Below are 42,628 nucleotides of genomic sequence, written 5' to 3'. Positions count from 1 at the left end.
GAAATTGAAGAAGATTATGAAGGCAACACGGGTAAAACCATTGTGAAGACCTTTAACGAACGTGGGCTCGATTACGAAGCTGTTCCAGCAGCCCTCGTCAGCCAACACGGTCCGTTTGCTTGGGGGCCAACACCTGCCAAGGCTGTTTACAACTCTAAGGTGCTTGAAGTGGTTGCCGAAGAAGACTTCCACACCATGGAACTTACGCACCAGAGTTCAGAATTGCCACAGTACCTGTTGGACAAGCACTATTACCGTAAGCATGGTGCCAACGCTTACTATGGTCAAAACAACGCCCATTCAAAAGATCACGCAACGCGTTCTTAATTTAAACCACTAAACAAAAAGGAGATTTCTATCATGATTGAAACACCAGATTACAAATTTTGGTTCGTTACAGGTAGCCAATTCTTATACGGGGACGAACAATTAAAGTCCGTTGAAAACGATGCTAAGGACATCGTTGCCAAGTTAAACGCCTCAGGTAACCTGCCTTACCCAATCGAATTCAAACTGACTGCAACCACTGCTGACAACATCACTAAACTGATGAAGGATGCTAACCATGACGATTCCGTTGCCGGCGTCATCACTTGGATGCATACCTTCAGTCCAGCTAAGATGTGGATCCGTGGGACACAATTGTTACAAAAACCATTGTTGCACTTGGCTACCCAATACTTGAACTACATCCCATACGACAGCATTGACATGGACTACATGAACTTGAACCAATCTGCTCATGGTGACCGTGAATACGGCTTTATCAACGCCCGTCTTCGGATGAACAACAAAGTCGTTTACGGCTGGTGGGGCGATGAAGAAACGCAACAAGAAATTGCTGACTGGCAAGACGTTGCTGTTGCCTACAACGAATCATTCAAGCTCAAGGTTGTTTTGTTTGGTGACAAGATGCGTAACGTTGCTGTTACTGACGGTGACAAGATTGAAGCCCAAATTCAACTTGGTTGGACCGCAGACTACTACGCCGTTGGTGATTTAGTTGAAGAAATGAACAAGGTGACCGATGCTGATATCGACAAGAAGTACGCCGAATTAGCTAAGGAATACACGATGAACCCAAGTGCCGGCGACAACGACGAAGCCTTCTTTGAAGACCACGTGAAGTACCAGATTCGCGAATACTTCGGTTTGAAGCGGTTTATGGATGCTCACGGTTACACTGCCTTCTCAGATAACTTCGAAGACTTGTACGGCATGAAGGAATTACCTGGTTTAGCTACGCAATTATTGATGGCTGAAGGCTATGGGTTCGCCGGTGAAGGTGACTGGAAGACCGCTGCTTTGGATCGTTTGATGAAGATCATCAGCCACAACAAGCGGACTGCCTTCATGGAAGACTACACGCTTGATTTACGTAAAGGACACGAAGCCATTCTCGGCTCACATATGCTGGAAGTTGACCCAACTTTAGCTTCTGACAAGCCAAAGATCGAAGTTCACCCATTGGACATCGGTGGCAAGGAAGACCCTGCACGTTTGGTCTTCACCGGTGACGAAGGCGATGCTATTGATGTTACCTTGGCTGACTTCGGTGACGAATACCGGATGATTATGTATGAAGTCAACGCTAACAAAGCTGACGAAACGCCAAAACTGCCCGTTGCTAAGCAACTCTGGACTCCTAAGGCTGGCCTCAAGGAAGGCGCTACTCAATGGATCCAAAATGGCGGCGGTCACCACACTGTCTTCTCATTTGGCGTTACTGCCCAACAGGTAGAAGACTTTACTAACATGGTTAACCTGCACTTGATCAACATCAAGTAATCGCTTGTTTCAAACTCTTTCTGAAAAAAACGCCCGCGGTCGCCCAACCCGCGGGCGTTTTTTCTTTTAAATTAATCGATTACCTGACGCTGTCTATCAACGAAGGAATGCTGTGCCAAATTGCTGCATGGTACTCACCAAGTGCACGGTGTACCCGTCTGTTAAGCATCGACACACTAGTTTGCAGAGGAACCGGCCTTGACCGCACGACTTTCAATGGTGGTTTTCATTTATGTGCCGAATTGAATTGGAATGGGCATAATGAGGAACGATTTATCAGTGTTAGTGTTTTTGATGGATAACAGTTTTTTTCGGTTGTAATTGCAGATGCCAATTGGCCCATTTGGAGGCTTTCTTGCAATACAAGTTAGCCGTTTTATCCAAAAGTGGTCATACACCATGAAGCTGTTCAAAAAGAATGGCGCTTATTAGGTTCCAAATAAGCCATGTTAATTTCAAAAACAAACAAGCAACCAAGTTCTTATATTCTTAAGAACTTGGTTGCTTGTTTGATCAGTGAGAGTCACTGAATTTGCTGTTTTAGCTATAAAACAATTTCATTTCAATATCCTGATTATAGTTCCCGAACCCCCGGCCAAAAATCGTGCAGCCACCGTTGTTTTTGGCATTTTTCTTGATGCCGAACCGTACCGCGAAGGTTTCTCGGCTCGTATCGATGTCTTCGAGCTTTACGTCCGTAAATGGCTGGCCATCCAGAAAGCTGCCGTCGTGGGTCAACCGTAACGTTTTGAGAATGCCATACTGGTTGACGTTATCAGGGACCCATTCCGGCGTGTACTTGCCACGAGTGTCCGAAAAATCGCCAGGAGCGGTCCAAGTGCCGACTTCTGTCCCATTAATGTAGAACGTGATGTCGGAGGGCCATACGTTGTTAGAAAAGGGAAATTCGGAGCCTAGTTCCATGGCCAGATCCAGCATCTCCACGTTGTTTTTCTTAGTCAAATAGTTTGGAAATTGATATTCAACGAAGCCGTTACACCACCAAACCATGCCAGCTGAGATCCGGTCAGGGTCCATGAAGTAGGCGGGGTTATCTACTTTACCAATATAGTCCGTTTTTCCGGCCAGACCACAGGAGGGTTTGACGGAAAAATTTGTGAAGTGACCAACTGGAACTTCGGTCTTATAGGATTCAAACTCTGGGTAGATGGTCTGTGGAAAATGAACGTTGATGTTGTCCACTGTCAACCGGGAGACCTTATTATGACCGATTCGTTCGAACTTAATAATACCGGCATCAGCAAGTTTGTTGAGATGCTGTAGAACGATGGTACCGCTTAGCCCCAAATCATCCGATAATTCCCGCACGCTCATTTTACGAGCAGAGAGTTTTTGAATGATACGCAATCGAACGGGGCTAGCAAGGGCCTTATAAACGGGAAGGGAACTTTGTGAGATATCAGCTTCCATGAGTCATGCCTCCAATGATAAGGTTGATTGTTAATTGATGAACAATAAATATAGTGCCTTTTCATGAACATTTAACTGTACAAGTCTATTTTACCAATGTTTTTGTTGGTTTTAAACAATGAGATCAAAATAGTTTCAAAATACTATGAAAATTCATGTGACCTATTAATTACGTGCATTCGCATCTGTGAAACAATAATCAATTATCACGTTATAAGTTGATATAACAGTATTATTTCGAAATTTGTCATTGCAATATTCAAATTATGAGGCGATTTAATGGCGCTACAAGTTATTAATTTTTCCTTGATTTATTCAATAAATTATTTTTAGAATTTCTAATTCATCAGTATAAAATTAGTGTTTTTGTGTTTTGTTCGCAATAAATGCTTCTGCAATTGCTTTATTAGCAATAAAAATATTGCTTAAAATCAAAAAAACACGTTAAAACATCTAAAAGCATATTGTAATCGCTTTCCACTCATTTTACTATAGAAACGTGCACAAGAGGAATAAGCTACGTAGCGATAAAAGTCTTAAGGAGATCGTAAAACATGGCGAACACAAATCAATATATCAATCCGCTCATCGTTCAACGAGCAGATCCATATATCTACAAACACACTGATGGTTACTACTATTTCACAGCTTCAGTGCCAGCCTATAACTTGATTGAAATCCGTCGAGCTAAAACATTAGCCGGCCTAGCACATGCTGCACCAAGAACGATTTGGCGTAAACATGAAAGCGGTCCCATGAGTCAGCTGATTTGGGCGCCGGAACTGCACTATATTGATGGCAAATGGTTTGTCTATTTCGCAGCTGCTGAAACCACGGCATTAGATGAAAACGGAATGTTCCAGCACCGTATGTTCTGTATTGAATGCGATGCTGAAAACCCAATGGAAAGCGAAGACAACTGGTTCGAACACGGCCAAGTCGTTACCGACAAGGATACGTTCTGCTTGGATGCCACTTGCTTTGAAGCTAACGACAAACTCTATTACGTTTGGGCCCAGAAAGATAAGGCCATTCGCGGTAATTCCAACTTATACATTGCTGAAATGGAAAATCCTTGGACACTCAAGACAAAGCCTGTGATGTTGTCCAAACCAGAATTTGATTGGGAAATCATTGGATTCTGGGTTAACGAAGGACCAGCTATTATTCACCGCAACGGTCGTTACTTCTTAACTTATTCTGCAAGCGCTACCGATGAGAACTACGCCATGGGTATGCTGACTGTCAAGGACGACGTTGACTTACTTGATGCTTCCAACTGGTCAAAATCGAAGGAACCCGTTTTCAAGAGCGATTTAGCAACCCATCAATATGGCCCAGGTCATAACTCGTTTACGGTCGCTGAAGATGGCAAAACCGACATTATGGTATACCACTGCCGCGATTACACCGAGATCAAAGGTGACCCATTGTACGATCCAAACCGTCATACAAAGGTGCAGCCGTTTACTTGGAACGACGATGGCACGCCAAACTTTGGAAAACCTGTTCCTTATAACTACGACTAGACATTAGATTTAAATTGAAAGCGTTCTATAACGCATGTTACACAAAATAGAAACGGAGTGAATTAATTTGGATACTGCTCAAAATAAAAAGAAGGACTTCTGGGGCTTCCCCGTTACCCACTTTACCTACTTCTTCCAGTGGCAAATTATTAACGGGTATTTAACCCTTTGGATGGAACAACAAGGTCATTTGGATGGGACTACAGCTGGGTTCGTCTTCTCAATGATGGCCTTCATGTCATTGATTTTCCAACCAATCTTCGGTGTTATTTCAGATCGATTGGTCTTCAAAAAGAATTTACTGGCGACGATTTCAATTGCTTCAATCTTAATTGGACCGTACTTCCAGTGGTTGTTTATTCCGCTGGTACACATTAACGCAGCCTTAGTTGCTGTCGTTACTGGTATTTTCTTAAGTTTCGTCTTCAACGGTGGTGTTTCTGTTATTGAACAATACGTTCAACGTGCCAGTCTTGCCAACGGTTTCGAATATGCGCACTCACGGATGGGTGGTTCATTAGCCGGCGCCTGTGCTTCCTTCTTAGGTGGGAAGTTATTCCTCTGGTCACCAAACTCAATCTTCTGGGCATGTACCGTAATGGGTGTTGTCTTAAGTTTTACTGTACTGTTTAGTGATAAGATCCACATGGAAAACGCTGCTGCTGCTGGTGATACTACCGGTTCACTTGACTGGAGCTTAATTGGTCAAATTTTCAGAATTCGTAACTTCTGGATCCTGTCGATCTTCTACATTGGGACTTCTGCTTTGTACGATGTGTTCGACCAACAATTCATCATCTTCTTCAAGACATTCTTCCACACAGCTGCCGCTGGTACGACAGCATACAGTTACATGACCACTGGCCAAATTGCATTGGAATTCTTACTGATGTTCCCAATGCCTTGGTTGATCAACAAGATCGGTTCACGTAATGGTTTGATTGCTTATGGTGTTATTCTATGTATCCGGATCGTCGGTTCTGCCCTTTCACCTAGCGTTGCTTGGGTCGTTATCCTTCGTTTGTTAGCCGGTTTCGAAATGCCTTTGGTCTTGACTTCAATTATGAAGTACATCGCTGGTGCCTTCGATATCCGTGTCTACGCTACCGTTTACGCCTTAGCATCGAACTTTGCTAAGCAAATATCCGTCTTCATCTTTTCAACTGTTGCCGGTAATTTGTACGACTCAATTGGTTTCCAACACACATACTTCATCTTGGGTGCCATTGTTGCCGTTGCTACGATTATCGCCGCTATCTTCTTGACTAAGGAAGATCCTGTTCAAGCCGGTGAAGTTGAAGCATCGCAAAAACAGTAACTCATTGCCGCAAACGATGAATTAGCATTTGTTTCATAAATATGAGTTAAACACTTTCATTTTCTTGATGGACTCCGGGGAATTTCTCCGGAGTCCTTTTGATACAGTGTGTGACAGAATGCGGGTTGGGGAGTGCGACGGTCACTGTCTGTGATACCGCGGTTAGCCTTGAAAACGAGTAGAATATCATGAACAAAAGCACTAAGATTGGTTTAATCGATGATATGCAAGGGCGAAAAATCAATCGGTTTTTGGTGCGTGCATGAATGAGTTAAACGTCACCGTTTTAAATAGGTAGGAAGTTTGATCAATGAAATATCGGCATTTAGGCAAACAAGGACTCCGCGTCAGTGAAATCGCGCTTGGAAGTTGGATGACGGATGTGAGCGACACGGGAAAACAGGCTTTAGCTGCTCAGAGTATCAAACTCGCGTACGAGAAAGGCGTAAACTTCTTTGACTGTGCGGATGCATACAGCGGCGGGGCGGTTCCTTGGTAAAACGCTAAAGCAGTTTCCGCGCCATGAACTCATTTTATCCAGCAAGGTCTTCTTTCCAGTCGGGGAGGGGACAAACGACCGCGGGTTATCGCGCAAACATATTAGCAAATCCATTGATCGGTCACTGACCAATATGCAGACTGAATATCTGGACCTGTATTTTTGTCACCGGTTCGACCCAGAAACACCATTGACTGAAACTTTACAGACGCTCAGCGACCTCGTCGATAAGGGCAAAATTTTATACTATGGGGTCAGTGAATGGACACCAGTTCAGATTCTGGAAGCACAACTGGTCATTCAAGAACGCGGGTTGCATCCAATGGCCGTTATTCAGCCGGAGTACAACATGTTTGACCAATACATTGAACATGAGTCGTTGGATGTTTGCCAGAAATTAGGGTTAGGTGTTGTGCCGTTTTCACCATTGTCACAGGGATTGCTGACAGGTAAGTATCGCAAGGGACAGCCGATCCCTGCTGGCTCACGCGCAACGTACCAGGACCAGATTCAGGCGTTGCTGACCGATGATAATTTGGACAAAGTTGAAGCGCTTGTTAAAATGGCCGATGAATTGAATACCGATTTAGCAACTTTTGCGCTAGCATGGGCGTTACGTGATCCGCGCATCTCCAGTTTGATTACCGGTGCCAGCAAGCCTTCGCAATTGGAGAATAATTTGAAGGCCATTGATCTGACCATTCCGGATGACTACTATGCCCGAGTTGATCAGTTATTTGATTTCAAGAAGTTTTCACGGAAAATCGGTTAGGTCACGGTTTATTTCTAATTCGATTTAGGGTGTCATCCTATTTCAAGATGGACAAATGTTTTGCCAAATAAAAAAAGCCTAAGCACGCTACTTTCGTGCTTAGGCTTTTCTGGCTATTCTTTGCCGCGATTTCCCCGTCGACCCAAAGAAAAGCTAACGTAGATCAACACGAGAACAAAACCGGCACCAAAAATGGTGGTCAGGTTATTTGCAATTTGGCCGGATTTAACGGCCCAAGCGATCCAGATCAAAATGATCTGAAGCACCCAGGAGACGATGGATTGGCCGGCAAAGTGTTTGGTAAATAGTTTCATGGTGGTTCCTCCTATGGTTGTAAAGTTTCTGGTATACTGCCGTTTTCTGGAATATAGTCGATGGAATCCGCAATTCGTTTTGGAATCGGAATCTGCGGATCCACATGAGGATTATTGAGATGGATTGAATTATTGCATTTACGGTATTCGGAAGGGGAAAGTCCCATTTCCGCTTTGAACTTACGCATAAAGACTTTCGGATCATTGAAGTAGGAGTTGTAAGCGATTTCTTTTATGGACATCTCAGTCCGAATAAGTAACAGTGTGGCCACTTCGATCTTGATATGGTTGAGGTACTTCAAGGTCGACATACCCGTGTACTTCTTAAACAACCGCGTGAGGTAGTCAGCGTTGAGATGAACCTTATCGGCAATTTCTGCCACGGTCAGCTCATTAGTGATATTGGCGCGGATCCATTCCTTTACGTTATCGATCCGTGAACTTTCATTGTCGGGATCGAAGTTATGCCAATACGTATTGTACAGTTGAATCATCAGTGCCGAAACCAAGTAATCGCGCTCTTCGATAAACGAGAGCTCATTATGAATCGACAGAATCTGGTGAATCAAAATCGTTGTCTGGTCGGCGTCCACTAGTTTAAATACCATTGGCAGATAGAGTTCCTTATCCGTATGGTCGGTATCCTTATTCTGCACGTTAGGCAAAAGGTCTTGCGCCTGCACATTTAACAATTGCTCAGGCTGCTGAGAAAAGAAATGCAGCCAGTAAAAATCGATATTCGTGGATTTCTTGTAGCCCACCATTTTGGTAAATGGCGGCACGATAAGGATCTCGTTTTTATGAAGGACGAATCGTTGCTGACCAACCTCTAAGTAGAGGGGTTCGTTTATACAAAAGATAAGTTCATAGTCGCCCTTGTGAAACATCTCCTTATGTTGCCAAGGCCCTTCGTCTTTAAATTCGCCACCTTTATAAAAGAGCAGTGTTTTGGAGAGCGTAAATGTAGAAAATAGCACAATCATAACCTCCTTTTTGTGATGTCGGAAACCGTCACTAAAAGTTCAAAATAGACAATTGGTTTTAATATCGGAAATGGTCACTATTTGTCGAAAAGGTATCTAATCAGCGTCCTTTTCGGTATGAATTTAACATTTGTAAGGAGAACTTACAATGGTTAAGTCGGAAATAGTAACCCTTTTTGCTATTATAGCCCTTTTTTGTTAATTTGAAAACGCTTACTATATAGTTGCAAGCAAAAATCCATCCCGGGATTTGGAGGGAATGCAGGAATCGTCTGCATTCATGCATTGTAAATAATCGAGCAAGTTGTTTCAAAGTGAGCACTATATTTTTAGAAGAGTCACGCTTTTTCAATTATAAGTTGGAGGCTTACATTATGAGCGCAAATACTGATCATGCCGATCAGCATACAGCCGTTGCCAGCGAATTGCTCAACGACCGTCTGCCTTGGCACAGAAAAATTACTTATGGTTTCACCGATATGTCTGGGAACTTGCTGTACTGTATCATTAGTTCCTACATGCTTTACTTCTTCACCAATGTCTTTGGGTTAGGCGTCGGGACTGCCGGTTCGTTACTACTGGTTGGTCGTTTCTTCGATGCCATCGGCGCACCTGTCATGGGGATCTTAGTTGACCACACCCACAGTAAGTATGGGAAGAACCGGCCTTGGTTCCTCTGGATGTCACTCCCATTCGCCGTTTTCGTTTGGTTGCTCTTTACCACACCAGCTCTGAGCGGAACTGCCAAAATCGTATACGCCGGCGTTACTTACATCTTAGCCGACCTGTCCTATACCGCCATGTCGACACCTATCACCTCAGTTTTGCCAAACTTGACTTCAAACTCTGATGACCGGATGTCAGCTAACTCAATTCGGCTGGTTCTTGGGAACGTTGGTAACTTCTTCGCCGTTACCTTCATCATGCCATTTGCCAGTTTGCTGGGTCATGGTAACCAACAACGCGGCTGGTCATTAGCCGTTGGGGTATACGCCATTATCGCGTTCATCCTGTTGATAGTTGCCTTCTTCGACATGCGTGAAAAGAACATTGCTGAAGATAAAATTATTACGATTCGCGAAAGTTTCAAGGCAGCTGCTGGTAACTGGCCATGGGTCATTATCGTGTTAGCCAACTTGATCTATTGGACCGCTTATACTGCGCGTAACTCGGTGCTGCCTTATTACTTCCAGTATAACTTGGGTAATTCTAGCTTGACTTCATTCTTCAATGGATTTTCAATCATTCAAGTGCTTGGGATGGCTGCTGTACCATTCTTCGCTAAGTACCTGCATAAATGGGGCACTACAGTGTTTATGCTGGCCTTAACCATGATTGGCCAAATCTGGATGGGGTTTGCCGGTTCAAACGTTACTGTTGCGCTGATCGGTTGGTGCATTGCATGTATCGGTTCAGGGAGTGCCTGCACGATGTTCTTCGCCATGGTCGGTGATACCGTTGACTTTGGTGAATGGCGCAACCATATCCGTGCCAACGGGTTCTTAACCGCCATCGGCGCTTCATTCTGTATCCAAATGGGTTCAGGGTTCGGTTCATTTATCGCTTCAATGATCATGAATGCTGCTGGGTTTACCGCCGCTAAGGCACACCAGACAACAGCAAGTATGTCAGCTATTAAGTTCTCATTTGTTTGGGTACCAGTTATCATTTATGCAGTCAGTCTGATTTTGATGATTGTTTACCGTAAGTGGGAAAAGCATGAACCAATTGTTAAGGCAGATTTAGCAAAGCGGAATGCTGAAGCTGAAAAGACTGCTGAATAATCGACATAAAAGAGAAAAGAGGGACTTTCAATGCAAGTCTTCGCGACACCAAAGTTAAACCACGTAGACATTACTTCCGATTTTTGGAAACGCTATCGAGAATTAGTTGTTAAAGAGGTCCTGCCTTATCAATGGCAGGTCATGAACGACGAAGCTGATATCGCGATTGCGGACGATCCACAAAACAACGGTCAGGATAAGAATAGTCACGCGGTTGCTAATTTAAAAATTGCTGCCGGCGAAATGGAAGGCCACCACTATGGGTTCCCATTCCAAGACACCGACGTTTACAAGTGGCTGGAAGCCGCAGCCTATTCGTTTAGTTACCATCCAAACGATGATTTGAAAACCATCACCGACAATTTGATTGACCTGATTGCTAAAGCTCAGGACGATGACGGTTATCTGTCAACGTACTTCCAAATCGACGCACCTGAGCGAAAGTTCAAGCGTCTGCAACAATCCCATGAATTGTATACGATGGGCCACTATATCGAAGCTGGCGTTGCCTATTACCAAGCAACTGGGAACCAAAAAGCACTGGATATTGCTACCCGGATGGCCGACTGTATCGACCGGAATTTCGGTCTTGAAGAAGGCAAAATTCCTGGCTATGATGGGCACCCAGAAGTTGAATTGGCTTTGGCGCGGTTATATGAAGCGACCGACGACCAGAAGTACCTTGATCTGGCACACTACTTCTTGAACCAGCGTGGTCAAGACCCGGCATTCTTTGAAAAACAAATCAAAGAAGATGGCGACAGTATGGATCGTGACTTGATTCCGGGCATGCGTGATTTTCCAAGAGAATACTATTTGGCTGCAGAACCAATTGCTGACCAGAAAGTGCCTCACGGTCACGCGGTACGGGTAGTTTATCTCTGCACTGGTATGGCTTACGTGGCGCGTTACACCCGTGACGCAGCACTATTAGCCGCCTGTGACCGGTTCTGGAACGACCTTGTTAAACGACAAATGTACATCACAGGCAACATCGGCCAGACCACTACAGGTGAAGCTGTGACCTATGATTATGACCTGCCAAACGACACCGATTATGGTGAGACTTGTGCCTCGGTTGGGATGTCCTTCTTTGCAAAACAAATGTTGAATATCCGCGCTAAGGGTGAATACGCCGACGTTTTGGAAAAGGAATTGTTCAACGGTGCTATCAGTGGGATGGCACTTGACGGCAAACACTTCTTCTACGTGAACCCGTTGGAAGCTGATCCGGCTGCCAGCAAGGGCAACCCCGGCAAGTCACACGTGCTGACACACCGGGCCGACTGGTTCGGCTGCGCTTGCTGTCCTGCTAATCTGGCACGGCTGATTACTTCTGTTGACCAGTATCTGTACACGGTCACGGATGATACGATTTTGTCTCACCAGTTTATTTCAAACAACGCGCAGTTCTCTGACGGAGTTGCAATCAACCAGTCGAACAACTTCCCATGGAGCGGTGAAATTCACTATGACGTCAAAAACCCGAACGGCAAAGCCTTTAAGCTCGGAATTCGGATTCCAAGCTGGTCCAAGAAATTTGGCTTAGAAATCGATGGCGAAGTTAAGACACTGCCAGTTGAAGATGGTTTTATCTACCTTGATGTAACGGGCAAGGCAGTGACCATTGACCTATCATTGGATATGCGTGTGAAGTTCATGCGTGCCAACAACCGGGCCAGTGCTGACTTCGGCAAGGTTGCTATCCAACGCGGTCCAATCGTTTATGCTGCTGAACAAGCTGATAACAAGGCGCCGCTTTGGAGCTATGAAGTCGATACAAAGACCAAGCCAAGCTATGCCTATGATGCTAATTTGTTGAACGGTGTCGGCGTTGTTAAAGTTAGTGCGGACAAGGTAGAACTGGATAGTACGGATGCTGATCTCTATGCCGAAGATGGCGACCAGACGAGTGAGACGGTCGATATGACTTTAGTCCCTTACTATGCTTGGGCCAACCGGGAAGATGGTCAGATGCGGGTCTGGCTTAACAAGTAGGATGTGAAGTTCGTTGTTGTATTTGTTACCTGCTGACACATAGCAACAAGCTTTTCACTTCTATCAATTGAATGCGATTCGATGTGTAGCGGCTCCTTAACTACAAAAGAAACCATTCTTCATCGCAAAACAAAAAGTGTCTCAGAATTCTCAATCTGAATTCTGAGACGCTTTTTTGCTTTTCAGCGAGACTAATCTTCAATTCGTGGAAAGCTATCACGATAGATTAATTCTGAATTCAAGGCGACCGTTCGTTTATACGCATTAGGAAACAGAATGGTATCTTTTAAAATATCAATTGCCAGCCGACCAATTTCATGTGTATCAATCCGGAACGTGGTCAGTGGCGGAGAAACAAATTGCGCGATGCTGATGTCATTGATACTAATGATTTGGGTATCATCCGGCACTGTAATCTTGTTTTTATTGAAAGCTTGGAGCAAACCAACGGACAGGGGGTCCGATGAAACGATGAAGCCCTGGGGCAACGGATGGTCCTTAAGCGAATCAACGATTTTTAACCCCACTTTATAACCGGTGCTAACTGAAAAGCTCTCGCCGACAAACATCAGACTCTCGTCAAACAATCCCAGTGATCGCATGTAACTTTCGAAATAAGTGGTTCGTGGATCCGCTGGAAAATATGCATTCCAGTAACGTGCACCCACAAAACCGATCCGATTAAGATGTTTCTTTTGAAATTCGTTTACGGCGCGATGAATCATGTGCTCATAATTTGGCTGGATCGCATTAAACGCGTCGGGATTTGGATTCACATCGATGAAAATATTATTTTCGGAGAATTGTTGCATGCTGGCAAGATCTTCAACGCTAAAATGGCCAACTGCAACATAGCCGTCAATAGTCTTGTACCGTGCATCTTCTACTTTCGGGTAGAACAACAGCTGCATGTCAGCCGCATCTGCTGCTAAAATCAGGCTGCGGCGCACGTCACTATAGTAGCTGTCTTCCAGTTCTTGTTGAGGAGAAATAGAAAAGAAGACCCCAACTTTAAACTGCTGATGCTGTCTAACGGGTTGGTGATAATTAAGCTCTCTGGCAATTTTTAACACCTTGGCACGGGTGACTTCAGAAGTTGAAAACGTTGCGTCATCGTTTAATATTCGTGATACCGTTGCGGAAGAAAACCCAGCTTTCGCGGCAATTTCTCGGATTGTGGCCATTTTATGACCTCCTTTAAATAAGTAAATACGTATTACTAAACATCGTCAAATTAAAACGCTTACTTTTTACATATTATAATCATTATTCACAAGCATGGCAAATTGAAACACTGTTAAAGTAGTGTTTTGCAAATTTGGTAAACAAGTAAAGACGTTTACCAAACGTTTACCAATATTTAGTAATTTACCACGTTAAAGCGCTTTCATTAGTGGCCAGATGACGGTATTCTAAAGGTGCATTAGTTAACTAGTGACATGAGGGCTTTAGGGTGCGGAGCACAATTCAGTAGCCTCCCCGCCTCCTGGAACGCACGACACATTAATTCATGAATAAAGCAATTATTGTTCCATCCAAGCGACTGTCTGTACAGCAGCCGTCATAGATTAGATTCAAAAAAGCATACCGAGAAAGGGATATCCAAATGACACGTGATTTAAAGACAGACTCATTTCTTCATGGTGGCGATTACAACCCGGAACAATGGTTAGACCGTCCCGACATTCTTGATCAAGATTTTAATTATTTCAAGGAAGCAAGCATTAACAACGTAACTTTAGGCGTATTTTCTTGGTCAAAGCTGGAACCTGAAGAGGGTAAATTTGATTTTTCCTGGCTTGACGATATTTTTGACAAAGCCGAGGCACAAAATACAAAGGTAATCCTTGCGACGCCAAGTGGTGCTAAACCACGATGGCTGGCTGATAAATATCCCGAAGTGCTGCGCGTTAATGAAAACGGCGACAGAAACTTGTTTGGCGAACGGCATAACCACTGTTATACGTCACCAGTCTACCGTGAAAAGGTTGCCATCATTAACCGCAAATTGGCCGAACGATACGGTAAAAGAAAGAATTTACTGCTCTGGCATATCTCTAACGAGTTTGGTGGCGAATGTTACTGCGACCTTTGCCAAGCTGCTTTCCGCGATTGGGTCAAAGACAAGTACCAAACACTTGATAATCTGAACCATGCCTACTGGGCAAACTTTTGGAGCCATACCTACACCAGTTGGGATCAGGTGCATTCACCAGCGCCAAATGGCGACCAAAACGTGTTGGAACTTAACCTCGACTGGCGACGGTTTATTACCGATCGGACGATTGATTTCTACGAGGCAGAAATCAAACCGTTGCGCGAACTTACACCAGATATTCCGATAACAACCAATTTTATGGGCGGAAACCCACCTGAATCACATGTCCACTATGATTTAGATTATCAAAAATTCGCACAACATGTCGACATCGTCAGCTGGGATTCCTATCCTAACTGGGCTAACGATTACGAAAGCACGGAACGATTAGCAATGGAAACGGCGCTGATGAATGATGTTATGCGCAGTTTGAAGCATCAAGATTATCTGATCATGGAAAGCACGGCATCACAGGTCAATTGGCATCCGTTTAATCGGCCTAAGAAACCTGGTATGCTGCGGATGGGTGCTTTGCAGGAAATCAGCCACGGTTCCGATTCCGTCAATTACTTCCAGTTACACCAATCTCGCGGTGCTTCCGAGATGTTCCATGGTGCAGTGATCACACATCAGTTAAGTGATCAGACGCGCCAGTTTAGAGAAGTTGCCCAGTTGGGACAAAATCTGAAACAATTGAAGGCTGCTAAACAGTTGCCACATCGCCAGGCGAAGGTCGCCATTGTGTATGACTATGACAACATGTGGGCGCTGGATGATTCGCGGAACTACGCGAATAGCACAAAGAAATATTGGCGGACGATTCAGGCCCAATATCGGTATTTTTGGGAAAATGATATTCCGGTGGAACTGTTGTCGACAGCTGACGACCTCACACCGTACACATTAGTGATCGACCCGATGCACTTTATGATGAGTGAAACTTTCGCTGCGAAACTGCAAGCGTATGTTGAACAGGGCGGTACGCTGGTTGGTACGTATATTACGGGTATCGTCGACAAAGATAATCTAGCTTACCTTGGCGGATGGCCGGCAGCGTTGCATAAAACATACGGCATTGAATTTGAAGAAACAGATACCCTTTATCCAAAGCAGCATAACACGCTTAAAGCGTTTAATAAACGTTACGAAACAAGGGACTATGACGAACTGATAACGGTTGACACAGCTAATGTGGTTGGTACTTATCAGGAGGACTATTATGCAGGACAACCAGGGGTTACGGATAACAAGCTCGGGAAAGGGCGGGCTTATTATCTTGCTGCTCGGGCTTCGGATGATTTTTTGACAGATTTCTATACCAAACTGAACGAAAAACTGGAATTAAAACTAGCATTACCGATTGAGAAGAATACCAGCGCTGTTTCTATTCAAATTCGGGAAGATAAGGTTGCTCGGTACTATTTCGTCATTAATTTTAGTCATGAAACACATGAAATTGATTTACAGAAGCCCTTACAAAACGTACTTACCGGCGAAACGGCGAATAGTATTGTACAACTTGGTGCATACGATGTTGCTGTGTTTACTGAGTCGGTCAAGTGACGCAATTTTAAAGAGGTAATAAATTATGGAAAATACTGCACAGGCGTCGGGCAAAAAGAAACACCTGACGGGTAAACAATGGACTGAACGGATCGCCTTTTGTTTTGGGAACTTCGGCCACTCTGCATTTTATGGGGCCATGAGTACCTACTTTATCATCTATGTGACAAGCGGAATGTTCAGTGGAATTCCGACAAGCATTGCGAATAAATTGATTGGGATGATCACAACGCTGGTGGTGATCATTCGGTTAGCAGAAGTTGTTGTGGATCCCATCCTGGGGAATGTCGTTGATAATACGCACACACGCTGGGGCAAGTTTCGGCCCTGGCAGGTTATTGGGGGCGTTACCAGTGCCATTCTGCTGATTATCCTGTTTACTGGGATTTTCGGATTGGTCAAGGTAAATTACATCGTGTTCGCTATTGCGTTTGTAATTTTATTTATCGCGCTTGATGTGTTTTATTCACTCTGTGACGTTTCTTATTGGGGAATGGTCCCCGCTATCAGTGAAGATTCACGTGAACGTGGGATTTTCACCGCGTTAGGATCTTTCACGGGGACGTTAGGCTGGAACGGCTTAACCATTATCGTTGTGCCTGTTACGACATACTTTACTTATTTAGCTACTGGTAAACACACCCAAGGTGCACAAGGGTGGCTAGCATTTGCAATCATCATTTCGATCTTTGCCATTCTTTCAGCACTGGCTGTTTTCTTTGGAACAACTGAAAAAACGAACGTTATTCGTGAAGCCGCCAGTGGGAAGACCAGCATTAAAGATGTTTTCCTTGGTATCATTCGCAACGATCAGATTCTATGGACGAGTCTTGCTTACTTGATGTACTCGATTGCTTACGTCGCCACAAATGGGGTGCTCTATTACCTGTTTAAGTTTGTCCTTGGTCAACCGGGTGCTTACTGGGTTGCCGGTGTCGTGGCGACCATCGTTGGGTTCCTAGGGTCACCGTTATACCCGATTTTGAACAAGTTTATTACACGAAAAGTGCTTTTCAGCATTGGGCAATGTTCAATGATTCTTTCCTACCTGATTTTCATCTTCGCACGGTCAAATATGGCACTGGTCATTGTTGGACTGGTATTGTTCAACTTTACGTATGCACAACTAGTAACTGTACTGACTTTGACTGATTCTATTGAATATGGTCAGTTGAAGAATGGGAACCGGAATGAAGCTGTAACGTTGACGATTCGGCCAATGATTGATAAGATTTCGAGTGCCTTGTCAAACGGTATCGTTGGTTCTATTGCTTTGCTTGCTGGAATGACGGGAAGTGCCACAGCTGCAGATATGACATCCAAAGATATTCATTCATTTGAAATTTTTGCTTTCTACATTCCACTGTTTTGCGCCATCCTATCGCTTGTTATTTTCCTCTGGAAAGTTAAAATTACTGAAAAAGTTCATGCCAGCATTGTTGAAAAACTGCAAGCAAAATTAGCAGCTGGTAAAGTAAATGCTGATGCTGATTCCGACTCAGAAATTACTGCAGTTGAAAAAACAGACATTATTCTGGCTCCGGTTGATGGGGAGGTTCACACGCTGGCTGAAACATTTGATGACCATATGGCTGCTGGAAAAGGGTTCGCTATTCAACCGGAAGATGGTCAATTGTATGCGCCGTTTGATGGGACTATTAAGTTCACTTTCTCGACTCGTCATACGCTGGGCCTTGTGTCTGACAATGGTCTGGAAGCTGTCATTCACGTTGGTATTGGGACTGTTAACATGCGTGGCGAAGGATTTGTTTCGCACTACACCGATGGGCAGACCGTTCATGCAGGAGATCTCCTGATGACCTTTGACCGTGACTTGATCAAGAAGGCGGGTTACGATGACGTCGCTGTAATGTTCTTCACGCAGCCAAATCGAATCACCGAGATGGCACAGTCAAACCTCACTGAGGTAAAACATGGTGAACAGATGCTTCAGGTGACATTTAAGTAACTTTAAGAATTGAGATCAACCAATTTAATCAGAATACGGTTGCCCCGGGAATCTGTATGATAACCAAAAGTGACTTAGTCGATTGCCCGACTAAGTCACTTTTGTGTTAGATATATCATGTTAGCGACCATTAGTCCTACTTTTCGCGGTAGACATCGCTGAGAAAAATGACTGCGATGATTAATCGATTTGTTCAGTCGGGTTCTTCACCTCAGCCTGACGGGCATCGCTGCCACCCTGAACCTTTCCAAGCACAGTCCGGGCAATCGGCCCAACGATAGCAAGTTGCAATGGCAGGGCAACGATGACGTTGAAGCCCCAAGTGTGCAGGTAGTTGATCCAGATGTTGCCCGCAAAGTTGTGGGCCATGATCAAGCCAAACAGGGACATGCAGGAGACCATCCCGAGCACCATCATGACGGAAATTGTGATCCCGATAAGGAAGGTGTGACGTTTCATGTAGTCATTAATAATGTAGCGAAAGGCAAGTTTCTTGGCGATGGGCCCGACGAGTAGCAGGTCCAGGACAACGGCAACGGCGAGGCCACCTGGATATTCGGCAAGAACGTCCAGCATGTAGGTGCCGGCAAATCCTTGGGCGAGCGCAACGTTATAGGCGACCATTCCAAAAACCATCAGGCCGGCCATCATTGCGGTAAACAGTAGTTCTTCTTTTAAATTTCTTGGCATCTTGTTACTCCTTTAAAGTGGTGTTATTGATTCACAATGTTGGTTATCATACCAAAGTGAAAAGGAACTTCATAAGTTACATTTTGGTTACAAAATATAAAACGATTGCAAGATAAGCTCATGGTAATCGCTACCAACCTTTTTAAACCACTGTTCAACAACAACAGACTTGCGGGTCACAAATCAACGGGATGTTGCAGTATATTACGTTTTCATTTTCTATCGGTCACCTATTTATTCTTGGAACGCAACCAAGTATACTAAATGGGTAGATTAATGGGAGACGATTACGATGAAAATTAAAGGAAGACCATTACTGGTGGGGTTGCTGGTAATGGTTGCAATTTTGTTTAGCGGTGGTCGTCAGGCGTTGGCGAAGGTGCAGCAACCCAACCTTGGGCCGTACGTTTATCAAAATAACGACGCGCTGACCACCACCCAGTACGACCACATTATGGCGGTCAATCGAAAATTAAAACAAAAAAAGTACCCGCAAACAATTAGTCTGTACGTTACGGACAGGGTGCCTGAAGGTGTGAGCGATAGTTATGTTACGAGCTCTGGTGCCCCATTTGGCGAAACATTTGGGACTGAAGTACTGAGTGCGTGGCAGCGACAGCAGACCCAACTTGGGAACAACATTGATAACGATAAGGCGGCCCAGTTGCAAAGTGAACAGAACATCATTATTGTGGGCGTGAAGGATCACCGAATTGGGTTTGCACCAAGCCGGGGTACTGAATCCTACTTCACTGATTTCAAGTATTCACAATTGATGTGGGGACTGAATCGGCAGTCACGTTCAACTAACGAGGCCACACAAATGGCGGCGGCAATGCAGTTATTTAATCGAGTTGCTGCAAAAATTAGTTCAGACAAAGCCGTGGCCGGTCAGAGTCTGACATGGGCAGACTTTCGGACTGATTTATACGGCTGGCTGATTCTCGGTGCGTTCATCATTATTTTAGCGATTATTGGGCGTTATGCCTGGTGTCATCGCAGACGTAGCGGTGAGCCATCCGACATGGACGAAATGTACGCTGACGGTTATGCTGCGCGAGAAAAAGAACGGCATCGAAACCAATCTGAATAGTAGTCTTAAACAAGTGTGATTTTTTTATAAATCGCGCTTTTTTTGTGCCGTCATCATCCGTATACTAGAGGTGTAACCTAATTGGAGACGATGCTATGAAGATTAAAGGAATACCTTGGCTGGTAGGGGTGCTGGCCATGGCAATTGTGATTATCAGCGGCGGATCAAGCGCATTTGCGAAAATTCAAGATCCTAATCTGGGACCGTACATTTACGAGCAGCATGAGGTGCTGACGAACGCACAGTACCAGCAAATTATGCGGCTGAATCAGAAAATGAAACAGGGGAAACGGCGCCAATTTTTGTCGCTGTACATTGCTGACAGGATTCCGTCAAATGAATCCGTTGATGGTGACAACTTGTCCGGCACACCCAACGGTGCCAGCTATGCTAACAGCATTGGTGATACCTGGAATGACCGCCAAACGCGCACGTGGGATTCGGAATCATACGACTATGATATTAATTATATGAAACGTTTTAGACTGGGCAATCAGCGAAACGTGATGGTGGTTGGTTTGAAAGACCACCGCATCGCTGTTTCGGGCAGTGGTGTGACTGATGAGTACTTCAGCGATATGAAGTTCGATCTGTTGAAATGGGATCTGAAAGACAAGCTCAAATCCAATGACACGGACACGCAAATTAGCGCTGCCGTTCAAGTTTTCAGCAGGGTCAGTAACCGAATTATCTCGCAAAAGGCAATGAATCACGATAGTTTATCGTGGGCTGACTTTCGTGGCGATATCATCAGCGGTATCTTTTTTGTGATCTTCGGCGGCTTTTTGCTGCTGATTATCATCTTCTTATGGCACAATCGCGGCAAGGGCGGCGGTGGTGCCTCATATGCCGATGGCGAGTTTGATGAGGGGTATGTCCTGGGCATGATGCAGGGCGAGCAGCAGGATAATGATCGTTATTAATGAAAACAAAGTAACAGGGTGAACCAAAGATGGTTTGACGCCTAAAATACAAGCGGACTCTCTAAAAAAGCCATTCGGAATTTTCAGAGGGGCCGCTTGTTTTGGCCGAAAATGGCTGTTTGGCGTACGTGTCAGTTAATTATACGTGGCGTCATCGCGGCTACGAATTTTCCGTCATTGGTAAACGGTTCATGGGTGTCTTATAAGCTCGTTTTTTGTGGTTTGGTTAAAATTCTCTACCGGCCCTTTCAGTCTAGGCTTTTTAATTGAATTTCTGCTTGATGCTAGTGTATTCTGAGTTCAACGTAGGCATTTGACACTAGAAAAGGAGTAACCAACAATGACAAAATACGATTATGATGTGCTGTACCTTGGAAGTGGCCACGCAACGTTTGATGGGGCAATTCCATTAGCGGCTACCGGGGTTAAGGTAGGCGTGATTGAAAGCGGTTTAATTGGTGGAACCTGTCCCAATCGTGGTTGTAATGCGAAAATCACACTGGATCAGCCAGTTATCTTAACGCGGTTAGCTGAACGATTAAACGGCATCGTTAACGGGAACCTTTCCATTGATTGGGCTGAAAATGTGGCGAATAAACAAGCCGTGATTGATGGCCTGCCGAAGATGATTGCCGGGCTGATGACTCAGTCTGGCATCGCGTTGCTGACTGGCCATGGTGTACTGGTTGACAATCATACGATTGAAATCAACGGCAAACAGCGTGTGACCGGCGAAAAAATCGTGCTTGCCATGGGGCAGCGTCCAAACCATATTGATGTTCCCGGGACCGAGCTGGCTCACGACAGCACTGATTTTATGAACCTGCAAAAATTACCAAAGCACTTGGCCATTCTTGGGTCAGGTTACATCAGTATGGAATTTGCAACGATTGCTAACGCTGCCGGTTCTGATGTAACGGTCTTGATGCACGGTGATGCTGCCTTGCGCCAGTTTTACCAACCGTTTGTCCAACAGGTAGTCGATGATTTGAGTACCCGTGGTGTTCAATTTGTACCAAGAGCGAACGTCAGCGGTTTAGAAGAAAACGGTGACCAGACTATTGTGACCTATGGTGATGACGAAGCGTTAGCTGTTGATTACGTTCTGGATGCGACTGGACGCATTCCCAACGTTGAAAACCTGGGACTGGATAACGTTGGCGTCGCTTATACCGAGAAGGGGATCACTGTCAATGATCATTTACAGACGAGCATCGATAATATTTATGCCTCGGGTGATGTTATTAATAAGACGCAGCCTAAGCTGACACCGACAGCTATTTTCGAATCCAAGTATTTATCACAGGTCTTTTCCGGTAAGGAAACTGGGCCAATTGATTATCCGGTTATCCCATCCGTTGTCTTTACCTCGCCAAGAATCGCAAAGGCGGGCATCAGCGTGGCCTATGCTGAACAAAAAGACTGCAAGATCGTGCGCAACCACATTGCGGATGACTGGTATCGTCAAGTGGACAAACAGACCATTGGCGACAGTTTCTTGATGTTCGACGATGACCAGAAACTGGTTGGCGCAACTGAAGTCAGCGAAAAAGCGGATGATGCCATCGACACCCTGCTGCCTGCAATTGAGTTTCATTTGGACGCAAAGCAGATTGGTCGAATTGTACCGCTGTTTCCTTCGATTGGCGCCTCAGCTTGGGAGAAACTTTAGCCGTTTGGCAGTCCTGTTTGCAAGTGTCAATGCAGTGGAACTGAGCTTGCTGAGCCGAACAGCGGCACGGAGCGACAGGGTTCACTTGTGTTGACCTCATTAATGAAGGACATTAAAAAATCAGGACGCCCACCACACTGGCAGACGTCCTGATTTTCTAATGTTTTGTTGAATTGTTGTGACACGTACTGAATAAGTTTGAAGGTACGTATTACCGAATAGCTTAAACGATTTCGAGGTGCAGTTGACGGTCCTTAACCCAGTGGAAGGCAAGAAGGACACGGTAAACGACCAAGGAGATGATGGCTGGAACGGCGATGCCCATTGCAATGTAGGCGAGGAACATGCTCATATTGCTTGATGCCAAGTTAATTGGGGCAATCAGTGAGTTCAAGCCGAGGCCGGCCAAGGTGTATGAAACCTTGAAGTGGAAGAACAGCGTTGCAATCGGCGCTGAAACCCCCGCGGCAATGAATGATGGGATCGCCAATCTTGGGTTAGCCAGCAAGTTTGGAAATTGAACTTTTGGTGTGATGACACCCTGAGCGATGTTAGCACCCAAGTTGTTTTGACGCCATGAGATAACGGTAAAGCCGACGAACTGTGCGGTCGTCCCAATCAAAGCGGCACCGGATGACAGTGGGTCCAGCATAACCGCAACGGCGAGGGCCGCTGAGGACGCTGGGGTCATCAAGAAGAGTGACCATGCCAATGCAACACATACGGAACCGATCAATGGGTTAACTTTCATGGACTGAGCAATAAAGGCACTCAACCAGTTCAAAGCTGGCGTGGTGACACTCGCAAGTGCCAACCCGGCAATCGAGCCGATCAGCGTGGCCGCTAATGGCACCAGCATCATGTCGAGCGGCGTTTTACCAGTCAGGTATTTCCCAACGAGCACAGCAACTAAGCCGGCAGCAACGGCTGAGATAGGTTGACCAGTGGTGAAGATCCCGGATTGGGCAGCCTCAACCATTTTGTTCCCAGTAGCGGTCGCCGCGTGCATGTTAGCACTGGTGAAGTAAACAGCGTTAGCACCAACAGTTGATGAAATCATGGCACTGAACATCACCAGCGTGTTTGTTTTCAGTTGCGATGCAACAGCGGCACCAAATGCTGGTGCCAGTAACCATTGGGCAATTGAACCAACCTGATAAAGCGCGGTCCAGTGAACGAAATTGGCGATGGATTGGGTCAGCAACCCGATTCCCAACATGACCAGCACGGCGTTTGAAACACCGGCAGAGACCTTATAGACATAATCCATGACTGACATTTTCTCAGTATCAGCCGTAGCAGAATTAGCGTTACTCATATGTAAGACTTCCTTTGATATGTATTGGTGAAAATGTAAAATGAGAAAATGATTAAAATATTAATATGACATTCATTTAATCACCGTTTTGGGCAGTTGTCAATAGGAATCTACAGAAAAAACGAATGATTAATTAATTAGTTTGTGATTGGTTTGTGTTTTATGTGAATGAAGCCGGTGGTCTTTCTTAAAATAATGGGTGATTTAGGCAACAAATTGGGCTTTTTTGTAATTTCTAATCAAATTTTAATTGCACACCCTTTCAAAATCAGCTACTATGAAATTGCTAAATACTTGTTGGTACGTGATTTTGCCGATTACGCACACAAAAATAGCGCCGACCCCGTTTGGGATTGACGCTTTTTTTGTCTACGGGTGGAATTTAAGTTCGTCTTTTCAGGTAACAGTCCCGTTAGAATTCGGGAATGTTCGACTTGAAAAAGGTGTTCTGTGGTATGCTTAAGGTATCAAAAATAAAGGGGCCAATACCGATGAACCGAATTTACTTAGCAGCACCATTTTTTAGTGATGGTCAAAACGACCGAGTTAATGAAGTTGTGAGTTTATTACGCGCCAACAAAACGATTGCTGAAGACGGCATCTTCATTCCGTCTGAACACCAGCATGAGGATCTGGAATTCGGCAGTTTCAAGTGGCAGGTTGCGACATTCAATAGTGATGTTAGGCAGGTTCGTAAGGCGGACGCAGTGGTCGCTATTTTGGACTTCCAGTTTGAGGAGACTAAGGAAAACGAACCGGATTCAGGCACGGTTTTTGAAATCGGCACAGCATTTCAAGCTGGTGTACCCGTTGTTTTAGTTCAGTTCGACGAAAGCAAGAAACTGAACTTGATGTTGGCACAATCCTACACTGCGTTTTTTAGCGGCAAGGATGATATCCAGGGACTGAAGCACTATGATTTTGATAGTCTGCCGCAGAAGTATGTCGATAAAGAAGTTTTCTAGTTATTTCTCATTTATATTGAAATTGAGCACGGGATCGGATCACTGATCGCGTGTTTTTTGTTTTGAATGACTGCGTAACATTTATTGAAAGCGGCGCACACCAAAAGACACTATTTTAACACTTGAAACATGACAGCAACATAAATTTTTTTAACGTTTTGGTTAAAATTTGCGATTTACCCCATCCATTCGGTACAATGGTTGTGATTCGAGTGTTGTGTTGATTAGAATGAATTTGAGGAAGGGTGTCAAAATATGAAGAAGCCAGGTAAGTACATACTTGGCTTGATGCTTTTGGGGACAGTTGGCGGCTTTTCGCTTGCTAACGTTGGCACAAATCATCAAGTTAATCAGGGCGCTATTGTTGCACATGCTGCGACCACCGTTAATGCTGTGAATCAGGGGATGAAGGCAGACGGTAAGACCGACAATTCGGCCACGTTGCAGCGCATCATTAATGCTTATTCTGCGGAAGATAACGTGACAATTCACGTACCAAAAGGGACTTATTTATTTACTAATGACGATTTAAAGGCGATTGAGCTGCATTCTAATATAACGTTTGACTTTGATGATGGTGCCATTTTTAAAATTGCAAATGGTGATCGAATGGCTTTTGCTTATCCTAGTCCGAGTGCCGGTTATGATGGCGGTATTTCGAATGTGACATGGAAAAATGCAACTTTCGAAGGTGATTATAACTCCACCGATGGGCAAAGTGTCTTTGTCCAAAGTATGAATCATGCTCAAAATGTGACTTTCGATGGCTGTACCTTTGATAATTGTGAATCTCCTACTGGGCACTATATTGATATTGACGGGAGCCACAACGTTGATATTACAAATTCAACGTTTACCGGGTTCAACGCGTCAACTGATTTTGATTACAAAGAGGCTATCCAAGTCGATTACTCGGATACGAAGGCGATGTCTTATCATGTCAGCGGGGATAAATACGATGATTTGGCATCATATGATATTAACGTCACGAACAACAACTTTATTCCGCTCTCTAAGGCTTCGGGTGCTGTGAAATCGTTCGCGCCTAACCCGATTGGCGAACACGTTGTATATAAAAAAGGTGTTCATGGTCTGATCCACGATATTCACTTTACTGGTAACTTTGTGCAGGATGCCAAACCACTGCTGGATGATAGCGGTGATGGTGCCAATATTCACTTTATTATGGTCAACAATCTGTACATTAGCGGTAACACGTTTGAAAACGTGAATGCGTTGGGCTCCGGAAACTATATTCGAATCACCAACAGTATTTCAAACATCGCTATTTCAAACATCCAAATTACCAACAATAAATTTGTGAACCTCGATCCTGATAACCGGTACATTTACTTTGATAATTCAAAGGGCGGCGGGATTAGTAAATTAAGGTCACAGGAAATAAAATCACATCTTCTAAACCGGACATTCCGTTTGTACTTTCAAATGGGTTAAGTTCTGGTGACTTGACAATGAGTAACAATACGAATAACACGTCAACCAAGGTCAGCACCACTGATGTTAAGAACACCTCGAAGTTGAAAACAAAATTGACGGGGAAGTACAAGGGCGGCACTGCTACCAACAAGACAGAAACTTACGCCGCCGGAGCAAGCAATCAGTACGCAAAACTGGTCACGAGTGCTGCTAAGAAATATGGGCTATACAACCATGTCAAAGGTCATAAAGGCTGGTATCTGTATAACAAGAAGGATGGTTGGGCTAACGCAAAGAAGTCCGGCATCGTCTACGTTGACGAACGGGCGACAGCAACGTCAGGCAAGTGGTACCGAATCCGGTTCAGTTCAAGTACTAGCGCTCGAAAATACTGGGTTCGTGCTGGTGCGCTGAAGTTTGATAAGATTACTTATGAAACCTATGACAAGACGTTGACGACCCTGAAAAAGTACCCAATTTACACACTGGTCTTTAATGATCCGAAACTTGCTAAGAACAAGGGGACTACTGCGGACCTGAGTTCGCGGACGGTAACGATTACTAAGCGGGCTCGCCGCGTTTCCGTTATTAATGGTAAAACGTCGACCTATTACTTGGTTAACGGCAAGTATTGGACGAGGGCTTTAGCGTTCTACTAAAAGATGTTCATTGGGTGAATAACCGCGTCAAACCTATCAGGCAACGGGCTGGGAAACGAACTGCCTGACCTGAAATGAATCACATTTCCGGACTGTCCGATGGCGGTCCGGCTACATAATCGCTCCAATCGAGCAATTGTTACCTGCACGATCAGTGTACCGAGCACCAGAAAGGATGTTATAGACAAGCGGATGAAACATAGTGAACGGCAACTTTCAAAGGAGGCCCCTTGGACGGATCTTGTGATTGCAGTGGGGGTCATTGCGATGGTATTGGGGCACGCGTTATTTCCATCGATTAAAACTAATCACCCCGCCAGCACGCTCTACATTGTGATTTACTGGTGGCACATGCCGCTATTCTTTATTATGGGTGGGCTGACACTCAAACCCTTAGCACGAAACTGGCGGGCGATGTGGCAATTTGTTCGAGAACGATTGTTACCAATGGCATCCACGTACTTAATCGCTGGTGTGCTGTTGATTTTTGCCAGTCATGTCATCCACGGGGATTCATGGGGCTTTACCGCCCACTATTTTCTTAGGTTGATCTATGGCGGGTCTGCGCTGAACGGCGATCTCACGATGATGTGGTTCTTTACCGTGATGGCGTTGACGTTCCTGGTTGTGGAACTGCTGATCACTTGGACCGACACATTTACGCAGTTTTTCATTGCCATCACCATGTTTGCGCTTGGTATCAGCTATGGCAGCGTTGGCTTCATGGGCGAACCTACGACGCCGTGGGCTGCCGACCTAGTTTTGATGACGACCCTGTGGATGCTCTGTGGATATCATGGCTATCGGTATTACAGCCAGTTGAAGAACAAGGCATTCTTTGCCACTGCGATTTCGATTATCTTCGTTATCTTGGCAATTTGCCGGTTTGAGTGGGGGTTGAACTTTGTCCTCTACCTGAAGACACACACAATCAAAACACCGTACATGGCCTTCTATGTACCATTAATGGTTGCTTTGGCACTGTGCATCATGGCGGAAGCTTTGTATAAAAAGGGCTGGCTCAACTGGTTGCGACCGTTGAGCTGGTATGCCGTACCGATTCTGTACATGCATCAGGCAGTGATCGATGTCCTCGCGATGGTCCCGGCATTGAACCATACCTTGATACTCTGGCTGTTAGGCGTCATCATTTCATTGTTGATTGCCGCGGGCTGGCATCATTTGGTCAAACTAGTCTTTCCAAAATTAACGAGAAACTAAAAATCGGTCGTTTGAGAACTATTATTTCTCAAACGACCTTTTTCTATGTGTTTTCACTTGAATGTGAACGAATAATTGCTAGGGATATGTAACCGGTTTCTTTCGCGCAAAACAAGTTTATCATGCTTAGCAGACGGGTTCAATCAAATTGCTCATTATAAAACAAACCGTGTCTATTTTGGTTGTTAAAGACATAATCTGACTTGCACTAGAGACGGCACTGTGGACGCGTGTTTCCTTTTTCTCAGACTTTCTCGCTGATTATTCAGGTGAACAACCATGTCAACTGGTGGAACGAAGGCACACGATTAACAAGACTTAACGGGAAATGAGTGTTGGCGCTCATACTTTAAATTAAGTCACTTTTGTGAATTAAAAAAGAAACCTTCTAGACTTAAGTGTGAACATTAACCATCCAGACTTTAAATTTAGTACAATAAAAGAAAACGGAGGTGCGCGCGATGAAGCCGATATTTTTAGTGAATGCTGGCAGCTCTTCAATGAAGTGGCAGCTGATTGAAATGCCCTCGGAGCACGTGGTAGCAAATGGACAAGTGGAACGGTTGAACCTCCCAGGGTCAATCGTGAAGGTCAACGTTCGTGGCGAGAAAACAAAGGAAATTGTGGGGAAACTGGATGAGGTGACGGCCATTGATCGCATCCTCGAGCGGTTAACCCGATTGCACATCGTTGAATCGTTAAACGATATTCAGGCAGTCGGCCACCGAGTAGTTGCGGGCGGGACAGTGTTTCAATCATCCGTTGAACTCACACCCGCGTGTATTGAACAGTTGCGTGAGTTGAGCGAACTGGCGCCGCTGCATAACCCCCTAGAGGTGAAATGTATTGAGTTGTTAGCCGACAAATTACCGCAAGTCACCCAGTACGCAGTGTTTGATAGCACCTACTTTGCGGACCTGCCAGAACAGACCGCCATTTATGGCATTCCATACGACTGGACGAAAGACTTTCAGATTCGACGATATGGCGAGCACGGTATCTCACACCGCTATCTGGCCCAACAGGCAGCTGCGATGCTGCACAAGTCGCTTGATCAAACGAGCGTTATCACCATGCACCTTGGCAGTGGGGCCTCCATCACGGCGGTGAAGAACGGAAAACCGTTTGATACTTCCATGGGGCTGACCCCAGTGACCGGCATGCTGATGGGCACCAGAAGCGGCGACGTGGATCCAAGCCTGATACCGTATTTGATGAAGCGGTTAGGGTTTCGGACGCCGGAAGAAGTCTTGCTAAAACTGAATCAGGCCTCTGGACTGCTGGGGGTCTCAGGTGTGTCCTCGGATATGCGAGACCTGCACGACGCGGCCGATGATAACCCACGAGCACGCTTGGCACTCGACATGTTTGTCAACCAAGCTGTAAAACTTGTCGGAGCGTACTACACGGAGATTGGCGGGGCGGATGCGCTGGTATTTGCTGGTGGAATCGGTGAGAAAGATGAGCTGATTCGGCAAGCCATCATTGATCGGTTGGCAGTGTTAGGCATTAAACTGGATCCGCAATTGAACAAGGCGGGGGCAACGGGCGATTTGGGCACGGCCGACAGCACGGCCCGCGTGCTGCTGATTCCGACTGACGAGGAGTTAGCAATGGCACGGGAGGTGCAGCGTCTGATCGAATAAATCGGCATCAAATAGACTTACGCAACAGTTCTATCAGCAAAAGCGCTGTTCATCTCATTCTTTTCCTATGGGCAATCAAGGAGATCATTTAAAAGCACGATTTCCAGACAGCTGCGTTTAAAAGCGTTCACAAATCAAAAACTTGCTAAAAACGGACTATTTTATAAAATCCAAACCTGGGATTTTATAAAATAGTCCGTTTCTGTACCAGTTTTAAATCGGTTTGCGCCACTTGCTTTGAATCAGATCTTCTGTTCTGCTTTAATCACGTCGACTTGCAGGACGCGGGTCAGCCACGGGAATTGGGCCTTTTTAGCGTCAAATTCGGGGCCTTCTTCTAAGAAGGTGCCCCTGCCAGTGATGTGGAAACCGGCCCCCGGTCCTTGGGTGCCAGCAACGTCCTTACTACCAACGGTTAACAACAAACTGTTGTCAGTCTTCAAGGCTTCTTGAATGCTGTGCATACCGGCTGCGGGCAGATAGATCGTATCGTCATCGACGGTGAGGTAGGAGTTCCAGGTATTTGTCACGGCTAAGGTATCACCAGTAGTAATGATGGTCACAACGCCTTCGTGTGAGAGAACTTCGCGTAATTTTTCTGATAACATGAGCAAATCGCCTCCAATAAATGTGGGTTCAGTTTAGCACAATTCAATGCAGAAAGGAACACATGTTTGTGTATTATTGTGATATTTAATTATTCTTAAACTAAATAACCTCATCGTAAGTGGCAACGATGAGGTTATTGCATTAATGCACTGACAGCCATTGCTTGGCGGCTGCTAACTCAGCTTGAGAAGGGCGATGCGACTGATGATTTTTGAACACAGTGACATCAGCCCCTGCCGTTTTGAGTGCTGTAATGAGTTGGTCAAAATTGCTTTCTTTAACGATTGGGTCAAGGTCGCCAAAACTGGCAAAGACTGCCACGCCATTCAAATCGGGTAACGACGGCTGTTCTTCAATCAGCATTGGATGCAGCAGAATCGCGGTTTTGAAGGGTGGCTGCTTATGCAGCAGTGAATAGGCAGCGATATTAGCACCGTTGGAGAACCCCAGGACAATTAATCGTTGCGGGTCAAGAAGATGCTCGTCAGCCACAGTGGCCGCCGATTGCCATAACCAGTCAGCTTCCTGGCTAATGTTGGTCAGGTTAAAGCTGCCGTCACGATTGCGGATAAAGTACCGCCGTGCGCCGGCGCCTTCGGTAATGCGACCGCGAATGCCAAAGGTGGGGTGTTGCGGCAGCAGAAAGGTCGCAAGCGGCAACAAGTCACTTTCATCGCCACCGGTACCATGCAGCATTAAAACCGGTGCCAGTTTTTGCTGACCTGGAAAGTAAGCCGTATGCAGGTCGGTCTCACTCATCAGCGGCCTCCGTGTTGAACGGCACGAGGTCGGCCTCGATGGCGGCTCGTTGCGGTTCGAGAAACGGCGGCAGTTCCAAGTGACGCCCGGCCTCTTCGTACGTTTCATCAACTAAGAAGCCTGGGCCATCGGTGGCAATCTCAAACAATACACCGGGAGCTGCTCGGAAATATTCTGATTGGAAGTAGAAGCGTTCCACAAACCCGGAGTCGTGCAAACCCGCTTTCTGAAGCCGATTGATCCAGTATTCAAGTGTGTCATGGTCGCTGGTTCTAAAGGCCAAATGGTGTACACTGCCATAGCCTTGCAGCGCGTTTGACGTCATCAAATCAAAATTAACGATAACTTGTGCGCCGTGACCGCCGTGGTGCAGTTCGTATAACGTTTGACTGCCTTCGACCGCAATCACGTTAAAGCCCATGACTGTGGTCAAAATCGGGTTGAGCTGTTCGGGGTGGGAGAGTGTGATCACCATTGGTCCCAGGCCGGTGATGGCGACTTCATCGGGCACCGGACTGTGACGGTATGGTGTGCCGCCCGCGACCCCGTCATTAGTCTCATCAGAAACAAGCTGATAGCGTTGATTGTCAAAATCATAAAAAAAGAGGGTTTTGGCATCAAATTGCGTGGTTACAGCATCGTGTTTAATGTCGTTTTCGTCAAACCGCTGCACCCAGTAATCAATTGCGGCGTCGTTTGGCACCCGGAAGCCGATCCGTGAAATACTGTTATTGCCTGGCATACCGTGTCCAAGACCAGGAAAGTCGAAGAACGTGATGTCGGTGCCGGCAGTGCCCATGTCATCGGTAAAATAAAGATGATAGGAAGCAACATCGTCTTGGTTAACGGTTTTTTTAATGAGGTGAAGGCCGAGAATCTCGGTCATAAACTGAAACATTTTCGGTGAACTAGATGTGATCGCGGTAACGTGATGAAGCCCAATTAAGTCTGTTTTTACCATGTTGGCCACCTCCGGGCGAGTTCAAATTTTATGTCAGTATGACACACTTATTAAAAGTAAGCAATGAAAAAGCGTAAGAAAAAACGACATCCAATACCACTATTATAAGCGGGCTGGATATCGTTTTCAGCGTTCTTTATTTTGATTTTAACGGGTCTGCACGTATGCCTTGTTAGCGGTGATGTAAGTACCGTTGGTCAAGAGAATGCGCGCCGTACCATTTGATGATTTCACGATTGACTTAGCAGTCAGCGCCGTATTGTATTTTACGCTGGCAACCTTACCGGTCAGGTTGGCTGTCTTGTAACGGTTGATTGCCCGGGTGGCGTAAACCTTGGTCCCCGACTTGATACTGGTCATGTAAGTGGCTTTACTGGTGTAGTTGTACCAGCTTGAAACGGTCTTGCTGTCAACGACCTTGCTCAGATCGACATTGCCGCTGATACCGGAAACGCTGCCTGAACTTGTGTATTGCCACAGGTCGGTTGAGACGTTTGGCTTTGCTGAGTAGTTGGCGATCCAAGTTCCGTCAAACTTCGAGGTGCTGATACTGTGTGAACTGACGAAACTCTGGTATGAATAATAGATCACTGGCTTGTTAGTCAGGCTGCGCATCGTTGATAACCAAGCGTTAACGTAAGTTTGTTCCTTACCCTTCACGCTTGAGACCCGGTGTTCGTTATCCAGCGCGTAAAATTTCGCGTTGGAACTAGAAAGGGCGTAGAACTGACGAGCGTCCTTGACAGCGTCTGCAGTACTGTTGAATTCAACGTAGTCGTACTGACCAAACGGGACCCCGTACTTCTTGGCACCGTTCGCATTGGTATTGCGTTTGGAATCGATGGTGTAGTCGGAATCACCCGAGTTCCCATGTTTGACCCGAATAATCGCCAACTTGAGCACCTTTGAGGCTTTCGACCAGTTGATCGATCCTTGGTACTGTGACACGTCGGCAATTTTAGTTGCTGAAGCAAAAGCTGAGCTACCAATAGTCAGCGCACTCACGAGTGCTAAACTCCCTGCAAAGATTTTCTTCATTAAACGATGATTTTTCATGGAATTCCCCTTTTTTTGATTGTCTGTTTGTATACTATAAGTCTAACGTAACAATAAAACAGTATGAAAACAGCCAGTTTACAGTCTACTTACATTTGTGTCATGTTTGTAATCTGCTGAAAAATGATGTGCTTGATTTGCGCTTGCGTTCGTTACAATCTGCGATTTGTCACTCGGTTGGTTTGGGCAGTATCAGGTAGCGGCTGTGACCTGGTCCGGGACTGATACGCGAGTTACTTTAGTCTTGTGTCAAATTGCGGACTACAACGGTATTTGAAAACGGTCGCCTCCGAACTGAACAAAAAGTGACAGCATTCACAACCACCTTGACGAACAAGATGAAAATGTTATGATAGAACTATCATCTATTCTGAGGAGTTCTTAATGATGCAATTACCTACTATTATCCAACTGAATAGCCGTTATTACTTTTGGTTTTTCCAGAGCTGATCTGTGAAGCGCCAAGAGCATTTTGTCATTAATGCAAACCGACCGCACAGATCAGGGACTGACTGTGTGGGATGAAACCATGAGACCCCTGCAGTCATGCCGTGACCGCAGGGGTCTTTAACTATCTAAGGAGTGGTTTTAATGAGTCGTTTATCAAAGACAATGAAGAAAGAATTAGCACAGATTCAACCATCATCTATCCTGGCGTTCAATCAGGAGATTTCTTCAATTCCAGACATCGTCAAATTGACGTTGGGTGAACCAGATTTCAACACCCCGGATCACGTGAAGCAGGCTGCTATCAAGGCAATTGAAAATAACGATAGCCACTATACTGATTCTCGCGGGACTGAAGGGTTACGGAAAGCGGCGGCGCACTTCTTAAACAGTAAGTATGATTTGAACTATGATCCGGATACGCAATTACTGGTCACAACTGGGGCAACAGAGGGTATTTTTTCAGCATTAACTGCCATTTTGAACCCCGGTGATTCCGTTATTATCCCAACACCGATTTTTCCACAGTACATTCCAGTGACCATCTTAAACGGCGGCACACCGATCTTTGTTGACACATCCGATAACGGTTTCGTTCTTTCCCCAGAAAAATTACAGGCAACCATTGAGGCCAACAAGGACACGGTTAAGGCCATTGTCCTGAACTTCCCGAACAACCCGACTGGGGTCACTTATAAGAAGGAAGATCTCGAAAAACTGGCTGCCGTTATCAAACAATACGACATCTTTGTCATCAGTGATGAAATATACTCTGAACTCACCTATGATGGCACTCACGTTTCGATGGGATCGATTTTGCCCGAACAAACAGTTCTGCTCAACGGGGCTTCCAAGTCGCATGCGATGACGGGCTGGCGGATCGGCCTGTTATGCGGACCGGTCGATGTTGTCACTGAAATTGCAAAGGTGCACCAGTTTGCCATTACTTCCGCCACGACCAACGCACAAGCGGCCGCTGAAGAGGCCTTCAAGAACGGACCTGATGATGGCCAAAAGATGCGTGCAGTTTATCAAGAACGGCGGGATCTGTTGATTGACGGCCTGCAACAAGCTGGTTTTGAATGTGCCAGTCCAAACGGGGCCTTCTACCTGTTTGCAAAGATTCCTGCCGGCTTGATTCAAAACAGCGTTGACTTCTGTTACGATTTAGCGCGTAAGGCCAAAGTGGCCGTCATTGCCGGGAGTTCATTCGGCCCCGGCGGTGAAGGGTACGTTCGGATCAGTTACGCGGCCAGCACGGATAACTTGAAGGAAGCTATCAAGCGAATTCAACAGTACGTCACAGATAACCAATAATTTAAACAATAACGAAGGGCGGTTGATCATGAAAATATTAATGTTTTCGGTTCGGGAAGATGAACAGGCGGCAGTTAAGCACTGGAGTGGGCTGCATCCAGAATTTCAGGTGGACACCAATACGGTCCCGCTGACGGAAGACACAGTCGACCTCGTCAAGGGCTACGATGGTATCGTGGTTCAGCAGCATTTGCCCATTGATGCGCCCGTAATTTACCAAAAATTGCACGCGTATGGCATCAAACAGCTGACGTTGCGCATTACCGGCTATGAGATCGTGAATTTGAAGTTGGCAGCAGAAAACAATCTCGTCGTGACGAATGTACCGGCCTATTCACCACGGTCAGTCAGTGAACTGGTACTCGCCCATGTCATGTACTTAGTGCGTCATCTTGGGATCGCTCACGCCAACGGCAAGCAACAGGACTTTCGCTGGATCGGTATCGAAGCAAACGAGATTCATAACCTGACCATCGGCATCATCGGCGCGGGGAAAATCGGCAGTGCCGTTGCCCGGATCTTCCGTGCTCTCGGGTCCACCGTCATCGCTGCTGACCCGATCCACCGGCCAGAACTCGGTGATACCCTGACGTATACGGACCACAAAACCGTTTACCAAACGGCTGATATTGTGACGATGCACACGCCATTGACGGACGAAACGATGCACATGATCGATGCAGATGTCTTTAAAATGATGAAACCGTCCGCCTTTTTCATCAACGCATCGCGGGGTCCCGTTGTGGTGGCTGATGATTTAGTGACCGCTTTGGAAAACCATGAAATCGCTGGTGCCGGCATTGATACGATCGAAGGCGACAGCAAGATCTTTAGTCAGGATTGGCGAGGCAAAGCGCTCAACAACGCCCCGTTAGAAAAATTGCTGACCATGCCGAACGTCAGCGTTAGCCCACACGTTGGGTTTTACACTGATGCCGCTGTGGATAACATGGTGGAAATTGCATTGGACGATGTTCGGACCATTTTGAATGGTGAGAAGAGTCGGCACGCCATAACTGAATGATGAGAAAGCGGCACAAACCGGTTGAAGGCTGGAGCAGAAGCGGACTTTGATTTGCGGAGCTCGTTTTGACTGAGTGACCGATTCCTGCTTTCTGGAATGGTTGCGCAGGCGGTGCGTTTTGACTATATCAGCTTAATTGATCATTGAATAGAAACGAATAAACAGGTTAACGACTGGCACGGGAGCAAATTTGCTTCTGTGCCAGTTTTTGATTTGTGGCGCTCGCTGCCAGTCGGTTGTCAAAAATAATTGGTGAAAATCGATACTGGACTATGCTTAGATTGTTTGTGGCAAACTTTAAAAGCTAAGTCAGAGGCTTGCAGTTGTCTCCAAGACTGCTGATAGCGTAAAATAGAGATAGTAAGAAACAGAGAGGAGTGATTCGGATGAGCGTCACTTTACCACAACCATTTTATTTTAAGGGCGGTGACAGTGCGGTTATTTTATTGCACACGTTTGCCGGGTCACCAATGGATGTCCAGATTCTCGGCCGAAACGTTCAGCGGGCAGGCTACACCGTTCTCGGGCCCGCGTTTTCCGGGCACGCTACGGCTGATCCGACCAATATTTTTCTCAAGGGTAATCCAACCCAGTGGTGGGCAGACACCCAACTAGCAGTCAATCAGCTCAAGGCGGATGGCCACGACCAGATTGCTATTTTTGGCGAGTCGCTGGGTGGTCTGTTCGCGGTGAAGGCCATGGAAGAATTGTCTAATATCGTGGCGGGCGGCACTATCAGCACACCGTTGTTTCCAATTGACACCGGTAAGGTTGCCGAGCGATTCTTGCAGGATGCGCGGGCGTGGTATAAAAAAATCGGGATCTCAGCCGAGACGATCGACACCAAAATGGCGTTTTTGCACGAACAGATCAACTTGACCTTGCAGGGGATTCGGGACTATACTGTGCCAATCCATGACAAACTAAACGTCATCAAACAACCGACATTTATTGCGCAACCTGATGCGGATGAGCTGATCGATCGCACGGTTGGCCCAAGGTTGGCAGATACGTTACAGAATCAGACAACGGTGAGTTATCATCACTATCCGAATGCGCCCCACGTCATGACTTACAGTCCACAGGGACGTGAACTCGCGGATGATCTGGTTGCATTTCTTAAAATGGTATTTTAATCATCTCGCACAGTGAGGGATGGTTCTACGTTAGATGCTAAGCCAGGTAAAAGGAGGGTGAACATGATGCGGCGCTTTAAACTAGTTCTGACAGTCGTTTTTGGTCTATTAGTTGTTAGCAGCTTCAACACCACGGCAAGTGCGAAAACGACTACGACGCCCACACCCAGTCATGCCGTTTTAGCCCATACCGCCAGTTACTATGCGCAGCATGAACTGGCCCTTATCACGACCTATGGGATCGATCTTAGTTACCAAACGGCGTACAACAGTGCCGACCATATTTGGGTTTATGATCAAACGCATAACAAGGCGCTTCACCGTAGTCTAAGGGTGGCGATGGCGAATTGGAACAGCAAGCTGGGCACCAAAGTTTTTTATGCGGGCACTAAAAAACACCATACAATGGTCGTGAAACTCAGCGATGGCAAGTCAAACGACGGCAATCAAATGGCCTGGTGGCTGCCGGCAGCTAAGACGATTCAGGTGGACAAGTCCTATTACACCAGCCAACTGAGTTTTATCGATAAATATATGAAACGTCGGTACAGCACAGCACCAGAGACTGGTCTATCGGCGGCTAAAGCCGACGCGACCATCGATGCGACAACGGCCAATACAGCGCGCACCGTTGAATACAGCCGGGTGCTGACCCATGAATTGGGGCATACGCTGGGACTGACCCATTCAAAGAACAAAACGGATCTGATGTACGCGGGGCTGGCATTCGATGACATCTATTCATACCAGGATGTCACCAATGCCACCATTTGGGCGAACCCCCTGTCGACTACGGATATCAAACGTGGCCAGTTAGCGGTTAAACTAGCAGAATAATCATAAAAAAGCACCTTTCGCGATACGCTTTGCGAGAAGGTGCTTTTTTGTGGATAACTTCGTAGCTTGTGAATTCTTTTTGCCATGGGTAAAATAGACAATAACTGAAACAGATAAAAGTCGCGAAACACACTGGTAGCACCTGATAAATTGGATTGCTTTCAGGAATCTCAGTTTCGTTTCCGATAAAAATATACATTCACATCCACACAGTTTCCACAGCTTATCCACAAGTTATCCACAAACTTATGCACAATGTGCACAGAAAGGTGATCAGTAGTATGGCAACGTTTTTAACGGCAGCAGAAATTAATACAGCCAAGCAGTTGATTGAAGAAAATCCGCGTTTAGAAGGCTTTGTTCCGGGTGAAGGGACGTTAGAACCGCAATTCACGTTAGTCAGCGAGGCGCCTGGCCGCATTGAAGCGGAGACGGGGCACGGTTTTATGGGACCGTCCGGCCAGAAACTCAATGAGTGGCTGACGACCCTTGGTATTACACGTGATCAAATCTACATGACCGGGGCCGTAAAAGGGCGCCCGTTCACTGAGAAAAACGGTCGGAAAAGCGATCGGAAGCCAAGCAAAAAGGAGGAAGCAGCCTTTGCACCTCTGCTAGATAATGAACTAGCAAAGCTGCCAAAGGGCCACGACCTCCTCGTGCCATTGGGAAATACAGGGTTACAACGGTTACTGGGTAACGCGGTGAAGATTGGCGATGTCCATGGTGAAAGTTTGACACACGCAATTCGTTACTGGGACGGTCAAACGTATCAATGGACGGCTCGGGAGTACAAAATCTTCGCCATGTACCACCCGTCATACGTCCGCCGGTTTCCAAGGATGCAGGAACCGGCAGCTGCGGATCTAAAGGCGCTTAAATCTGTATTACGCTAGTGCTGGGTTCTTCAGGATGCGAACCCGGAACACAGCATCAATTTTACCTAACCGGGTCACCAGTTCGTCCTCAATTTCTTGTTGCAGGTGTTTGACATCGATCACCGTGTATGCAACGTCCTCACGGGCAGCGTTGCTCATCCCTTCAATGTTGATATTGGCGTTGGCCAAGGCAGTTGCAATCTGACCGACCATGTTAGGGATGTTTTTGTGGATCAGTGTGATTCGGTAAGGTGTTGTGAAGGGAACCTGTAAGTTTGGCAGGTTCACACTGTTTAAAATATTGCCAGTTTCCAGGTAGGTCATGATCGTTTCAGCGCCTTGAATCGCGCCGTTCGTTTCGGCTTCGGCGGTTGAACCACCAATGTGAGGGGTCACGACAACGTCATTGCGGTCGAGGATCTCATCACTCCCAAAATCTGTATAGTAAGTGCGGGCTTTGCCGGCATCCAGAGCTTTAACAACGGCTGCGTTGTCCACGATGCCGCCGCGGGCAAAGTTGAAGAGGGCCACTCCCTGCTTCATGATTGCGAGTTGTTCGGCACCAATCATGCCGGTTGTTTCACTGTTCTTTGGCACGTGAACCGTCACGAAATCGGCTTGTTTGATAGCTTCATCGAGGGTTTGAGCCCGGTGGATATCAGTCGAGATCCGCCATGCAGCGTCAGACGTCAAATAAGGATCATAAGCGATGACCTTCATGCCAAGGTGGTTGGCAGCGTTAGCGACTAATGACCCGACGTGGCCGACACCGATCACAGCCAGTGTCTTGCCCAGCAGTTCTTCGCCGTTGAACTTTGTCTTGTCGCGTTCGGTCCGTTTTGAAATGTCGGCACCACTGTTGTGGGCGGCATAGTCAGCGGCCGCAAACAGGTTTCGGTTTGAGGCAATCAGCATTGCCACCATGAGCTCCTTAACGGCGTTGGCGTTGCTGCCGGGAGTGTTGAAAACGGCGGTTCCATTGGCCGTTGCTTTATCTAACGGAATGTTGTTGAAGCCGGCGCCGCAACGGGCGATAACTTTCAAGTTCTTTGGAAAGACGTGGTCGTGCAGGTCCACAGAACGGATGAGATAGCCGTCCGCGTCGTCGGTCTGGTTCACTTGATACTGGTCCGTAAACCGGTCTAAACCGGCCTGCACGATTGCGTTGTAGGTTTTTACTTGATGCATGTCGAATTCCTCCTAGATAGTTTTGGGTTTTAGGGTTTATTTAGTAGTTAATGAATTAATAAATGCGTCCGTTACATAGCGCGGTGATGTGGTCAAACAACGGTCAACACGTGATATTGAAATCACGATGCCATGTCAGTTGACGCGTTGCACCGTTCCAATAGGCTACACGTGAGCTCGTTCAAACGTATACAGTTCGTTAACCAGTGCCTGGACACCATCGAATGGCATGGCGTTGTAGAGACTGGCACGCAGACCACCAACGCTTCTGTGCCCCTTTAAACTCATGAGGCCGTGGGCGGTCATGTCGGCGATAGCGGCCTTATCCAAGTCTTCGTCACCAGTCATGAATGGCACGTTAGTCAGTGAGCGGTCGGCTGGTTTAACGTTGTTGTGGAAGAGTTTTGAATGATCCAGATAGTCGTAAAGCAGGCTGGCCTTCTTTTCGTTGCGTTGCTGCATTTCATCGACGCCGCCATTTTCCTTGATCCACTTGAGCACGAGACCGGTGGCATAAATTGAGAAGACGGCTGGTGTGTTGTACATCGAATTTTTCTTTGCAAACAGGTCATAGTTTAAGATACTTGGCAGGTGCGGAATTTCTTTGATCAGGTCTTTGCGGACAATCACAATGGTGACCCCAGCCGGACCGATGTTCTTTTGAACGCCGGCGAAAATCAAACCAAAGTCAGAAACGTTGTAGCGTTGTGCGGTGATATTTGAAGACATGTCGCCGACCAGCACAGTGCCGTTTGTTTCCGGCAGGTCGTGGTAGGCTGTGCCCTCAATCGTGTTATTGGTGGTGATGTGCAAATAGTCATACGTGTCGGTTGCTAACGGTGCTGGTAAAACGGGCAGTTCCTGGTAGTGGTCGGCCTTCGTGGTGGCCAGCGTATCAACTGTGATTCCTAGATTAGCAGCTTCTTTGGCAGCCCGGTCAGCCCAGTGGCCGCTGTCCAGCAGCGCAATGCGGTGATGGTCAGTGGCTAAGTTTAGCGGCACCGCTGCAAATTGGCCGGTTCCGCCGCCCTGGAAGAACAAGACCTCGTAGTTATCAGGGATGGCCATCAGGTCGCGCAGGTCTTCTTGGGCACCGTTGATGATGTTGTCAAAGAGTGTGGAGCGGTGGGAAATCTCTAAAATACTCATCCCGGATCCTTCCAGGGATGGTAACTCGGCTTGAATCTTGTTGATCACTTCATTGGGTAGGGTCGCCGGACCAGCGGCGAAGTTGTAAACTGTCATGGCTATTTGCCTCCAATTAGAATTTTATGACCTGAGATAGGACCTAAAAAAGCCCTCACAGTGCAGTCACTGTGAGGGCGGTTATCATCACTTATTCAGTGGCCTCACAGTGTGATATGAATCACCTATGTGAGACCTTTTTTGGGCGTTGCCAAAGGGGCCTACATAGATGGAACTGTAGACCAGGAGGAGGATGTTTGAATGTCAATTGTGTGTAAATTCATGTTTATCGGCCTCCGTTTCTTTAATTAAAATTTAACAGAGGAATTTAGTTATGTCAACAGGTTTTAGCAGACGTGTCTGAAATAATATGTCATAATAACAACAGAATAAGAAAAACGGAGGCACATTATGACCGACTTTTATTTCATCCGTCACGGGCAGACAACGGCGAATGTTCGGGGTTTAAAACAAGGAACCATGAACACGGCAATCACCGAGTTAAACGAAACGGGGCTGGCACAGGCTGCCAATTTGCGGGATCATTTTGATATCAGTTTTGCGGACCAGGTGGTGGCAAGCCCCCTGAACCGGACACGAAAGACGGCCGCCGTTTTAAACGAGAAAGCGCAGCTGCCAATCAGTTACGATGACCGGTTGTTAGAGATTTCTTATGGCGACTGGGACGGTCAAAAGAACCTGGATCTGGAGAAACAATATCCAGATGTTTTCGACCACAACCTTCACGATGTGCTGCCAACATATGTCGACCTCGCGCATGGCGAATCTTTTGAGAAAGTGGCTGACCGCGCGAAGTCATTTATGACTGAATTTGCCACGAAGTATCCTGATCAAGCCATTATTGTGGTTACCCATGGGTTTACGGTCAAGGCTGCTGCGATGACGGCGGTTCAGCCAGCCAATCTCATGGCACTTCCGGAACCGGGTAACACCAGTGTGACGAAAATCGGCTTTGATGCTGCTAGTGGTCAGGCGTACCTGTGGTGCTATAATCAGCAATATTAATCAAACGAACAAAAGGTTGCCAGACGTGCCGATGTTTGAATGGCTCTTGACGGCGTTTTTTGATGCTCGTATTCCAACTTGATGCGAGGCTGAGCAACAGATAGTCGCTGACTTTAGGGGATGGAATTACCATCACAAGAACAAAACGGGCGATATTGTCACCGAAATTAAGTTTAGTTTTGATACCCCAGGCACCATGACCATTGCAAGGACGACCGTTGAACCTGAACCGCAGGTCAAGGGAATCGCTAAGAAACTGGTTCCCAAACCGATTTCGATGGCCAAGACGTACGACTTTAAAATCATTCCCGACCGCAGCTATGCGGAAGCATTCTTTGAAGCACACAAAAATATAGCGCCATAGTGCGCTAAGTGACACATTATTCTAACGTTTCTAATAAAACTAGCGAAGGCTAAATACAGACATATTTTAGTTTTTGTTAGTTTTTTTATGCGCAAAATAATACTTATTTTTTTCGCCCGAAGTGTCAAATCAAGTGCAACAGTTAATGACCTATTCCAATGATTGGTCTAG

The 42,628-nt window shown here is 46.1% G+C and carries 37 protein-coding genes; 25 read left to right on the top strand and 12 right to left on the bottom strand.

The genetic code is table 11. The features are described 5' to 3' along the window. The coding region (locus FC82_RS10415; RefSeq protein WP_191982807.1) for a class II aldolase/adducin family protein at positions 1–327 on the top strand (327 nt) is incomplete at its 5' end. Between the two features lie 33 nt (positions 328–360). Continuing rightward, complete coding sequence (gene araA, locus FC82_RS10410; RefSeq protein WP_056996953.1) at positions 361–1,788, top strand: L-arabinose isomerase; 1,428 nt, start codon at positions 361–363, stop codon at positions 1,786–1,788. 540 nt (positions 1,789–2,328) lie between these two features. Here araA and FC82_RS10405 read toward each other — a convergent pair. Further along, positions 2,329–3,219 (bottom strand): ArsR/SmtB family transcription factor, encoded by an 891-nt coding sequence (locus FC82_RS10405; RefSeq protein WP_054759501.1) that lies wholly within the window; start codon positions 3,217–3,219, stop codon positions 2,329–2,331. A gap of 554 nt (positions 3,220–3,773) precedes the next feature. Here FC82_RS10405 and FC82_RS10400 point away from each other — a divergent pair. From FC82_RS10400 to FC82_RS10390, 4 genes are all read left to right on the top strand, one after another. Then, a complete protein-coding gene (locus FC82_RS10400; RefSeq protein ID WP_054759503.1) occupies positions 3,774–4,748 on the top strand; it encodes a glycoside hydrolase family 43 protein in 975 nt (324 codons plus the stop codon). A gap of 67 nt (positions 4,749–4,815) precedes the next feature. Further along, the gene (locus tag FC82_RS10395; protein ID WP_054759505.1) at positions 4,816–6,066 is read left to right on the top strand and encodes an oligosaccharide MFS transporter; all 1,251 of its coding nucleotides are present in this window, start codon (positions 4,816–4,818) and stop codon (positions 6,064–6,066) included. Between the two features lie 310 nt (positions 6,067–6,376). Continuing rightward, positions 6,377–6,565, top strand: a complete 189-nt coding sequence (locus FC82_RS17190; RefSeq protein ID WP_235809218.1) for a hypothetical protein — start codon at positions 6,377–6,379, stop codon at positions 6,563–6,565. Further along, positions 6,534–7,337, top strand: coding sequence for an aldo/keto reductase (locus FC82_RS10390; RefSeq protein ID WP_235809217.1), 804 nt, complete (start codon positions 6,534–6,536; stop codon positions 7,335–7,337). The genes FC82_RS17190 and FC82_RS10390 overlap by 32 nt, the downstream gene beginning before the upstream one ends. Positions 7,338–7,450: 113 nt before the next feature. Here FC82_RS10390 and FC82_RS10385 read toward each other — a convergent pair whose 3' ends face one another. Both FC82_RS10385 and FC82_RS10380 read right to left on the bottom strand, forming a co-directional pair. Next, positions 7,451–7,651: a hypothetical protein gene (locus tag FC82_RS10385; RefSeq protein WP_054759507.1), complete on the bottom strand. Its 201-nt coding sequence runs from the start codon at positions 7,649–7,651 to the stop codon at positions 7,451–7,453. A gap of 11 nt (positions 7,652–7,662) precedes the next feature. Beyond that, positions 7,663–8,634, bottom strand: a complete 972-nt coding sequence (locus tag FC82_RS10380) for an AraC family transcriptional regulator (protein WP_235809216.1) — start codon at positions 8,632–8,634, stop codon at positions 7,663–7,665. A 374-nt stretch (positions 8,635–9,008) separates the two neighbouring features. Between FC82_RS10380 and FC82_RS10375 the strand changes: the two genes are divergently transcribed. Together FC82_RS10375 and FC82_RS10370 are read left to right on the top strand one after the other, a co-directional pair. Then, complete coding sequence (locus tag FC82_RS10375) at positions 9,009–10,418, top strand: MFS transporter (protein ID WP_056996952.1); 1,410 nt, start codon at positions 9,009–9,011, stop codon at positions 10,416–10,418. Positions 10,419–10,448: 30 nt separating this feature from the next. Continuing rightward, on the top strand, positions 10,449–12,416 hold the full coding sequence (locus tag FC82_RS10370) for a glycoside hydrolase family 127 protein (protein WP_056996951.1): 1,968 nt from the start codon (positions 10,449–10,451) through the stop codon (positions 12,414–12,416). A gap of 191 nt (positions 12,417–12,607) precedes the next feature. Here the strand turns inward: FC82_RS10370 and FC82_RS10365 are convergent, their stop codons facing one another. Beyond that, the gene (locus FC82_RS10365; protein WP_056996950.1) at positions 12,608–13,600 is read right to left on the bottom strand and encodes a LacI family DNA-binding transcriptional regulator; all 993 of its coding nucleotides are present in this window, start codon (positions 13,598–13,600) and stop codon (positions 12,608–12,610) included. A gap of 422 nt (positions 13,601–14,022) precedes the next feature. Between FC82_RS10365 and FC82_RS10360 the strand changes: the two genes are divergently transcribed. Both FC82_RS10360 and FC82_RS10355 read left to right on the top strand, forming a co-directional pair. Beyond that, positions 14,023–16,077, top strand: a complete 2,055-nt coding sequence (locus tag FC82_RS10360; protein ID WP_056996949.1) for a beta-galactosidase — start codon at positions 14,023–14,025, stop codon at positions 16,075–16,077. A gap of 25 nt (positions 16,078–16,102) precedes the next feature. Beyond that, positions 16,103–18,046 carry a sugar MFS transporter gene (locus FC82_RS10355; RefSeq protein WP_056996948.1) on the top strand — a complete coding sequence of 648 codons (1,944 nt, stop codon included), beginning with the start codon at positions 16,103–16,105 and terminating at the stop codon, positions 18,044–18,046. Positions 18,047–18,226: 180 nt separating this feature from the next. Here FC82_RS10355 and FC82_RS10350 read toward each other — a convergent pair whose 3' ends face one another. Further along, positions 18,227–18,736, bottom strand: coding sequence for a DUF2798 domain-containing protein (locus tag FC82_RS10350; RefSeq protein WP_054759513.1), 510 nt, complete (start codon positions 18,734–18,736; stop codon positions 18,227–18,229). Between the two features lie 292 nt (positions 18,737–19,028). On the opposite strand from FC82_RS10350, the gene FC82_RS10345 reads away from it, so the two are divergent. The 3 genes from FC82_RS10345 to FC82_RS10335 all read left to right on the top strand — a co-directional run bounded on the left by FC82_RS10345 (position 19,029) and on the right by FC82_RS10335 (position 22,424). After that, on the top strand, positions 19,029–19,829 hold the full coding sequence (locus FC82_RS10345) for a hypothetical protein (protein ID WP_056996947.1): 801 nt from the start codon (positions 19,029–19,031) through the stop codon (positions 19,827–19,829). Positions 19,830–19,924: 95 nt separating this feature from the next. Then, positions 19,925–20,752, top strand: coding sequence for a hypothetical protein (locus FC82_RS10340; protein ID WP_056996946.1), 828 nt, complete (start codon positions 19,925–19,927; stop codon positions 20,750–20,752). A 340-nt stretch (positions 20,753–21,092) separates the two neighbouring features. Next, positions 21,093–22,424, top strand: coding sequence for a dihydrolipoyl dehydrogenase family protein (locus tag FC82_RS10335; RefSeq protein WP_056996945.1), 1,332 nt, complete (start codon positions 21,093–21,095; stop codon positions 22,422–22,424). Positions 22,425–22,647: 223 nt separating this feature from the next. Here the strand turns inward: FC82_RS10335 and FC82_RS10330 are convergent, their stop codons facing one another. Continuing rightward, positions 22,648–23,742: a PTS sugar transporter subunit IIC gene (locus tag FC82_RS10330; RefSeq protein ID WP_054759521.1), complete on the bottom strand. Its 1,095-nt coding sequence runs from the start codon at positions 23,740–23,742 to the stop codon at positions 22,648–22,650. Positions 23,743–24,233: 491 nt separating this feature from the next. Between FC82_RS10330 and FC82_RS10325 the strand changes: the two genes are divergently transcribed. The 5 genes from FC82_RS10325 to FC82_RS10310 all read left to right on the top strand — a co-directional run bounded on the left by FC82_RS10325 (position 24,234) and on the right by FC82_RS10310 (position 29,670). Next, entirely contained in the window at positions 24,234–24,707 is a 474-nt protein-coding gene (locus FC82_RS10325; protein ID WP_056996944.1) for a nucleoside 2-deoxyribosyltransferase, read from the top strand. Between the two features lie 255 nt (positions 24,708–24,962). After that, a complete protein-coding gene (locus FC82_RS10320) occupies positions 24,963–26,162 on the top strand; it encodes a glycoside hydrolase family 55 protein (protein ID WP_235809215.1) in 1,200 nt (399 codons plus the stop codon). Positions 26,163–26,173: 11 nt separating this feature from the next. Continuing rightward, on the top strand, positions 26,174–26,803 hold the full coding sequence (locus FC82_RS17185) for a hypothetical protein (RefSeq protein ID WP_235809214.1): 630 nt from the start codon (positions 26,174–26,176) through the stop codon (positions 26,801–26,803). 192 nt (positions 26,804–26,995) lie between these two features. Further along, a complete protein-coding gene (locus FC82_RS10315) occupies positions 26,996–28,024 on the top strand; it encodes an acyltransferase family protein (RefSeq protein WP_056996943.1) in 1,029 nt (342 codons plus the stop codon). Positions 28,025–28,485: 461 nt separating this feature from the next. Beyond that, positions 28,486–29,670, top strand: a complete 1,185-nt coding sequence (locus tag FC82_RS10310) for an acetate/propionate family kinase (RefSeq protein WP_056996942.1) — start codon at positions 28,486–28,488, stop codon at positions 29,668–29,670. Positions 29,671–29,912: 242 nt separating this feature from the next. Here the strand turns inward: FC82_RS10310 and FC82_RS10305 are convergent, their stop codons facing one another. From FC82_RS10305 to FC82_RS10290, 4 genes are all read right to left on the bottom strand, one after another. After that, positions 29,913–30,278, bottom strand: coding sequence for a hypothetical protein (locus FC82_RS10305; protein WP_056996941.1), 366 nt, complete (start codon positions 30,276–30,278; stop codon positions 29,913–29,915). Positions 30,279–30,420: 142 nt separating this feature from the next. Next, the gene (locus FC82_RS10300) at positions 30,421–31,038 is read right to left on the bottom strand and encodes an alpha/beta hydrolase (protein WP_054759528.1); all 618 of its coding nucleotides are present in this window, start codon (positions 31,036–31,038) and stop codon (positions 30,421–30,423) included. Beyond that, positions 31,031–31,999 (bottom strand): ring-cleaving dioxygenase, encoded by a 969-nt coding sequence (locus FC82_RS10295; protein WP_054759530.1) that lies wholly within the window; start codon positions 31,997–31,999, stop codon positions 31,031–31,033. The genes FC82_RS10300 and FC82_RS10295 overlap by 8 nt, the downstream gene beginning before the upstream one ends. Positions 32,000–32,146: 147 nt before the next feature. Then, the gene (locus FC82_RS10290; protein ID WP_054759531.1) at positions 32,147–33,055 is read right to left on the bottom strand and encodes a GH25 family lysozyme; all 909 of its coding nucleotides are present in this window, start codon (positions 33,053–33,055) and stop codon (positions 32,147–32,149) included. Positions 33,056–33,646: 591 nt separating this feature from the next. Between FC82_RS10290 and FC82_RS10285 the strand changes: the two genes are divergently transcribed. The 5 genes from FC82_RS10285 (at position 33,647) to FC82_RS10265 (ending at position 38,712) form a co-directional block, all read left to right on the top strand. Then, on the top strand, positions 33,647–34,819 hold the full coding sequence (locus FC82_RS10285; protein ID WP_056996940.1) for an aminotransferase class I/II-fold pyridoxal phosphate-dependent enzyme: 1,173 nt from the start codon (positions 33,647–33,649) through the stop codon (positions 34,817–34,819). 25 nt (positions 34,820–34,844) lie between these two features. Then, a complete protein-coding gene (locus tag FC82_RS10280; RefSeq protein ID WP_175279658.1) occupies positions 34,845–35,843 on the top strand; it encodes a D-2-hydroxyacid dehydrogenase in 999 nt (332 codons plus the stop codon). A gap of 386 nt (positions 35,844–36,229) precedes the next feature. Continuing rightward, entirely contained in the window at positions 36,230–36,979 is a 750-nt protein-coding gene (locus FC82_RS10275; protein WP_056996939.1) for an alpha/beta hydrolase, read from the top strand. Between the two features lie 63 nt (positions 36,980–37,042). Further along, the gene (locus FC82_RS10270) at positions 37,043–37,816 is read left to right on the top strand and encodes a matrixin family metalloprotease (RefSeq protein WP_056996938.1); all 774 of its coding nucleotides are present in this window, start codon (positions 37,043–37,045) and stop codon (positions 37,814–37,816) included. Positions 37,817–38,097: 281 nt separating this feature from the next. Continuing rightward, entirely contained in the window at positions 38,098–38,712 is a 615-nt protein-coding gene (locus FC82_RS10265; RefSeq protein ID WP_054759540.1) for a uracil-DNA glycosylase, read from the top strand. Here the strand turns inward: FC82_RS10265 and FC82_RS10260 are convergent. After that, entirely contained in the window at positions 38,704–39,882 is a 1,179-nt protein-coding gene (locus FC82_RS10260) for a phosphoglycerate dehydrogenase (protein WP_056996937.1), read from the bottom strand. The genes FC82_RS10265 and FC82_RS10260 overlap by 9 nt on opposite strands. A gap of 165 nt (positions 39,883–40,047) precedes the next feature. Further along, positions 40,048–41,127 (bottom strand): 3-phosphoserine/phosphohydroxythreonine transaminase, encoded by a 1,080-nt coding sequence (serC, locus tag FC82_RS10255; RefSeq protein ID WP_056996936.1) that lies wholly within the window; start codon positions 41,125–41,127, stop codon positions 40,048–40,050. A 351-nt stretch (positions 41,128–41,478) separates the two neighbouring features. On the opposite strand from serC, the gene FC82_RS10250 reads away from it, so the two are divergent. Next, positions 41,479–42,093, top strand: a complete 615-nt coding sequence (locus FC82_RS10250) for a histidine phosphatase family protein (RefSeq protein WP_054759542.1) — start codon at positions 41,479–41,481, stop codon at positions 42,091–42,093. Between the two features lie 100 nt (positions 42,094–42,193). After that, entirely contained in the window at positions 42,194–42,457 is a 264-nt protein-coding gene (locus FC82_RS17180; RefSeq protein WP_082620307.1) for an N-acetyltransferase, read from the top strand. The last annotated feature ends 171 nt before the right edge of the window (positions 42,458–42,628 follow it).

It is taken from the genome of Secundilactobacillus collinoides DSM 20515 = JCM 1123, from assembly GCF_001435975.1.
GTDB lineage: Bacteria > Bacillota > Bacilli > Lactobacillales > Lactobacillaceae > Secundilactobacillus > Secundilactobacillus collinoides.
This window is presented reverse-complemented; position numbering and strand designations above follow the sequence as displayed.

Excerpts from the sequence above, each read along its gene's own strand:
- araA (WP_056996953.1), top strand. The coding sequence starts at position 361 with ATGATTGAAACACCAGATTACAAATTTTGGTTCGTTACAGGTAGCCAA.
- FC82_RS10405 (WP_054759501.1), bottom strand. The coding sequence starts at position 3,219 with ATGGAAGCTGATATCTCACAAAGTTCCCTTCCCGTTTATAAGGCCCTT.
- FC82_RS10400 (WP_054759503.1), top strand. The coding sequence starts at position 3,774 with ATGGCGAACACAAATCAATATATCAATCCGCTCATCGTTCAACGAGCA.
- FC82_RS17190 (WP_235809218.1), top strand. The coding sequence starts at position 6,377 with ATGAAATATCGGCATTTAGGCAAACAAGGACTCCGCGTCAGTGAAATC.
- FC82_RS10390 (WP_235809217.1), top strand. The coding sequence starts at position 6,534 with ATGCATACAGCGGCGGGGCGGTTCCTTGGTAAAACGCTAAAGCAGTTT.
- FC82_RS10385 (WP_054759507.1), bottom strand. The coding sequence starts at position 7,651 with ATGAAACTATTTACCAAACACTTTGCCGGCCAATCCATCGTCTCCTGG.
- FC82_RS10380 (WP_235809216.1), bottom strand. The coding sequence starts at position 8,634 with ATGATTGTGCTATTTTCTACATTTACGCTCTCCAAAACACTGCTCTTT.
- FC82_RS10375 (WP_056996952.1), top strand. The coding sequence starts at position 9,009 with ATGAGCGCAAATACTGATCATGCCGATCAGCATACAGCCGTTGCCAGC.
- FC82_RS10370 (WP_056996951.1), top strand. The coding sequence starts at position 10,449 with ATGCAAGTCTTCGCGACACCAAAGTTAAACCACGTAGACATTACTTCC.
- FC82_RS10365 (WP_056996950.1), bottom strand. The coding sequence starts at position 13,600 with ATGGCCACAATCCGAGAAATTGCCGCGAAAGCTGGGTTTTCTTCCGCA.
- FC82_RS10360 (WP_056996949.1), top strand. The coding sequence starts at position 14,023 with ATGACACGTGATTTAAAGACAGACTCATTTCTTCATGGTGGCGATTAC.
- FC82_RS10355 (WP_056996948.1), top strand. The coding sequence starts at position 16,103 with ATGGAAAATACTGCACAGGCGTCGGGCAAAAAGAAACACCTGACGGGT.
- FC82_RS10350 (WP_054759513.1), bottom strand. The coding sequence starts at position 18,736 with ATGCCAAGAAATTTAAAAGAAGAACTACTGTTTACCGCAATGATGGCC.
- FC82_RS10345 (WP_056996947.1), top strand. The coding sequence starts at position 19,029 with ATGAAAATTAAAGGAAGACCATTACTGGTGGGGTTGCTGGTAATGGTT.
- FC82_RS10340 (WP_056996946.1), top strand. The coding sequence starts at position 19,925 with ATGAAGATTAAAGGAATACCTTGGCTGGTAGGGGTGCTGGCCATGGCA.
- FC82_RS10335 (WP_056996945.1), top strand. The coding sequence starts at position 21,093 with ATGACAAAATACGATTATGATGTGCTGTACCTTGGAAGTGGCCACGCA.
- FC82_RS10330 (WP_054759521.1), bottom strand. The coding sequence starts at position 23,742 with ATGAGTAACGCTAATTCTGCTACGGCTGATACTGAGAAAATGTCAGTC.
- FC82_RS10325 (WP_056996944.1), top strand. The coding sequence starts at position 24,234 with ATGAACCGAATTTACTTAGCAGCACCATTTTTTAGTGATGGTCAAAAC.
- FC82_RS10320 (WP_235809215.1), top strand. The coding sequence starts at position 24,963 with ATGAAGAAGCCAGGTAAGTACATACTTGGCTTGATGCTTTTGGGGACA.
- FC82_RS10315 (WP_056996943.1), top strand. The coding sequence starts at position 26,996 with ATGAAACATAGTGAACGGCAACTTTCAAAGGAGGCCCCTTGGACGGAT.
- FC82_RS10310 (WP_056996942.1), top strand. The coding sequence starts at position 28,486 with ATGAAGCCGATATTTTTAGTGAATGCTGGCAGCTCTTCAATGAAGTGG.
- FC82_RS10305 (WP_056996941.1), bottom strand. The coding sequence starts at position 30,278 with ATGTTATCAGAAAAATTACGCGAAGTTCTCTCACACGAAGGCGTTGTG.
- FC82_RS10300 (WP_054759528.1), bottom strand. The coding sequence starts at position 31,038 with ATGAGTGAGACCGACCTGCATACGGCTTACTTTCCAGGTCAGCAAAAA.
- FC82_RS10295 (WP_054759530.1), bottom strand. The coding sequence starts at position 31,999 with ATGGTAAAAACAGACTTAATTGGGCTTCATCACGTTACCGCGATCACA.
- FC82_RS10290 (WP_054759531.1), bottom strand. The coding sequence starts at position 33,055 with ATGAAAAATCATCGTTTAATGAAGAAAATCTTTGCAGGGAGTTTAGCA.
- FC82_RS10285 (WP_056996940.1), top strand. The coding sequence starts at position 33,647 with ATGAGTCGTTTATCAAAGACAATGAAGAAAGAATTAGCACAGATTCAA.
- FC82_RS10275 (WP_056996939.1), top strand. The coding sequence starts at position 36,230 with ATGAGCGTCACTTTACCACAACCATTTTATTTTAAGGGCGGTGACAGT.
- FC82_RS10270 (WP_056996938.1), top strand. The coding sequence starts at position 37,043 with ATGATGCGGCGCTTTAAACTAGTTCTGACAGTCGTTTTTGGTCTATTA.
- FC82_RS10265 (WP_054759540.1), top strand. The coding sequence starts at position 38,098 with ATGGCAACGTTTTTAACGGCAGCAGAAATTAATACAGCCAAGCAGTTG.
- FC82_RS10260 (WP_056996937.1), bottom strand. The coding sequence starts at position 39,882 with ATGCATCAAGTAAAAACCTACAACGCAATCGTGCAGGCCGGTTTAGAC.
- serC (WP_056996936.1), bottom strand. The coding sequence starts at position 41,127 with ATGACAGTTTACAACTTCGCCGCTGGTCCGGCGACCCTACCCAATGAA.
- FC82_RS10250 (WP_054759542.1), top strand. The coding sequence starts at position 41,479 with ATGACCGACTTTTATTTCATCCGTCACGGGCAGACAACGGCGAATGTT.